General features: G+C 69.2%; 45 protein-coding genes and 2 tRNA genes (1 of these 47 cut by a window edge). 22 read left to right on the forward strand and 25 right to left on the reverse strand.

Features of this window, described 5'->3' with window-relative positions; genetic code table 11:
- Positions 1-148: the 3' end of a DEAD/DEAH box helicase gene (locus ACWPOC_RS12860; RefSeq protein ID WP_120282538.1), read on the forward strand. 3,071 nt of this gene lie to the left of the window's left edge; 148 of the gene's 3,219 nt are visible here — the last part of the coding sequence; the start codon falls outside the window, past its left edge; it ends in the stop codon at positions 146-148.
- 54 nt (positions 149-202) lie between these two features.
- On the opposite strand, the gene mshC is transcribed toward ACWPOC_RS12860, so the two are convergent.
- The 5 genes from mshC to ACWPOC_RS12885 form a co-directional block, all read right to left on the reverse strand.
- Positions 203-1,444 (reverse strand): cysteine--1-D-myo-inosityl 2-amino-2-deoxy-alpha-D-glucopyranoside ligase, encoded by a 1,242-nt coding sequence (gene mshC / locus ACWPOC_RS12865; protein WP_455408776.1) that lies wholly within the window; start codon positions 1,442-1,444, stop codon positions 203-205.
- 75 nt (positions 1,445-1,519) lie between these two features.
- Positions 1,520-2,326, reverse strand: coding sequence for an SCO1664 family protein (locus tag ACWPOC_RS12870; RefSeq protein ID WP_430715599.1), 807 nt, complete (start codon positions 2,324-2,326; stop codon positions 1,520-1,522).
- Positions 2,327-2,330: 4 nt separating this feature from the next.
- On the reverse strand, positions 2,331-2,921 hold the full coding sequence (locus ACWPOC_RS12875) for a DUF3090 domain-containing protein (RefSeq protein ID WP_120282535.1): 591 nt from the start codon (positions 2,919-2,921) through the stop codon (positions 2,331-2,333).
- Positions 2,922-2,966: 45 nt separating this feature from the next.
- Entirely contained in the window at positions 2,967-3,695 is a 729-nt protein-coding gene (locus ACWPOC_RS12880; RefSeq protein WP_120282534.1) for a histidine phosphatase family protein, read from the reverse strand.
- 36 nt (positions 3,696-3,731) lie between these two features.
- Positions 3,732-4,577, reverse strand: coding sequence for an undecaprenyl-diphosphate phosphatase (locus ACWPOC_RS12885; RefSeq protein WP_455408903.1), 846 nt, complete (start codon positions 4,575-4,577; stop codon positions 3,732-3,734).
- 211 nt (positions 4,578-4,788) lie between these two features.
- Here ACWPOC_RS12885 and ACWPOC_RS12890 point away from each other — a divergent pair, with 211 nt between their 5' ends.
- From ACWPOC_RS12890 to ACWPOC_RS12925, 8 genes are all read left to right on the forward strand, one after another.
- Positions 4,789-5,727 (forward strand): aldo/keto reductase, encoded by a 939-nt coding sequence (locus tag ACWPOC_RS12890; RefSeq protein WP_455408777.1) that lies wholly within the window; start codon positions 4,789-4,791, stop codon positions 5,725-5,727.
- 95 nt (positions 5,728-5,822) lie between these two features.
- The gene (locus tag ACWPOC_RS12895) at positions 5,823-6,488 is read left to right on the forward strand and encodes a biliverdin-producing heme oxygenase (protein ID WP_455408778.1); all 666 of its coding nucleotides are present in this window, start codon (positions 5,823-5,825) and stop codon (positions 6,486-6,488) included.
- Between the two features lie 3 nt (positions 6,489-6,491).
- Positions 6,492-7,517, forward strand: a complete 1,026-nt coding sequence (locus tag ACWPOC_RS12900) for a heme/hemin ABC transporter substrate-binding protein (protein ID WP_455408779.1) — start codon at positions 6,492-6,494, stop codon at positions 7,515-7,517.
- 7 nt (positions 7,518-7,524) lie between these two features.
- Positions 7,525-8,622, forward strand: coding sequence for a FecCD family ABC transporter permease (locus tag ACWPOC_RS12905; protein WP_455408780.1), 1,098 nt, complete (start codon positions 7,525-7,527; stop codon positions 8,620-8,622).
- Positions 8,619-9,485 carry a heme ABC transporter ATP-binding protein gene (locus ACWPOC_RS12910; protein ID WP_455408781.1) on the forward strand — a complete coding sequence of 289 codons (867 nt, stop codon included), beginning with the start codon at positions 8,619-8,621 and terminating at the stop codon, positions 9,483-9,485. The genes ACWPOC_RS12905 and ACWPOC_RS12910 overlap by 4 nt, the downstream gene beginning before the upstream one ends.
- A gap of 139 nt (positions 9,486-9,624) precedes the next feature.
- Positions 9,625-10,647 carry a hypothetical protein gene (locus ACWPOC_RS12915; protein ID WP_455408782.1) on the forward strand — a complete coding sequence of 341 codons (1,023 nt, stop codon included), beginning with the start codon at positions 9,625-9,627 and terminating at the stop codon, positions 10,645-10,647.
- Positions 10,647-10,901 carry a DUF5703 family protein gene (locus ACWPOC_RS12920; protein WP_120282528.1) on the forward strand — a complete coding sequence of 85 codons (255 nt, stop codon included), beginning with the start codon at positions 10,647-10,649 and terminating at the stop codon, positions 10,899-10,901. Before ACWPOC_RS12915 ends, ACWPOC_RS12920 begins: the two co-directional genes overlap by 1 nt.
- Before the next feature lie 46 nt (positions 10,902-10,947).
- A complete protein-coding gene (locus ACWPOC_RS12925) occupies positions 10,948-12,018 on the forward strand; it encodes a quinone-dependent dihydroorotate dehydrogenase (RefSeq protein ID WP_455408783.1) in 1,071 nt (356 codons plus the stop codon).
- A 57-nt stretch (positions 12,019-12,075) separates the two neighbouring features.
- On the opposite strand, the gene ACWPOC_RS12930 is transcribed toward ACWPOC_RS12925, so the two are convergent.
- Both ACWPOC_RS12930 and ACWPOC_RS12935 read right to left on the reverse strand, forming a co-directional pair.
- Entirely contained in the window at positions 12,076-12,618 is a 543-nt protein-coding gene (locus tag ACWPOC_RS12930) for a YbhB/YbcL family Raf kinase inhibitor-like protein (protein ID WP_060654461.1), read from the reverse strand.
- 29 nt (positions 12,619-12,647) lie between these two features.
- Positions 12,648-14,000 (reverse strand): M20/M25/M40 family metallo-hydrolase, encoded by a 1,353-nt coding sequence (locus ACWPOC_RS12935; RefSeq protein WP_455408784.1) that lies wholly within the window; start codon positions 13,998-14,000, stop codon positions 12,648-12,650.
- A 133-nt stretch (positions 14,001-14,133) separates the two neighbouring features.
- On the opposite strand from ACWPOC_RS12935, the gene ACWPOC_RS12940 reads away from it, so the two are divergent.
- Positions 14,134-14,219: transfer RNA gene (locus tag ACWPOC_RS12940), tRNA-Leu, on the forward strand.
- Between the two features lie 284 nt (positions 14,220-14,503).
- Positions 14,504-14,589, forward strand: a tRNA-Leu gene (locus tag ACWPOC_RS12945).
- Positions 14,590-14,665: 76 nt separating this feature from the next.
- Here ACWPOC_RS12945 and ACWPOC_RS12950 read toward each other — a convergent pair.
- A complete protein-coding gene (locus tag ACWPOC_RS12950; RefSeq protein WP_059381471.1) occupies positions 14,666-14,899 on the reverse strand; it encodes a PLDc N-terminal domain-containing protein in 234 nt (77 codons plus the stop codon).
- Between the two features lie 86 nt (positions 14,900-14,985).
- On the opposite strand from ACWPOC_RS12950, the gene ACWPOC_RS12955 reads away from it, so the two are divergent.
- The 7 genes from ACWPOC_RS12955 (at position 14,986) to ACWPOC_RS12985 (ending at position 21,239) form a co-directional block, all read left to right on the forward strand.
- Positions 14,986-16,455, forward strand: a complete 1,470-nt coding sequence (locus tag ACWPOC_RS12955; protein ID WP_455408785.1) for an SDR family NAD(P)-dependent oxidoreductase — start codon at positions 14,986-14,988, stop codon at positions 16,453-16,455.
- Between the two features lie 109 nt (positions 16,456-16,564).
- Positions 16,565-16,933: a universal stress protein gene (locus ACWPOC_RS12960; RefSeq protein WP_006551545.1), complete on the forward strand. Its 369-nt coding sequence runs from the start codon at positions 16,565-16,567 to the stop codon at positions 16,931-16,933.
- Between the two features lie 60 nt (positions 16,934-16,993).
- The gene (locus tag ACWPOC_RS12965) at positions 16,994-17,374 is read left to right on the forward strand and encodes a DUF2784 domain-containing protein (RefSeq protein ID WP_120282522.1); all 381 of its coding nucleotides are present in this window, start codon (positions 16,994-16,996) and stop codon (positions 17,372-17,374) included.
- A gap of 13 nt (positions 17,375-17,387) precedes the next feature.
- On the forward strand, positions 17,388-18,623 hold the full coding sequence (locus tag ACWPOC_RS12970) for a saccharopine dehydrogenase family protein (protein WP_455408786.1): 1,236 nt from the start codon (positions 17,388-17,390) through the stop codon (positions 18,621-18,623).
- A 293-nt stretch (positions 18,624-18,916) separates the two neighbouring features.
- Positions 18,917-19,954, forward strand: coding sequence for a sulfite exporter TauE/SafE family protein (locus ACWPOC_RS12975; protein ID WP_455408787.1), 1,038 nt, complete (start codon positions 18,917-18,919; stop codon positions 19,952-19,954).
- A gap of 19 nt (positions 19,955-19,973) precedes the next feature.
- Entirely contained in the window at positions 19,974-20,552 is a 579-nt protein-coding gene (locus ACWPOC_RS12980) for a hypothetical protein (RefSeq protein ID WP_455408788.1), read from the forward strand.
- Positions 20,553-20,621: 69 nt separating this feature from the next.
- The gene (locus ACWPOC_RS12985; RefSeq protein ID WP_455408789.1) at positions 20,622-21,239 is read left to right on the forward strand and encodes a hypothetical protein; all 618 of its coding nucleotides are present in this window, start codon (positions 20,622-20,624) and stop codon (positions 21,237-21,239) included.
- Here ACWPOC_RS12985 and ACWPOC_RS12990 read toward each other — a convergent pair.
- From ACWPOC_RS12990 to mutA, 4 genes are read right to left on the reverse strand one after another with little or no spacing between them, the layout of a single operon-like run.
- Complete coding sequence (locus tag ACWPOC_RS12990) at positions 21,179-21,907, reverse strand: lysoplasmalogenase (protein WP_455408790.1); 729 nt, start codon at positions 21,905-21,907, stop codon at positions 21,179-21,181. The two genes, ACWPOC_RS12985 and ACWPOC_RS12990, sit on opposite strands and share 61 nt — an antisense overlap.
- A gap of 4 nt (positions 21,908-21,911) precedes the next feature.
- Positions 21,912-22,961: a methylmalonyl Co-A mutase-associated GTPase MeaB gene (gene meaB / locus ACWPOC_RS12995; RefSeq protein WP_455408791.1), complete on the reverse strand. Its 1,050-nt coding sequence runs from the start codon at positions 22,959-22,961 to the stop codon at positions 21,912-21,914.
- A gap of 7 nt (positions 22,962-22,968) precedes the next feature.
- Entirely contained in the window at positions 22,969-25,215 is a 2,247-nt protein-coding gene (gene scpA / locus ACWPOC_RS13000; protein ID WP_060653296.1) for a methylmalonyl-CoA mutase, read from the reverse strand.
- The gene (gene mutA / locus ACWPOC_RS13005) at positions 25,216-27,081 is read right to left on the reverse strand and encodes a methylmalonyl-CoA mutase small subunit (RefSeq protein ID WP_455408792.1); all 1,866 of its coding nucleotides are present in this window, start codon (positions 27,079-27,081) and stop codon (positions 25,216-25,218) included.
- 277 nt (positions 27,082-27,358) lie between these two features.
- Between mutA and ACWPOC_RS13010 the strand changes: the two genes are divergently transcribed.
- Positions 27,359-28,030, forward strand: coding sequence for a TVP38/TMEM64 family protein (locus ACWPOC_RS13010; RefSeq protein ID WP_120282513.1), 672 nt, complete (start codon positions 27,359-27,361; stop codon positions 28,028-28,030).
- On the opposite strand, the gene ACWPOC_RS13015 is transcribed toward ACWPOC_RS13010, so the two are convergent.
- The gene (locus ACWPOC_RS13015; protein ID WP_455408793.1) at positions 28,009-41,754 is read right to left on the reverse strand and encodes an amino acid adenylation domain-containing protein; all 13,746 of its coding nucleotides are present in this window, start codon (positions 41,752-41,754) and stop codon (positions 28,009-28,011) included. The two genes, ACWPOC_RS13010 and ACWPOC_RS13015, sit on opposite strands and share 22 nt — an antisense overlap.
- Before the next feature lie 577 nt (positions 41,755-42,331).
- On the opposite strand from ACWPOC_RS13015, the gene ACWPOC_RS13020 reads away from it, so the two are divergent.
- From ACWPOC_RS13020 to ACWPOC_RS13030, 3 genes are all read left to right on the forward strand, one after another.
- A complete protein-coding gene (locus ACWPOC_RS13020) occupies positions 42,332-43,036 on the forward strand; it encodes a DUF6875 domain-containing protein (protein WP_455408794.1) in 705 nt (234 codons plus the stop codon).
- An 82-nt stretch (positions 43,037-43,118) separates the two neighbouring features.
- A complete protein-coding gene (locus ACWPOC_RS13025; RefSeq protein ID WP_455408795.1) occupies positions 43,119-43,700 on the forward strand; it encodes a hypothetical protein in 582 nt (193 codons plus the stop codon).
- The gene (locus ACWPOC_RS13030) at positions 43,697-44,212 is read left to right on the forward strand and encodes a hypothetical protein (protein WP_455408796.1); all 516 of its coding nucleotides are present in this window, start codon (positions 43,697-43,699) and stop codon (positions 44,210-44,212) included. Before ACWPOC_RS13025 ends, ACWPOC_RS13030 begins: the two co-directional genes overlap by 4 nt.
- Positions 44,213-44,229: 17 nt before the next feature.
- Here the strand turns inward: ACWPOC_RS13030 and ACWPOC_RS13035 are convergent, their stop codons facing one another.
- The 12 genes from ACWPOC_RS13035 to ACWPOC_RS13090 all read right to left on the reverse strand — a co-directional run bounded on the left by ACWPOC_RS13035 (position 44,230) and on the right by ACWPOC_RS13090 (position 57,583).
- A complete protein-coding gene (locus ACWPOC_RS13035) occupies positions 44,230-44,439 on the reverse strand; it encodes a hypervirulence associated TUDOR domain-containing protein (protein WP_006551530.1) in 210 nt (69 codons plus the stop codon).
- 77 nt (positions 44,440-44,516) lie between these two features.
- A complete protein-coding gene (locus tag ACWPOC_RS13040) occupies positions 44,517-45,842 on the reverse strand; it encodes a DUF2254 domain-containing protein (RefSeq protein ID WP_455408797.1) in 1,326 nt (441 codons plus the stop codon).
- A 92-nt stretch (positions 45,843-45,934) separates the two neighbouring features.
- Entirely contained in the window at positions 45,935-46,756 is an 822-nt protein-coding gene (locus tag ACWPOC_RS13045) for an SDR family oxidoreductase (protein ID WP_455408798.1), read from the reverse strand.
- Positions 46,757-46,868: 112 nt separating this feature from the next.
- Positions 46,869-48,602: an ABC transporter permease gene (locus tag ACWPOC_RS13050; RefSeq protein WP_120282506.1), complete on the reverse strand. Its 1,734-nt coding sequence runs from the start codon at positions 48,600-48,602 to the stop codon at positions 46,869-46,871.
- 7 nt (positions 48,603-48,609) lie between these two features.
- Positions 48,610-49,776 carry an ABC transporter ATP-binding protein gene (locus ACWPOC_RS13055; RefSeq protein WP_455408799.1) on the reverse strand — a complete coding sequence of 389 codons (1,167 nt, stop codon included), beginning with the start codon at positions 49,774-49,776 and terminating at the stop codon, positions 48,610-48,612.
- A 28-nt stretch (positions 49,777-49,804) separates the two neighbouring features.
- On the reverse strand, positions 49,805-50,992 hold the full coding sequence (locus ACWPOC_RS13060) for an acyl-CoA dehydrogenase family protein (protein ID WP_455408800.1): 1,188 nt from the start codon (positions 50,990-50,992) through the stop codon (positions 49,805-49,807).
- Between the two features lie 58 nt (positions 50,993-51,050).
- Entirely contained in the window at positions 51,051-51,335 is a 285-nt protein-coding gene (locus tag ACWPOC_RS13065; RefSeq protein ID WP_455408801.1) for a hypothetical protein, read from the reverse strand.
- Between the two features lie 97 nt (positions 51,336-51,432).
- Complete coding sequence (locus ACWPOC_RS13070) at positions 51,433-52,494, reverse strand: ABC transporter substrate-binding protein (protein WP_455408802.1); 1,062 nt, start codon at positions 52,492-52,494, stop codon at positions 51,433-51,435.
- A gap of 82 nt (positions 52,495-52,576) precedes the next feature.
- Positions 52,577-53,830: an acyl-CoA dehydrogenase family protein gene (locus tag ACWPOC_RS13075; RefSeq protein WP_455408803.1), complete on the reverse strand. Its 1,254-nt coding sequence runs from the start codon at positions 53,828-53,830 to the stop codon at positions 52,577-52,579.
- A 242-nt stretch (positions 53,831-54,072) separates the two neighbouring features.
- Positions 54,073-55,242, reverse strand: a complete 1,170-nt coding sequence (locus tag ACWPOC_RS13080) for an amidohydrolase family protein (protein ID WP_059381447.1) — start codon at positions 55,240-55,242, stop codon at positions 54,073-54,075.
- 112 nt (positions 55,243-55,354) lie between these two features.
- Positions 55,355-56,572, reverse strand: coding sequence for a CaiB/BaiF CoA transferase family protein (locus tag ACWPOC_RS13085; protein WP_120282500.1), 1,218 nt, complete (start codon positions 56,570-56,572; stop codon positions 55,355-55,357).
- Positions 56,573-56,776: 204 nt separating this feature from the next.
- Positions 56,777-57,583, reverse strand: coding sequence for an SDR family oxidoreductase (locus ACWPOC_RS13090; protein WP_120282499.1), 807 nt, complete (start codon positions 57,581-57,583; stop codon positions 56,777-56,779).
- Between the last annotated feature and the right edge of the window lie 88 nt (positions 57,584-57,671).

The raw sequence follows: 57,671 nt of genomic DNA on the forward strand, positions 1-57,671 counted from the left end.
GTACCGGCTGATCGCCCGCGACACCATCGAAGCGAAGGTGCGGGCGCTGCAAGTGCGCAAAGCCGAACTGTTCTCGTCCGTCGTCGACGACGGAGACATGTTCTCGTCGGCCCTGACCGCCGAGGACATCCGTGCACTGTTGGCGTAACCGCCCCGTGCGTGGTTGTGGTGACGCCCGCTACCCCAACCACGCACGGGCGCGTCAGCGCAGCGGCACGCCCAGCAGCGCGTCGACCGCGTCGGCGAACAGGCCCGGCGCCGCCGCGTCGTCCCCCCCACGCTCGACCGCGAACGTCGCCCACGCATCCAGGGCGTCGAGAGCCTTGGGGGTGTCGAGATCGTCGGCGAGGTGCTGGCGCAGACGCGCGATCACATCGTCGGCCGACGCTGCCGACGACAACCCCGCTGCCTGCCGCCACAAGGCCAGTCGCGCCTGCGCGCTCTCGAGCACCTCGGCCGTCCACGGCCGGTCGACGCGGTAGTGGCCGGACAGCAGGCCGAGCCGGATCGCGGCCGGGGCGACACCCTCACCGCGCAGCTTGGAGACGAACACCAGGTTGCCCCGCGACTTCGACATCTTCTCGCCGTCGAGACCGATCATGCCGGTGTGCACGTAGTGCCGGGCGAAACGCCGGTCGCCGGTGACGGCTTCGGCGTGCGCGGCGGAGTACTCGTGGTGCGGGAAGATCAGGTCGCTGCCGCCGCCCTGCACGTCGAAACCGGAGCCGATGCGGTTGAGGGCGATGGCCGCGCACTCGATGTGCCAGCCGGGACGTCCGTCACCGAAGGGCGACGGCCAGGCCGGTTCGCCGGGACGCTGCGCGCGCCACAGCAGGGCGTCGAGCGGGTCGCGCTTGCCGGGACGCTCCGGGTCGCCGCCGCGCTCGGCGAAGAACCGCATCATCGTGTCGTGGTCGTAGCCGGACTCGTAGCCGAACTGCTCGGTGGCGTCGGTCCGGAAGTAGACATCCGGGTACTCGGCGTCGTCGACGATGTAGGCCGCACCGGAGGCGACGAGCTTCTCGACGAGTTCGACGACCTCGTTCACCGATTCGACGGCACCGATGTAGTCGCGCGGAGGCAGCACGCGCAGCGCCTCCATGTCCTCGCGGAACAGGGCGGTCTCGCGCATGCCGAGGACGACCCAGTCCTCACCATCGCGCTCGGCGCGTTCGAACAGCGGGTCGTCGACGTCGGTGACGTTCTGCACGTAGTGGACGTCGTGGCCGGCGTCGCGCCAGATGCGGTTAACCAGATCGAAGGTCAGGTAGGTGGCGGCGTGGCCGAGGTGTGTGGCGTCGTAGGGGGTGATGCCGCACACGTACATCGTCGCGGTGTCGCCCGGGGTGACCGGACGCACCGCTCGGTCCGCGGTGTCGAACAACCGCAACGGAGGCCCCTGACCGGGGACGGACGGGATCGCGACGTCGGACCAAGATTGCATGACTACGAGCCTAATGGAGTCGCGGGAGTGCTCCGCGCGGGCACCCGGGCGTGCGGTAGGCGAACGGCCGGGACGTCAGAAGGCGGGCCAGGGAATGCGCCGGTCGCCGCGCGGATGCGGCATCACGGGATGTTCGAGCAAGCGGGTGATCCTGCGCTGCAGGGCACGCACCTCGGTGGCGGTGATGTGCTCGCACAGCTCCTCCGCGAAGCCGCCGTCGAACCGGCGCAGCAGCTTGTCGAGATCAGCGAGGAGGACCGGATCGACCGGGTCGCCGCTCCATCCCCACAGCACGGTGCGCAGCTTGTCGTCCTGGTGCAGGCAGATGCCGTGATCGACGCCGTAGACGTGCCCGTCGAGACCTTCGAGGACGTGGCCACCCTTGCGGTCGGCGTTGTTGAGGACGACGTCGAGCACCGCCATGCGCTGCAGGCGCGGATCGTCGGCGTGGACGAGCACCACCTCGGCGCCGTCCAGATCGCGGGCACGCAGGATCGGCAGCCATCCCTGCGCGACCGCACCGGCCGGGCACAGGTCCACCAGATCCAGGCGTTCCGTTCCGCCCTGCGCGGAGTCGACCGTGTCGATCCAGCGCTGCACCATGCCGGGACCGTACGGGCCGTCGCGCAGCACGGTGAGCGGGATGACGTCCCAGCCGAGCGCCTCGGAGATCAGGTACGAGGCGACCTCGCGTCCGGCGAGGGTGCCGTCGGGGAAGTCCCACAGCGGCCGCTCGCCCCGGACGGGTTTGTAGACGCACCGCACCTCGGTGTCGCCGAGCTGCGCGTCGCACACGAGGGTCGCGTTGCTCGCGTGCGCGATCTGCCCGACGACGTCGAGATCGCCGTCGGTCAGCACGCTCCGCACGTCCGGCGCCGTCACGCGGTCAGCTTTCTTCCTCGCCGAACCACGCGGCCGGATCGAATCCGGGAGTGCGCAGGTAACCGTTGGTGCGGACGCAGATGTGTCCGTCGGCGCCGATCGGTTCGCCGCACAGCGGGCAGGGCGCGCGCCCGGCCGAGACGACGAGTTCGGAGCGGGCCGCGAATTCGCGGGCCTGCACCGGGGTGAGGAACACCCGCACCGCGTCGGGACCTTCCTCGGTGTCGTCGAGCACCACCGATTCGTCGAGTTCGGTGTCGGTGACCGCGAGCAGCTCCACCACCACCGATCCGGCGTCGGCGTCCCAGCCCAGACCCATGGTGCCGACCCGGAACTCGGCCTCGATCGGTGTCACCAGCGGGCTGACGTCGACCTCGGGCTCGTCGGGGATCACGGTGCCGAAGCGGCGCTGCACCTCTTCGAGGAGCAGGCCCATCCGGTCGGCGAGGATCTGCACCTGCTGCTTTTCCAGCAGCACGCTCACGACACGGGACTCGTGCACGGCCTGCAGGTAGAACACCCGGTCGCCCGGTTCACCGACGGTGCCGGCGATGAACCGATCCGGGGTTCGGAACACGTGTATTGCGCGGGCCATCACACCTCCTCGAGTCCCCACACTCTGCCATGACGGTCACTGCCATTATCCGCGCGCCGTCTCCTGTCGGTGCCCTCGAGGGGGATCGCCGGGTTCCTCCACCGCACCGGGGACTTCCCCGCCGGGCACGGACTTGGGTTCGGACGGGCCGGCGAGTCCGGACAGGTCCGAACCGGTGTCGTTCACGCGCAGCACGAACGGTCGGGTGTCGGTGTAGCGGACGATGCCGATCGACGCCGGTTCGGCGACGATCCGCTGGAATGCGTCGAGATGCATCCCGAGCGCGTCGGCGAGGATCGACTTGATGACGTCGCCGTGACTGCAGGCGATCCACACGACGTCCTTGCCGTGCGCGTCGCGCAGACGCCGGTCGTGTTCGCGGATCGCGGCCACTGCGCGGGACTGCACCTGCGCGAGCCCTTCGCCGTCGGGGAAGACCGCCGCGGAAGCGTGCTGCTGCACGACCGCCCACAGCGGTTCCTTGACCAGTTCCTTCAGTTCGCGTCCGGTCCACTGCCCGTAGTCGACCTCGGCGAGCCGCTCGTCGACGACCGGTTCGAGTCCGCGATCGGTCGCCAGCGGCTGCACCGTCTGCCGGCACCGCAGCAGCGGCGACCGCACGATCTCGGTGATCTCGAGACCCGCGAACCGGGTGACGAGATTCTTCGCCTGGACGTGGCCGACCTCGTCGAGTTCGACACCGGGGGAACGACCGGCCAACACGTGCGAGGTGTTCGCCGTCGACCGTCCGTGCCGCAGCAGGATGACCGTCATGCGCCCAGCCTAGAGGTACCGCCTGTCGGCAGCCTCTCAGGTGGCGGAGACCACGCCGGTGGCGAGCAGCCCCAGCACGATCACGCCGAGGATCACGCGGTAGCCGACGAACCAGTACATCGAGTGGTTGACGACGAAGCGCAGCAACCAGGCGATCGCGGCGTAACCGACCGCGAAGGCGATCACGGTCGCGACGAGCAGCTGCGCCCCCGACGCGTTGAGCCCCTCACCGGCCGGTTCGAAGGCGTCGGGCAGGCTGAACAGACCGGAGGCGACGACCGCGGGAATCGCGAGCAGGAACGAGTACCGGGCGGCGGCCTCGCGGGTGAGTCCGAGGAACAGACCCGCCGAGATCGTGCCGCCGGAGCGGGACACGCCGGGTATCAGGGCCAGCGCCTGCGCCGAACCCATGATCAGACCGTCCTTGAGGGTGAGCTGACTCACGTCGCGCCGCTGCTTGCCGAAGTACTCGGCAGCTGCGATGACGATCGAGAACACGATGAGCATGGTGGCGACGAGCCACAGATTGCGTGCAACGGTGCGGATGTCGTCCTTGAACAGCACGCCGAGGATGCCGATCGGGATGGTGCCCAGGATGACGTACCAGCCCATCTTGTAATCGTGATCGGCGCGGTGCTCCTTGTGGAACAGGCCACGGAACCACGCGCGCAGGATCCGCCAGATGTCGCCGGCGAAGAACACCAGCACCGCGGCCTCGGTGCCCAGCTGGGTGACCGCCGTGAAGGACGCGCCCGCGTCCTCTCCGAAGAAGACCTCCGACACGATCCGCAGGTGACCGGACGAGGAGATCGGCAGGAACTCCGTGAGGCCCTGCACGATGCCGAGGACGATCGTCTGCAACCAGGTCATCGATTCGCCGATCATGCGGCGACTCCCGGCACGACGGCTGCGGTGGGGACGGATCGGTGGTCGCGGATGCAGGGAGCAGTTCTCACTCGCCGAAGGGTACGTGGAACCCGACCGGTCGGCGCGCCGGACACTGCCGCGCACCTGTCGCGCATTAGGGTGCAGTACCGGGGTCGTGGCCGAGCGCGGCGACGTCCCGTCGTGTCGGGAGGAAACGCGGACGGTTATGGAATACAGGACAGTCGGTGCGAGCGGCCTGCGGGTTTCACGGCTCGGCCTGGGCACCTTGACGTGGGGTCGCGGAACGGACGGCGACGAGGCCGCAGCCCAGTTGTCGGCCTTCGTGGATGTGGGCGGCACGCTCGTCGACACCTCCCCCGCCTACGGGGACGGGGTCGCGCAACGGATCCTCGCCGAACTGCTCGACGACGTGGTGCCTCGCGACCAGCTGGTGTTGTCGGGCAGCTCCGGCATCGACACCTCCACACTCGGTTCCGGCCGGGTGGACTGCTCCCGCTCGGGCCTGCTCAACCAGCTCGACGCGACCCTGCGTGAACTCGGCACCGACCACCTCGACGTGTGGCAGGTCGCGACGTGGGATCCGCACACCCCCGTCGACGAGGTGATGGACGCCCTCGAGTTCGCCGTGACCAGCGGGCGCGTGCGCTACGTGGGGGTACGCGGTTATCTCGGCTGGCAGCTCGCGACCGCCGCGGCGGCCGCCCGGCGCCCGGCTCCGCTGATCAGCACGCAGGTCGAGTACTCGCTGCTCGCCCGCGGCGTCGAGGAGGAGTTGATCCCCGCCGCGGCCCACCACGGCGTGGGTGTGTTCGCGGCCGTGCCGCTCGCCGGCGGTGTGCTCACCGGCAAGTACCGGTCGGGGGTGCCGGCGGATTCGCGCGGCGCCGACGACGTGCACACAGAGGAAGTGCGCCGTTATCTCACCGAATCCGCGGTGCGCGTGGTCGACGCGGTCGCCACGGCTGCCGACGGTCTGGGCACCTCCCCGCTGGCCGTCGCGCTGGCGTGGGTGCGCGACCGGCCGCACGTGGCCTCGACGCTCGTGGGTGCCCGGGATCTCGCGCAGTTGACCGGAGTGCTGGTCGCGGAGGAGTTGGCGTTGCCGCCGGCGATCGCCGCGGCGCTCGACGACGTGAGCGCGTGATCTCGGCGACACCGCCCGCACCCTGCCCTTTTCCGGAAGGTTAGGCTAGCCTGCCGAGTACATTCGGTACAGGCAATGTGAGGGGAGGTCGGTCGATGGCCACGACCGAAGTCGTCGGATTCGCCGAGCGCATCCGGCTCGAGACCCAGCAGGCGCACAGCGACACCGAGAACTCGGTGTTCGTCTCGGAACTGCTCGGCGGCAAGCTGTCGACCGAGGCCCACGCCGCGCTCATCGCGCAGACCTGGTTCGTCTACGACAGTCTCGAGCGGATCGGCCGCGGCTACGCCGACGACCCGATCGCCGGTCCCTTCCTCAGCGACGAACTGCTCCGCACCGCCGCGCTCGAAGCCGACCTCGACTTCCTCGTCGGCTCGGACTGGCGCGACCGCATCGCGCCGCTGCCCGCGACCGTCGCGTATGTCGACCGGCTCGAGCAGGTCGCGGCGGTGTCCCCGGAAGCCTTCCTCGCGCACCACTATCTGCGTTATCTCGGCGACCTGTCCGGCGGCCAGATCATCCGCCGCATGCTCGAGCGCGCCTACGGTTACGAACGCGACGGGTTGCGCTTCTACATCTTCGACGGGATCCCGAAGACCAAGCCGTTCAAGGACGCCTACCGCGCGAAGCTCGACGCCGCACCGCTCGACGGCGACCAGCAGCAGGCCGTCATCGACGAGGCGAACCTCGTGTACGGGCTCAACGGCGCCCTGTTCGCCGACCTCGCTCGCGATATCGATCGTTACCGGGTGCGTGCCTGACCGATGTTCCGTTCCTTCCTCCGCCTCCCGGTCGCGCTGATCGCGGTGCTCGGTGTCCTCGTCGTCGCGGCGTGCAGTGCGCCGACCACCGACGGCACGACCGCCACCGACGTCGCGACCGGTCCGCGCACCGCCGTCGTCGACTCCGAACCCGAGCCGATCACCACCGACCCGGCACCCGTACTGCCGGCTACGGTGCGTGGCGTGGACGGGGTCGAGACCACGATCACCGACATCTCCCGGATCGTGGTGGCCGACCGCTCCGGCACCCTCGCGCAGACCGTGTACTCCCTCGGTCTCGGCGACAAGCTCGTCGGCCGCTCCACCGCGTCCTTCCCCGCGATCGAGGACGTCCCCAATGTCACCCCCGGTGGGCACGGTCTCAACGCCGAGGCGATCCTCGCGCTGAATCCGACCGTCGTGCTCACCGACACCTCCATCGGTCCGCTGGCGGTGCAGGAACAGGTCCGCGCGACCGGTGTGCCGGTGGTGTTCGTCGACCCGGAACGCTCCCTCGACACCGTCGCCGACGACATCGAGGCGGTCGCGGCCGCGCTCGGCGTCCCCGAGGCCGGTGCGGCGCTCGCGCAGCGGACGCTCGACGAGATCGCCGCGGCGAAGGACTCGATCCCCGCCGATCATCCCGAACCCACCGTCGCTTTCCTCTATCTGCGCGGTTCGGCGATCAAGATGCTCGGCGGCCCCGGCTCGGGGGCCGATGCGCTCGTCGCAGCTGCCGGTGGTCGCGACGCCGGCATCCTCGCCGGCCTGGACTCACAGTTCGTGCCGATCACCAGCGAGGCGATGATCGCCTCGGCGCCCGACATCATCCTGGTGATGACGCACAGTCTCGACTCGGTGGGCGGACCGGACGGGCTTGCGCAGCTCCCGGGCGTCGCGCAGACCCCGGCCGGGAAGACGGGCACCATCGTGGACATGGACGATTCGACCCTGCTCAGCTTCGGCCCGCAGACCGGCAAGGTCCTGGCCGCTCTGGTGGAGGCGTTCTACCCGCCGGACCGGTCGTGATCGCCGGATGTCCGTGAGCGAAGAAGTCACCGAGGCCACCGGACCGCCCGAACGGGCACTGCGGAAGGCCGGACGGGGACGCACCACCGTCGTCCTCGTCGGTCTCGTCGTCGCCCTGCTCGCCCTGGCCGTCGCGTCGGCGTGCCTCGGTCAGGTGCCCACGAGTCCCGCCGAGGTGGTCGGCAGTCTGCTGCACCGCATCGGGCTGGACCTCGGCCCGGTGCCCGCGCACCCCGCCGGGGAGGTGACCCTGTGGGAGGTGCGCTTCCCGCGCGTGGTGCTCGCGATGCTCGTCGGTGCCGCCCTCGGCTGTTCCGGAGCGCTGTTGCAGGGCATCTTCGCCAATCCCCTCGCCGAACCCGGCGTGATCGGGGTGTCCTCCGGCGCCGCCGTCGGCGCGTCCGCGGTGATCGTGCTCGGCGGCGCCTTCACCGCCGGCTGGGCGCTGGCCGGTGCCGCACTCGTCTCCGGTCTGATCACCACTGTGCTGGTCTACGTGCTGTCCCGATCGAACGGACGCACGGAGGTGGTCACGGTGATCCTCACCGGCGTCGCCGTCAACGCTGTCGCCGGCGGGCTCATCGCGTTCTTCACCTTCGTCGCCAGCCCCGCCGCCCGCGACCAGATCGTGTTCTGGCAGCTCGGCAGTCTCGGGGGCGCCACCTGGGACATCGTCGCGGTGGTCGCGCCGCTGACCCTCGCCGGTGTGCTCGTCGCGGTCCTGCTCGCCCCGAAACTCGACCTACTGGCACTCGGCGAGAGCGTCGCCCGGCATCTGGGTGTGGACGTCGAACGCGTCCGGCAGCTGTCGATCCTGGCGGTCGCCGTGCTGGTCAGCGGCGCCACCGCCTTCACCGGCATCATCATGTTCGTCGGCCTGGTCGTGCCGCACCTGATGCGCCTGGCGCTCGGCCCCGCCCACCGGGTGCTCGTCGTGGCGAGTGTGCTCGCCGGCGCGGTCGTCCTGCTCGCCGCCGACCTCGGGGCGCGCACGCTGGTCGAGAACGCCGACCTGCCGCTCGGCATGATCACCGCCCTCATCGGCGGTCCGGTCTTCTTCCTGATGCTGCGCCGCACCCGCGCGAAGCAGGGCGGGTGGGCATGAGGCTGTTCCCCCGCTCCCCCGGATCCCCGGCGGCCGCCGTCCCGGCCCGCTCGGTGCCCGGCACCGCGACGATGCGCGCGGTGGGTGTGCGACTACGGCGCGGCGAGCGGGAGATCCTGCACGGCGTCGACTTCGAGGTGCGCACCGGTGAGGTCGTCGCGCTCGTCGGCCCCAACGGCGCCGGCAAGTCCACTCTGCTCGCGGCGTTGTCCGGCGACCATCCGCTCAGCGGTGGCACCGTCGAGATCGAGGGCCGTCCCCTCGAGCGGTGGTCGTCGATCGCGCTGGCGCGCCGCCGCGCCGTGCTTCCGCAGCAGCACACGGTCGGTTTCCCGTTCACCGCCCGGCAGGTCGTGCGGATGGGGCGGGCCGCGTGGGCGCGCACCCCGCGGCAGGACGACGACGATCGTATCGTCGCCGAAGCGTTCGCGACCTGCGACGTCGCCCATCTCGCCGACCGGCCGTTCCCCGCGCTGTCCGGCGGCGAACGGGCCCGGGTGGCGCTCGCGCGGGTGCTGGCCCAGGACACCGAGACACTGCTGCTCGACGAACCTACCGCGGCGCTGGACCTCGGCCACCAGGAGGCGGTCATGCAGGTCGTGCGGGCCCGCGCCGACGACGGGCACGCCGTGGTCGTCGTGCTGCACGATCTCGGGCTCGCCGCCGCCTACGCCGACCGCGTCTGCGTGCTCGAACAGGGCCGCATCGTCGCCGACGGCGCACCCGGCGACGTCCTCACCGAAGAGTTACTCGGCCGCGTCTACCAGTACCCGGTGGCGATCGGCCGCCACCCCGAGACCGGCACCCCGCTCGTGTTGCCGCGACGTCCGAACCGCGACCGGTCCGCCTCGGCACAGATCTGAGCAGCAGGTCACATCCGGCCCGGCGGACCACGCACTGATTTCTTCTCCGCGACCGGCATCAGGAACACTGAAGGTCGGCGCGCCGGGCGCCGGAGCGCGTCCGGCAGGTGCGAATCGAATCCGAGGACGAGGAGCAACGATGGGCAGAGCGGGGATCCGAACGGTCACGATGGTGGGCGCGATCGCGATGGTCGTGCTGACCGGCTGCTCGTCGGAGAGCACCCCGGACGTGCTGCAGACCATCGAACCCGCCACTCCCGCGGCCGCCCCCGAGGTCGGCCCGTCCCCCTCCGGCGACGTCCGTCCACTCGACCTGCAGGTCGACGCGCTGGTCGTCGAACCGTCCACGGGCACCTTCGCCGCGCTCGTCGACGACGGCGCACGGCTCGCGTTGTTCGACGACACGGCGTTCGACGGTCCCGGGGCGGAACCGCGCCTGGTCGACCTGCCGTCGTCCGCCGCGACCGTCGTGACCGGCCCCGAGGGCAGTGTGCTCGCCCCCGTGTCCGGGGCCGTGCTGCGCATCGACGTCGCCGACGGCACCGTCACCGAGGTCCCGGTCGACGGCAATGCCGCGTCGGCCGCCGTGCTGTCCGATGGCCGCTGGGCGGTCGGCACCGACAACGGCCGCGTGCTCGTCGTCGACCCCGGATCCGGCGAGGTGGCCACCACCGTCGGTGGCCTCGCCTCCGTCGACGCCCTCGCCGTCACCGGTGACGCCGTCGCGGCGCTCGACCGCCGGCAGACCTCCCTCACCGAGCTCGACCTCGCCGACGCCCATCTCGGGCCCGCGCTGCGTGCCGGCGAAGGTGCGACGCAGCTGACCACCGACCCCTTCGGACGCGTCGTGGTCACCGACACCACCGGCGACGAACTGCTCGTCTACACCCTCGACGCGATCGTCCTGCGGCAGCGTTATCCCGTCGGCCCCGCCCCGTACGCTGTGACCTACGACGAGACGCGGGACCTGATCTGGGTGACTCTGACCGGCAGCAACGAGGTCGTGGGCTACGATCTTTCGACCGGGATCCCGCGAGAACGCCACCGCTTCGCAACGGTGCGGCAACCGAATTCGATCGCCGTCGATCCGGCCGATGCGGCACTGGTGATCGCGTCGGCAACCGGTGACGGACTGCAACGGATCCCGATCGAAGGACAGTGATGGCGAACGAGCGACTCGGCCGGTTGACCCGGATGCCTGTCGGTTGGGACACCAGCAACGACGAATACGAATACGTGCCGCTCAAGCTGCCCCGGGAGGTGTCCCGGGTGAGCGCGTCGATGCGTCTGGCGATCTCCGCCGAATTCCACGGCTGGGAACTCACCCGGGTGCGTCTGTATCCGGACGGGAGCCGGCGGGTGCTGCTACGCCGCCGCAAGACCGCCCATCACGTCCCCGAACCCACCGTTGGTTGATAACAGATCCCGGACCGTCGTGGACCGGGCTTGCAGGGAGTAGTTCGTGTACCGCTATCTTCTTCGGCTCATGTTCCTGTTGCCGCCGGAACGAGCCCACCACCTCGCCTTCCTCGCGATGCGCTGGTCGACTCGCTTCGAGCCGCTGCGCACCCTGGTGGCGAAGGTGCTCGTCACCGACGACCCCATCCTCCGCAACACCGTCTTCGGCGTTCAGTTCCCCACGCCGGTGGGCCTGGCGGCCGGCTTCGACAAGGACGCGACCGGTGTCGATGTGTGGGGGCCGCTCGGTTTCGGGTTCGCCGAGATCGGCACCGTCACCGCCCAGGCGCAGCCGGGCAATCCGCAGCCGCGACTGTTCCGACTCCCCGAGGACCGGGCAATCGTGAACCGGATGGGCTTCAACAACCACGGTGCCGGGGAGGCCGCCAACCGGCTGCGGCAGCGTCGCCGCACCGTCCCCATCGGCGCGAATATCGGCAAGACGAAGGTCGTACCGGCCGAGCAGGCCGCCGAGGACTACACCGAGAGCGCACGGCTGCTCGGCCCGCTCGCCGACTTCGTGGTCGTCAACGTCTCCTCTCCCAACACCCCGGGCCTGCGGGATCTGCAGGCCGTCGAGTCGCTGCGCCCGATCCTGGCCGCGGTGCTGGACACCGTGACGGTGCCGGTGCTCGTGAAGATCGCCCCGGATCTGTCCGACGAGGACGTCGACGCGGTGGCCGATCTGGCGCTCGAACTCGGGCTCGCCGGCATCGTCGCCACCAACACCACCATCCGCCGCGACGGGTTGAACACTCCGCAGAGCCGTGTCGAGGAGATCGGCGCGGGCGGCCTGTCGGGCGCCCCGGTCGCCGAGCGGTCCCTCGAGGTGCTGCGCCGGCTGCGCACGCGGGTCCGTGATCGCCTCACCCTGGTCTCGGTGGGCGGAATCGAGACCCCGGAGCAGGCGTTCGAGCGCATCCTCGCCGGCGCGTCGCTGGTCCAGGGTTACACCGGCTTCATCTACGGCGGTCCGTTCTGGGCGGGGCGCATCAACCGCGGCATCGCCCGCAAGCTGCGCGCGCACGGCTACCGCTCCATCGCCGACGCGGTGGGTGCCACCGCACGGGTCTGACCTGCAACGGACGGGGCCCGGGTCGTACTCGACCCGGGCCCCGTCCGTCACGACCTGTCAGCGCACCTCGTAGGTGCCGGTCAGCAGACCGCGGGCGATGGCGTGCCCGAAGACGTTGAAGCCGAGGAAGGCCGGGCTCGACTCGGGCGTGACACCCTCGAGCACCTCGACGTCGAGTGCGTGCACCGCGACGATGTAGCGATGGTGGCCGTGGCCGGCCGGCGGAGCGGCACCGATGAACCCGTGGGCTCCGCCGTCGTGGCGCAGCGTGACGGCCTGCTCTGGAAGAGCGTCCGAGTCGGCGCTACCCGCGCCCGCCGGCAGCTCCGTGACCGAGGTGGGGATGTTCGCGACGGCCCAGTGCCAGAAACCCGACGCCGTGGGGGCGTCCGGATCGAACACCGTGACGACGAAGCTCTTCGTCTCGGCGGGGAAACCCGACCAGGACAGCTGCGGGGAGACGTCGCCGCCCCCGGGGATTCCGAACGCACCGCTGGCCTGCGGGAGTTTCCATTCCTCGCCCTCGGCGAAGTCCGCGCTGGTCACCTCGAAGGTGGGCAGCTCGGGCAGGAACTTGTACGGGTCGTAATCGAAAGCCATTCCGGTCCTTTCGTGACGTTTCGAGTGTTCTAGGCGTGCATGAGGAAGTGTTCCATGACCCGGGTGCCGAAGCGCAGTGCGTCGACGGGGACACGCTCGTCGACACCGTGGAACAGCGCGGCGAAGTCCAGATCGGGCGGCAACTGCAGCGGCGCGAAACCGAAGCAGCGGATGCCGAGCTTGGCGAACGCCTTGGCGTCGGTGCCGGCCGAGAGCATGTACGGCACCGTCCGGCCGATCGGGTCGTGCGCGAGGATCGCGGCGTTCATCGCGTCTACGAGCTCGCCGTCGAAGGTGGTCTCGTACGGCTCGAGGCCGGTGATCCACTCTCTGGTGACGTTGGGCCCGATCAACTCGTCGACGGTGCGTTCGAATTCGGCGAGCCGGCCCGGCAGGATGCGGCAGTCGACGACGGCGTGGGCGGTACGCGGGATGACATTGGCCTTGTATCCGGCGTCGAGCATCGTGGGGTTCGCGGTGTCGCGCAGGGTCGCGCCCACGATGCGGGCGATCGAACCGAGCTTGGCGAGTGCACCTTCGAGATCGGGCGAGGCCGGATCGAAGTCCAGGCCGGTCTCCTCGCTCACGACGGAGAGGAACTCGGCGACGGAATCGTTGACGACCAGCGGGAAGGTGTGGGAGCCGAGCCGCGCCACCGCGCGGGAGAGGACGGTCACGGCGTTGTCCTCGTGCAGGAACGAGCCGTGCCCGGCGACGCCCGTTGCAGTCAGGCGCATCCAGCGCATGCCCTTCTCGGCCGTCTCGACCATGTACAAACGCCGTTCGGTGCCGTCGGGACGCGGCACGGTCAGGGAGAACCCGCCGACCTCCCCCACGGCCTCGGTGACGCCTTCGAACAGCTCGGGCCGGTGCTCGACCAGCCACTGCGAACCGAACTTGCCTCCGGCCTCCTCGTCGGCGACGAACGCGAACACCAGATCGCGCGGGGGCACGATGTTCTCGACCTTGAAGTAGCGGGCGACGGCGATCATCATGCCGACCATGTCCTTCATGTCGACCGCGCCGCGTCCCCACACGTAACCGTTCTCGACGGCCCCGGAGAACGGGTGCACGCTCCAGTCCGCGGCCTCGGCCGGCACGACGTCGAGGTGGCCGTGGAGCATGAGGGCACCGCGGCTCGGGTCGGAGCCGGGCAGACGCGCGAAGACGTTGCCGCGGCCCGGCGCTCCGGATTCGACGTAGGTCGTCTCGTAGCCGACCTCCTCGAGCACGGAGGCAACCCACTCGGCGCATTCGCGTTCGCCGCGGGTGGTGGTGGGTTCGCCGGTGTTCGAGGTGTCGAACCGGATGAGGCGGGAGACGAGGTCGACGACCTCCTCCTCCGCCCGGGACGGCTGGTGGGCGCTCGTGTCAATGGCCATGGCCGTATGTCTACCACCGCCCGTCCACCATCTCGACAGTTCGGATCGTCGCAGGTGGAGGTGGCGATTTGGGACCGTGGGCGTGGTGGGTTACTCTTTCACAGCGCCCACGACGAGTGGGTGCGAGCATCAGGTCCGAGTGGCGGAATGGCAGACGCGCTAGCTTGAGGTGCTAGTGTCCTATTAACGGACGTGGGGGTTCAAATCCCCCCTCGGACACTCTGAGTCGAGACAGACGACGAAGGCCCCGAACATCATGTTCGGGGCCTTCGTCGTTGTCGGGAGACGATCGCACGGGCGACAACCGCTACCGTTTTCGTCATCCGCTGCGGCAATGTGCTGTAGCGGATGACGAACAAGCGAGCGGATCCGCGTGAGGCCCGGCCCGTCGAGTATCGCGAGCGCGCCTGAAGTGCCGTTTTGGGGATCGGGCGCCCAATGCGCTACTGTTTCTTCAGCGCCCGCGGGAGCGGGTTCTACCGACATGCCCCGTGTGGGCGTCGGTCCGAGTGGCGGAATGGCAGACGCGCTAGCTTGAGGTGCTAGTGTCCTATTAACGGACGTGGGGGTTCAAGTCCCCCCTCGGACACTCCGAAACCCGAAGGCCCCGAACCGATATCGGTTCGGGGCCTTCGGTTCGTCCGGGGTCGGCGCGAGCGGACCGCTCAGTCCCGGCGGCCCTTGCGGAAGTAACGGATCGGGCCGAAGAAGTTCACCGCGATGGTCAGCGCCCAGCGCAGCTTGCTGCCGTTGACCTTGTCGGCCGGGCGCCTCGCCAGATCGGCCCAGGCCGCGACGGCGAGCGACAACTGCACCGCTGCGAGCAGGACCACCAGAACCTGCTGGGGGCGGCTCAGTTCGGCGAACTTCTTCTTGGACAGGGGTGAGCTCGGGCTCATCGTTCCTCCGGTACTTCCGTGGGAATTCGGACACGATCATCCTGCCCGATACGATCGGGCATACAGCAGCACACGGAAAAAGGCAGATGAACCCCCACAGCGACACCACCGCCGAGCCCGCCACCGACGGCTTCACCCGCATCGACCCCGACGATCTGGCCACCTGCCTGCGGGTGCTCGACCAGGCGGCGGGTCTCGACGCCGAGCATCCCGACGCGATCACCGTCCAGCGGGCCGTGGGGCACATGTTCAAGAAGTTCAAGCGGTTGCGCCGCAACGAGGCCCGCAAGCAACGCGTCGACGCCGACCGTCAGGTGCTGTCCGCGACCGCCACCGCCTCCCCCACCCGCATCGACGACGAGACCGCCGGACTTCCGCTGGCGTCGGCGACTCGCGGCGCGAGCGCGGGAACGCTGCTGCGTCCGCGGCACTGCTACATCTGCAAGGACAAGTACACCCGGGTCGACGCCTTCTATCACCAGTTGTGCCCGACCTGCGCCGAGGAGAACCACGCCAAGCGCGACGCACGCACCGATCTGCAGGGTCGTCGCGCCCTGCTGACCGGCGGGCGCGCCAAGATCGGAATGTACATCGCGTTGCGGTTGCTGCGCGACGGCGCGCACACCACCGTCACCACGCGGTTCCCCAACGACGCGATTCGCCGCTTCACCGCGATGGAGGACAGCGGCGACTGGCTGCACCGGCTGCGCATCGTCGGCATCGACCTGCGTGATCCCGCCCAGGTGGTCGCCCTCGCCGACGACGTCGCCGCGCAGGGGCCGCTGGACATCCTCATCAACAACGCCGCGCAGACTGTGCGCCGCTCCCCCGGCGCCTACTCGGCGCTGGCCGAGGCGGAGGCCGATCCGTTGCCCGCCGGACCGCGTCCCGAGGTCCTGACCTTCGGCAAGCCCTCGGACGCCCACCCGGCCGCCCTGGCCGGGTCGCTGCCGGCCGAGTTGTCGGCGCATTCGCTGACCTCGCTGGCACTGGTGGCCGGGTCGGCGACACCCGAGCGGGTCGCGGCCGGGGTCGCCGTCGACGCCGGCGGATTGCTGCCGGATCTCGTGCACACCAACAGCTGGGTGCAGACCGTCGGCGAGGTCGAGCCGCTGGAACTGCTCGAGGTGCAGCTGTGCAACTCGGTGGCGCCGTTCATCCTCGTCAACCGTCTGCGTCCGGCGCTCGCCGCGTCCCCGGCCCGCCGCAAGTACATCGTGAACGTCTCGGCGATGGAAGGACAGTTCGCGGGTCGTCGCTACAAGGGCGCCGGGCATCCGCACACCAACATGGCCAAGGCCGCGCTGAACATGCTCACCCGCACCAGTGCCGAGGAGATGCTCAGCGACGGCATCCTCATGACCGCCGTCGACACCGGGTGGATCACCGACGAACGGCCGCACCACACCAAGATGCGGCTGGCCGAGGAGGGATTCCACGCCCCGCTCGATCTCGTGGACGGCGCGGCCCGCGTCTACGACCCGATCGTCCAGGGCGAGGCCGGCACGGACCTGTACGGATGCTTCCTCAAGGACTTCCGCCCGGCACCGTGGTGATCCGGACCCCGAAATTCGGGGAGACCGGTTCCACACCGTCGATCGTGGCCCGCCCTCCGGGCCGCGGCGATAATGGAGGACGTCCCCGCAGGCCCGCACGAGGAGAGTCATGACTGTCGCTGTCGTTCACGCCGATACCCCCGAAGGCCGGATCGCTCTGCAGGCCGCGGTGCGGGAGGCCGCCGACCGGCAGCAGTCGCTGGTGGTGCTCCACCCGCTCGACGAACCCGATGAGGTGGAAGGCGTGCGGGCACAGGTGAGCGAGGTGGCCGGTACCGACGGCTGGGAGTTGCTCTCGGCCGTCCACGACGGCGATCCGGTCGGCACGACCGTCGAACTGCTCGCGCGCAGCGGCGCCGAACGCGTGGTCATCGGCAGCCGCGGGCGCACCGCGACCGGCAAGTTCCTCGTCGAGCGGGCGGTGCAGCGGCTGATCACCGAGTCGTCGGTGCCGGTGCTGGTCATCAAGGCCGGCTGAGCCGCCGCCGCCCTCCGGCAACCCTGTCCGTTCCGTGGCCGTTCGTTCTACCCTGGGCACATGGCGTTCCGGGTGGTCGCCGACCTCACGGCCTTCGTGCATCTGCTGTTCGTGCTCTACGTTGCGTTCGGTGGTTTCCTCGCGTGGCGGTGGCCCCGCACGATCGTCGCGCACATCGTCGCGGTGGTGTGGGGAGCGGCCTCGGTGGCCGTGGGGTTCGACTGTCCGCTGACCGCGGTGGAGAACTGGGCACGCCGCGCGGCCGGCCAGGAAGGTCTGCCGCCGAGCGGATTCATCGATCACTACCTCACCGGGGTGATCTACCCGGAGTCCGCGCTCGGTGCGGTCCGTGCCCTCGCCGCGCTCGCCGTGCTGATCTCGTGGGTGGTGCTGTGGCGCCGGAGTCGTGTGACGAAGGTCGCCCCCGAGACTTACTCCTGAGTAGGGTGGGGGCATGACTGTCTCCCGGGATCTCGACATCGTCGTCTACGGCGCCACCGGCTTCGTCGGGCGCCTCACCGCCGCCTATCTCGCCGAGAACCTCCCCGACGGCGTCGCCGTCGGACTCGCAGGACGTTCACGCACCAAACTCGAGAAGCTCGCCGCCGACCTCGGAACCGACTGGCCGCTGATCGAGGCGAACGCCGACGATCCCGCCTCGCTGACCGCGCTCGCCGAGTCCACCCGCGTGGTGATCACGACCGTCGGCCCCTACGCCACGTACGGGCTGCCGCTCGTGCAGGCGTGCGCCGAGGCCGGCACCGACTACGTCGACCTCACCGGCGAGGTGCTCTTCCACCGCGAGAGCATCGACCGCTTCGACGACGTGGCCCGCCGCACCGGCGCCCGCATCGTCCACTCGTGCGGTTTCGACTCCGTCCCGTCCGACCTCGGCGTCCATGCTCTCTACCGCGCCGCGGAGGCCGACGGTAACCTGCCGCTCACCGACACGACCTTTGTGCTCAGATCTCTCCGCGGTGGCGTGAGCGGCGGAACCATCGATTCGCTCCGGCAACAGCTCGACGCGGTCCGCAAGGATTCCACGGCCCGGAAGATCGCCGCGCGCCCGTACTCGCTGTCCCCCGATCGGACTCGGGAACCCGATCTCGGTCGCCAGAACGACTTCGCGTTCGTCGACGGCAAGTCCGTCGCCCCGGAGATCTCGGGGCGGCTCGCTCCGTTCGTGATGGCCTCCTACAACACCCGCATCGTGCGACGCAGCAACGCGCTGCGTGACTGGGCCTACGGACGCCGGTTCCGCTACCGGGAGGTGATGAGTGTCGGCTCCTCGCCGCTCTCCCCCGTCCTCGCCGGGCTCGTCGGACTCGGTACGGGCGCCCTCGCCGCCGGCCTGTCGTTCCCGCCCACGCGGTTCGTCCTCGACAAGCTCCTGCCCGCGCCCGGTGAGGGACCGTCGGAGAAGACCCGCGAGAACGGTTACTTCACGGTGGATCTGTACGCCTCGACCGAATCGGGAGCCCGCTACACCGCGCGGTTCTCCGCGCAGGGCGACCCGGGTTACAAGGCCACGGCCGTGATGCTGGGCGAGTCCGCCCTCTCGCTCGCCCTCGGTGGCGCGGCCCTGCACGCCGGTGGCGGCGTCCTCACCCCCGCGGTGGCCTTCGGGGACGTGCTGACCGAACGGCTCCGCGCGGCCGGTTTCGAGATCTCCGCGCGCCGCCTCGGCTGACCTCACGTCCGGCGCGTCCGATCGGCGCGCCGGGCCCGCCGAGTGTGGTTCCGTCGCCGCGACGGGCTATGCTCGACCGGACCGAACGATCCGCGCGCGGAACGAGACCTGAGGACGTGACCATGGCTGCGACGAGTACCGAGATGGCTCCGGCCGCTCGTCTCGCGCTCATGCCGTTCTGGCCGACCCGTCGCGGTGCCTGCTTCGATTGTCTGTGTTGCACCCGGGAGTGTTGCTGAGCGCTTCGCCGCTCGTCCAACTTTTCGGGTTCTTCCAGCTTTCGGAGCCAACGCATGTTCAATCTGCTCATCTTCACGCTCGTCGGTGTCGGCGCACAGCTCGTCGACGGCGCACTCGGCATGGCCTTCGGTGTCACCGCGACCACCCTGCTGCTGTTCAGCGGTGTCGGTCCGGCGCACGCGAGCGCCGCCGTGCACCTCGCCGAGGTGGGGACCACCCTCGTCTCCGGCGCCTCGCACTGGCGGTTCCGCAACATCGACTGGAAGGTCGTGCTGCGGCTCGGCGTGCCCGGCGCCATCGGTGCCTTCCTCGGTGCGACCGTGCTGTCGGGACTGTCGACCGAGGCCGCCGAACCGGTGACCGCCGGAATCCTGCTGGCCATCGGCGTGTACGTTGCGTTGCGCTTCTCGGTACGTCCCCCTGCGGTCGCCCATGCCCGCACCTCCCCGCATACCGCCAAATTCCTGTCGCCGCTGGGCTTCTTCGGCGGCTTCATCGACGCGAGCGGCGGCGGCGGATGGGGACCGATCACCACCAGCACCCTGCTCTCCCGCGGTAAGACGGCACCGCGCACCGTGATCGGGTCGGTGAGCGCGTCGGAGTTCCTCGTCGCGGTCGCGGCGAGCGTCGGCTTCCTGTTCGGGCTCGGCCACGACTCGCTCGGCAATCTCGTGATCGTCGCCGGTCTCGCCCTCGGCGGCGCCCTCGCGGCGCCGGTCGCGGCCTGGCTGGTCAGCCGCGTCCCCGCGACCCTGCTCGGTACCGGTGTCGGCGGCGTCATCGTGCTGACCAACGCGCACAAGCTCGCCAAGACGGTCGACCTCTCCGGCGCGGCGCTGGCGGTGCTCTACCTCGCCATCGTCGCTGCCTGGCTCACCCTGCTGATCGTGTCCTGGAAGCGTTCGCGCCTCACCCCCGCGGAGAAGAGCGGTTCGCTCGAACCGCTGGCGCAGCCGACGCCGGCGGCACTCCTCGAAGGTGCCGACGCGACGCCTCTCGCCGGGGCCCGTCCGGAGCCTCGGGAGGTGCCCGGACACAACGAAACTCGCCTGAATTCCACCACGTCACCACGGACTCCCGACGGGGCATGATAATCGCTATTATGCCCGCGTGCGACAAAAGCGAATACATACTGGTGCCTTCGTCTTCCTCACTGCCGGCGCTGCCCTGACGGCCTGCTCCGCCGAGGATTCCACGGTCGGCATCCGCAATGCTGCCGATATCGGCTCTTCGACGTCCATCTCCGCCGAATCGCCGTATCTGGTGAAGATCGCACAGAACTTCCCCAGCTGCGAGGCCATCGGCGCGACCCTCGAGCGCTACATCGACGGGCTGACGCCCGCCCCCGGCGGTGTCGTGAGCCCCCAGCGCGTGAACTGCGTGTGGGAGGCCGGAGCCGGTGAGCCGCCCTCCGGACTCCGTTCCGTCGAGGTCGTCGTCGAACCCGAGACCGTCACACCCGCCACCGCAGCGAAGACCGGCCTGGTGGTGCTTCCCGATTCCGCCATCGAAGCAGCCGGCGGATTCGCGCACAGCATGCCGATCAACATGGCCGGCACCGCCTTCACCGCGACCGGCGTCGAACTTCCCCAGGCCTCCGTGTCGATCACCGTCGGCGGGCGCGACGCCGCGATGGTCCTCGATCCGGCGGGCGGCGTGGCGGTCGCCAAGCAGCTTCTCGGGCTGTAACGCACGGTGTCGCGACCCTCGACCGCCCGGGCGGAACCAAGATCACATACAACTCGTACGGACGCTACGATGCGCCGTGTGAATCTGACCCGATACGCGGTCGCATCCGCGACCCTCGCCGGCGCCCTGCTCCTCGGAGCGTGTTCCTCCGGCGACGACGCCTCCTCCGACACCGCCTCGGACGCCGACTCCGCAGCCTCCGACACCACCTTCGACGCCGACACCGTCGGCGAACCGACCGGCCTCGGCAGCGACATCCTCGCCCGCTTCGACTCGTGCGACGATGTCGCGCCCGCCGTCGCCCCCTACATCGAAGGCCTGAGCCTGCGTTCGTCGAGCGGCGTGGACGAGTACAGCGTCTACTGCGCATGGGAGACCCCGGACAGCGCCACGAGCCTCGACGAGATCCGGTCCGTGGAGATCGTCCTGGCACCGGGATCCGGCAACGTCCCGGCAGCGAGCGACCTCGAAACCGGCGGTCTCGAACTGCTCCCCGACGCCGACATCGAAGCCGCCGGCGGCATCGCCTACACCATGGGAGAGGCCGTCTCGGTCGCCGCCGTCTCCGTCACCCAGATCCAGCTGCCCGAGGTGGAAGTGTCCATCACCGGCGGGCAGTGGGGCGACTATCCGTCGCTCGACGCCCCGACCTCGGTGACCGTCGCCAAGGAACTGCTCGACCTGTAGGCCCGTCCGCGCCGATCGTGCGCGGTGAGCACACCGCGCACGATCAGGGCCTGGGCCGCGATGTAGGTGGCCATGATCCACAACCCCACGGCAGGCAGATCCGCGTCGACGAAGGCACGGACGGCGATGAGCGCATCGGAGACGACGAACAGCATCGCGCCGACCGCCGCCGTCCGGTTCACGCCGGTGGCGAGCACCGCCATCGCCGCCAGACACGACGCGTAGATCGCCATCGGAACGACGAGAATCCCTGCCGCCGAAGCGCACACGGCGACCATGGCGATGACCGCGAGAGCGTAGAGACCGACCACCCACGGGCGGGTTCGCACCACGCTCGACCTCCGGTACGGCCGGAACGCGACGATGTAGGTGAGCTGGGCGCACAGGAAGAAACCCACCAGCACCAGGAACGAGGCATCACCGTCAACGAGGTCGGGTGCGGTGTCCCCCAGCCACGAGAATCCTAGTGCCACAAGCGTGCCCACGACCAGCCGGTCGCGCGGTGCGGACGTGACGAGAACGAGTCCGAGCGCGAGCAGCGGCATGAGGAACCACTGCGAGACGTCGGTGAACGCCGAATCGGGCGCGAGAACCTGAAAGACGAGATGAGCCGCCGCGACGATCGCGAACGCACCGAGAACGGTGACGGCGATCGTGCGGCGGCTCATGGGATCAGGAATCCTCGCCGGACGTTCCGGGGTCGTTCACCCCGTCGAAGGCGTCGAGCAGACGTTGCGCGGCGAGCGCGGCGGTCAGCGAACCGTCGCGTACCCCAGCCTCGACGTCCTTGCGGATCGCCCGCACGCGCGGGGAGGTCTCGAGACGGCGCAACAACTGGTCGTGCACCATCGTCCACGTCCAGTCCACCTGCTGGCGGCGCCGGTTCTCGTCGAACATGCCCGCCTCGGTGAGCACCTTCTTGTGCTCGAGCACGGTGTCCCAGAAGGTGTCCAGACCGTTGCCGGTCATGCCGCTCATGGTGATCACCGGCGGCTTCCAGATCGCGTCGTGCGGATGCACCATGCGCATCGCGCCGGCGAGTTCGCGGGCGGCGACCCGCGCGTCGCGTTCGAACTCTCCGTCGGCCTTGTTGACGGCGACGAGGTCGGCGAGTTCGAGCACGCCCTTCTTGATGCCCTGCAACTGGTCGCCGGTGCGGGCCAGGGTCAGGAAGCAGAAGGTGTCGACCATGTTCGCGACGGTCACCTCGGACTGTCCGACACCGACGGTCTCGACGAGGATCACGTCGAAACCGGCGGCCTCGAGCAGCACCATCGTCTCGCGGGTGGCCTTCGCGACCCCGCCGAGCGTGCCGGCCGAGGGCGACGGGCGGATGTAGGCGTCCCGCTGCACCGCGAGCCGCGCCATCCGTGTCTTGTCGCCGAGGATCGAACCACCCGTGCGGGTCGACGACGGGTCGACGGCCAGCACCGCGACCCGATGCCCCTGCTCGAGCAGATGCATGCCGAGCGCGTCGATGAAGGTCGACTTGCCGACGCCGGGCACACCGGTGATACCGACACGAATCGCGTTGCCCGCCTTCGGGAGCAGGCGCAGCAGCAACTGCTGCGCCCGCTCCCGATGGTCGTCGCGGGTCGACTCGATCAATGTGATCGCCCGTGCGAGGCCGGCCCGCTCGTTGGCGAGCACGGCCTCGGCGAGGGCGTCGACGTCGATCTGCCGTCGGCGGGGCTGCGCGGCGCCGACCGAGGAGTCGCTCATGCCGACGTCAGCCTCCGAGGTGGTGGCCGAGCTGCGCGGCGAGCTTGGTCAGCAGACCGGTCGCCGCATCCGCGATCACGGTGCCGGGCGGGAAGATCGCCGCCGCACCCGCCGCGTAGAGCTCGTCGAAGTCACCCGGCGGGATGACACCACCGACGACGATCATGATGTCCTCGCGGCCCACCTCGGCCAGTGCCTGCTTGAGGGCAGGGACCAGCGTCAGGTGACCCGCGGCCAACGACGACACGCCGATGACGTGCACGTCGTTGTCGGCCGCCTGCTGGGCGACCTCTTCGGGGGTCTGGAACAGCGGTCCCACGTCCACGTCGAATCCGAGGTCGGCGAAGGCCGTGGCGATCACCTTCTGGCCTCGGTCGTGACCGTCCTGGCCCATCTTCGCGACGAGGATGCGGGGACGACGGCCCTCCTCCTCGGCGAACTTCTCGACCAGTTCGGTTGCGGCGGTGATGTTGGTGGCCTTGCCGGCCTCGTCGCGGTACACGCCGCTGATCGTACGGATCTCGGCCTGGTGGCGGCCGTAGACCTTCTCCAGGGCGTCCGAGATCTCGCCGACGGTGGCCTTCGCGCGGGCCGCGTCGATGGCCAGCGCGAGCAGGTTGTTGTCGAGACCCTGGCTCTGCGCACCGGCGGCGCGGGTGAGCGCGTCGAGGGCGGCGCGGGTGGCCTCCTCGTCGCGGTCGGCGCGCAGCTGCTCGAGCTTGGCCAGCTGCTCGGCCCGCACACGCGAGTTCTCGACCTTGAGGACCTCGATCTCGTGGTCCTCGGTCACCTGGTACTTGTTGACGCCGATGACGGGCTGGCGACCCGAGTCGATGCGCGCCTGGGTGCGGGCGGCCGCCTCCTCGATGCGCAGCTTCGGGATGCCCTCCGAGATGGCCTGTGCCATACCGCCGGCGGCCTCGACCTCGGCGATGTGGGCGCGGGCCTTGTTGGCGAGCTCGTGGGTGAGCCACTCGACGTAGTGCGAGCCGCCCCACGGGTCGATGGGCCGCGTGGTGCCCGACTCCTGCTGCAGCAGCAGCTGAGTGTTGCGGGCGATGCGCGCCGAGAAGTCGGTGGGCAGTGCCAGCGCCTCGTCGAGCGCGTTGGTGTGCAGCGACTGGGTATGGCCCTGGGTCGCGGCCATCGCCTCGACGCACGTGCGGGCGACGTTGTTGAAGACGTCCTGTGCGGTGAGCGACCAGCCGGAGGTCTGCGAGTGGGTACGCAGCGACTTCGACTTCGGGTTCTTCGCCCCGAACTTCTCGACGAGCTCGCTCCACAGCAGGCGACCTGCGCGCAGCTTCGCGACCTCCATGAAGAAGTTCATGCCGATCGCCCAGAAGAACGACAGGCGCGGCGCGAACTTGTCGACGTCCATGCCGGCGTCGAGTCCGGCGCGGATGTACTCCATGCCGTCCGCGAGGGTGTACGCGAGCTCGAGGTCGGCCGTCGCGCCGGCTTCCTGGATGTGGTAGCCGGAGATCGAGATCGAGTTGAAGCGCGGCATCTTCGCCGAGGTGTACGCGAAGATGTCGGAGATGATCCGCATCGACGGCTTCGGCGGATAGATGTAGGTGTTGCGGACCATGAACTCCTTCAGAATGTCGTTCTGAATGGTTCCGGCCAGCTGCTCGGGCTTGACGCCCTGCTCCTCCGCCGCCACGACGTACAGTGCCAGGATCGGCAGCACCGCGCCGTTCATGGTCATCGACACCGACACCTGCGACAGATCGATGCCGTCGAACAGCTGACGCATGTCGAGGATCGAGTCGATCGCGACACCGGCCATACCGACGTCACCCTGCACACGCGGGTGATCGGAGTCGTAGCCGCGGTGCGTGGCCAGGTCGAAGGCCACCGACAGACCCTTCTGACCGGCGGCGAGGTTGCGACGGTAGAAGGCGTTGGACTCGGCGGCGGTGGAGAAGCCGGCGTACTGCCGGATGGTCCACGGCTGGTTCACGTACATCGTCGGGTACGGCCCGCGCACGAACGGGGCCAGACCCGGGTAGCTGCCGAGCGGGTAGCCCTCGGCGACGACGGCGTCGCGGTCGGCCTTGGTGTAGACCGGCTTGACGTCGATGCCCTCGGGCGTCGACCACACGACGTCCTCGGTGCTGTAGTTGTTCGCCTCGGCGACGGACTCGACGAGCGCGGCGGCCTGCTCCGCGGTGGGAGCGGTGGGCGCCGGCGCGGCCGGGTCCGTCAACGGGACGTCGGCGAAGCTGCCGATTTCGTGTTCGATGCTCACTTACGCTCCCAGAGTGTTCAGCAGGTCGGTGAGGGCGGCGACGGCGTCGATGCGCGCGGTGAGGAAGCCGTCCGGACGATCGTCGCCCTGCGCGTCCTTCACGGCCTTCTCGGGTCCGGCCAGCAGCACCGTCGTGATCCCCGCCGCACGCAGCGCAGCGGTGGCCGTACCGGCCTGCTCGCCGTAGCGGGTGTCGGTGCCGCACAGCACGGCGACGGACGTTCCGGTGTCTCCCACCAGGGACGACAGGTCGGCGTCGAGATCGAGCGGTCCGGGATTGACCGCTTCGATTCCACCGGCGGCGAGCAGGTTCGCCGCGAAGGTCGCACGCACGTTGTGTTCGGCGATCGGCCCGAGCGGGGCGAGCAGCACCCGCGGGCGGGCACCGTGCGAGGCCAGGTAGGTGTCGGAGCGGTCGCGCAGCGCCTCGAACGGTGCGGCATACCGCGCGGCGGACGCGCCGGCCTCGGCGACACCGACCGGCAGCGGCTTCTCGGCCAGGTTCGGGAACTCGTTGACACCGGTCACCGAGAACTTGCGGTGCGCGATGTCGGACTCGCGGCGGGCACGCGTCTGCGCGACACGCTCGGCGATCAGCCCCGACTCGAGAGCGGCGCGGTAGCCACCGGCCGCCTCGATCTCCTGGAAGAAGCCCCACGCCTTCTCCGCGATCTGCGCGGTCAGTTCCTCGACGTACCAGGAACCGGCGGCGGGATCGAGGACACGACCGAGGTTGGACTCCTCGAGCAGCAGCAGCTGGGTGTTGCGGGCGATCCGGGCGGAGAACGCCTCGGACACCTCGAGCACACCGGCCGGCAGCGCGGAGTCGAACGGCAGGACCGTGACGGCGTCGGCGCCACCGACACCCGCGCCGAACGCAGCGAGGGTCGTGCGCAGCATGTTCACCCACGGATCGCGCTGGGCCATCATCGCCGCGGAGGTCACGGCGTGCTGCGGAGCGTTGCCGGCCTCGGGGGCACCGGCGACCTGGGCGACGCGCGCCCACACCTGACGACCCGCGCGGAACTTCGCGATGGTCTGGAACTGGTCGTCGGTCGCGGCGAGACGGAACTCGAGCTGACCGAGCGCGGCCGCGACGGGAACCCCGGCGTCGACGAGTGCTCGCACGTAATCGAGGCCGGCGGCGATCGCGGCACCGAGTTCCTCGGCGTCGGACGAACCGGCGTTGTGGAAGGCGGTGCCGTCCACGGTGAGGGCACGCACCCCTTCGGTGCGGTCGGCGGCGGCCCGTGCCAGCTCGACGGCCTCGTCGAGAGACACGTCGGGACGCTCGGAGAACGCGCTGGTGAGCGGCGCTGCACCGAGGAAGATGCGCACGGCGGCGCGGTCCTCGATGTCGGTGCGGTTGTCGAGCACGGAGTACACGGCGGTGGTCGCTGCGACCAGATCGGCACCGGCGTCGAGACGGACCGGCGCGAGGTCGAGGAGCACACCGCTCAGCGCGGTGTCGAGCGCGTCCACGGGGACCGCGCCGGCGCCGAGACCGAGCCACACCGAGCTGACACCGTTGTTCAGGGCGTCGAGGATGCGCTCGTTGACCGAGGCCGCGTCGGTGCCGGTGAACCGGACGTCGACGAGCCAGCCGGTGTTGACGTCGCGCGTGGACGAGCCGCCGCGGACGAACGGGAACTCACCGGGCAGCGGCGCTTCGTCGCGCTCGTCGCGCACGCCGTACAGCGGCGCGACGGTGACGTCGTCGTAGGTCGTGGTCTCGAGCAGACGCTGCGGCTCGGGTCCGAGTTCGGCCGGGTCGACGCGTCGGGACTTGGCCAGCACCCCCGCCACCGCGTCCTGCCACTGCGCATATGCGCGCGCGGCATCCTCGGCTTCTGCAGCTAATGACACGGGCGATTCCTCCTACTGCGGGTTTGCAGGCTTTGTACGGACGGCGTTGTCGGCCGGAGGTGGACAACCTCGAAAAGGGTAGGTTGCCTTCGGTGTGATGCTATCCCCACACACCGCGCGGTCGTTGTGGGGATCACCACAGTTTTTCTAGCGCTCGATAACGACGTCCTCGACCGGAACGGTATCGTGCCGCCTTCACCACTCTGCTCGCGGGGAAGCAGAGACCGCCCGGCCGGTAGTGTGGACGCTCGTGACGAGGCTTGCCGCAGACCGCAGAGTGCTCGGCATCCTGGGCCTGGTGGCGGCGCTCGTCGTCGTAGCTCTCGTGGTGCCGCATCCGACGATCGCCCAGATCCGGGAGTGGTCGGAATCCGTGCACGGCCCGGCACTGGTCCTGGCGTTCTTCGCCGTCCACGCCCTGGTCACGATCGCCCCGATTCCGCGCACGGTGTTCACCCTCAGCGCCGGCGTGCTGTTCGGCAGTGCCGTCGGCATCGGCGTGACGGTCGCCGCCTCCACGGTCAGCGCCGTCCTCGCGTTCCTGCTCGTGCGGGCCGTCGGACGCAAGGCCGTGGAATCGCGTCTCACACACCCGGCGGTGAAAGCGATCGATCTGCGGCTGGCACGCCGCGGATGGCTCGCGGTCGGCTCGTTGCGGTTGATCGCCGCCGCCCCGTTCTTCGTCGTGAACTGTTGCTGCGCGGTCTCGGCGGTCCGTCTCGTCCCCTACACACTCGCGACGGTGGTGGGCATCCTGCCGGGCACCGTGGCGGTGGTGCTCCTCGGTGACGCTCTGACCGGGCAGACCGATCCGCGGCTGATGGTGATCACCGGGGTGTGCATCGCGCTCGGTCTCGCCGGGCTGCTGCTCGAGGCCCGACTCCCCGAGCCCGCCGGTTCGGCGCTCGACGCCGTCGTCGATCCGGATCAGGCTCCGGCGTCGAGATAGTCGGCCAGGGTCGGGCCGAGGACGGCGAGCACGGCCGGGGTCATCATCTCCAGATGGTCGCAGTCGATCGTGTGCTCGGTGATCGTGCCGGACACCCACGGCCGCCACAGGGCCGGTGACGCACCGTCGCCCGTGCCGAGCGATCGCGCCGCGGCGACGAACAGCAGGTCGCCGTCGAAACATCGCAGGTCGAGCGTCGGCGCGGCCCGATGGACGTGCGCATAGGCGGTGAGGATCCGCTCCAGGTCGGCGGTGGACAGTCCGGTCTCGTGCCCGAGACTGCGGTTCACCGCGTCGAGCAGCTGCTCGCAGGTCATCTCGTCCGGCGTCGCGTGGGTCAGTTCGATGCCCAGTCCCGCCAGCAGCTCCGCGTGGGTGTGGGCACGCCGCTCGCGTTCGAGCGGGTAGTAATCGAGGACGACCAGGTCGACGGTCTCCCCCGCGGACCGCAGTTCGACACCCATGTGATGGGCGATCAGTCCGCCCTGGGACCAGCCGAGCACGGTGTAGGGACCCTGCGGTTGCACGGCCCGCAGCTCCTCGACGTAACGGTGCGCCAGTTCGGCGGGCGTCGCGTCGAGAGGACCGCCCGAGAGGTACGGCAGTTGCAGCCCGTACACCGGCCGATCCGGCAGGTGGCGCAGCAGTCCCGCGTACACCCAGGACAAGCCGATTGCGGGATGCACGCAGAACACCGGCGGGCGGTGACCGTGCCCGCGCAGGGGGATCAGCACATCGAACATCCCGGTCGCCGGAGCAGTGGTCGCCGGTGGCTCGTCGAGGCGATCCGCGAGCCCGGCCGGTGTGGGGTCGAGGAAGACCAGGGACAACGGAACTTCCCGGCCCAGCTCGCTGCGCAGCTTCGATGCCACGGCGGTCGCGGCGAGCGAGTTGCCGCCGAGGTCGAAGAAGTTGTCGTCGATCCCGATCCGGTCGCGTTCGAGGACGGAGGCGAACGCGCGGGCCACGGCACCTTCGGTCGGTGTGCGCGGTGCCCGGTAGGCAGCCCCGACCGGCGCGGCCGCCGGTAACGCCGACCTGTCCACCTTCCCGCTCGGGGTGACGGGCAGGCCCGGTAGTACGACGATCACCGACGGGACCATGTACCGCGGCAGCCGGGTGGCCGCGAAATGCAGGATCTCGGGCGCTTCGATCGGAACGGTCCCGGTGGGCACCACATATCCGACGAGCCGATCGCCGCTGCCGTCGTCGCGCACCACCACGACCGCCTGGGCGACGGCCGGATGCCGGAGCAGGACCGCCTCGACCTCCTCGAGTTCGATGCGCAGACCGCGCAACTGGATCTGGAAGTCACTGCGCCCGACGTACACGGGCTCGGTGCCCGCCGCGGTGCGGGTCCAGCGCATCAGATCCCCGGTGCGGTACATCCGGTGCCCCGGTGCGCCGAGGGGGTCGGCGACGAAACGCGTCGCGGTCAGTCCGGGTTGTCCCGCATACCCTCGCGCCAGACCCGGTCCGGCGAGGTACAACTCCCCCACCGCGCCACCGGCCACGGGCTGCAGATACGAGTCCAGCAGGTACTCGTCGAAACCGGGCATCGGCGGCCCCACGGTGGGATTCTCGCCGGGGACGAGCGGATCGAGCAGGTTCGACATCACCGTGGCCTCGCTCGGACCGTAGCCGTTGACCATGTGACGGCTCCGGGCCCACGTCTCCACCAGGGACGGCGGGCACGCTTCCCCACCGACGCTCACGAAGGTCAGGGCCGGTAACGCGTCCCGATCCAGCGTCGCCAGCACCGCGGGTGTGGTGTACAGGTGCGTGATGTCCTCGTCGGCGAGGACACGCTCGAGGTCGTCGCCGGCGGCGATACCGGGCGGCACCACGACGAGCCGCGCCCCGGCCGAGAACGCGACGATCGTTTCCAGCAACGAGGCATCGAACACCGGCAGCATCGCCTGCGCGACTCGCGAATCGCTGTCGGCGACCGTCGAGAGCCGATCGACCAACTCGGCGATACCGCGGTGCGTCACGGTCACCCCCTTCGGCGTGCCCGTCGATCCGGACGTGAAGATCACGTACGCCGTGTTGTCGGCGCGCACGGGCGCGCGGCGGTTGATATCCGGCACCGGTGGTGCGGGCGCACTGTCGAGGTCGGCGTCCCGAACCGGCACGACGGATACGTCGTCGGGCACCGCCGGTTCGGGTCCGTCGACGAGCACGCAGAGCGGTGTGACCGTCCGGATCATCGCGGTGACGCGGTCGCGGGGTTGGTCGGGGTCGGCGGGCACGTAGACGGCACCGGCGCGGACGACGGCGAGCATCGCGACGACCCGCAGGAACGACCGCCGCATCGCCACCACGACGGTGGTCTCCGGTGCCGCTCCGCGGGAGACCAGCAAATACGCGAGCCGCTCGACCCGCTCGTCCAGCTCCGCGTAGGTCCACTGCCTGCCTGCGTCGACGATGGCAACGGACTCGGGGGACCGTGACATCCAGTCGTCGAGGATCTCCGCCCACGTCCGTGAAGGGGCGGTGCCGGGAGCGGACACGACCGACACCTCGTCCCCGAACAGGCGGAGACGACCGAGCGGGACCTCCGGCCGGTCGACGACGGCCTCGAGGACCTGGGCGACCTGCGACACGATCGCGTCGCAGGTCGCCCCGTCGAACAGGTCCGGGCGGTAGCTCAGTCGCAGCCGCAGCGCGTCGTCGACGTGCGCGATCAAAGTCAGTGGATAGTGGCCGGAGTCGTGTCCGGTGACCTCGCGTACCTGCATGCCCGCGAGGTCGACCGCGTCGGACAGGGCCGCACGGTCGACCGGGTACGACTCGAACACCGTCAGGGTGTCGAACCCGGCGGCGGGTCCGGCGACCTGCTGGATCTCCGTGAGGCCGAGGTGATGCCGGTCGAGCAGTGCGGTCTGTTCGATTCGGATCCGCTCGACGAGCGCTGCGAGGGTCTCGTACGCGTCGAGCCGGACCCGCACGGGAACGGTGTTGACGAACAGGCCGATCATCTCCTCGACCCCGTCGACCTCCGCGGGCCGGCCGGAGACGGTCGATCCGAACACGACGTCGCGCTGCGAGGTGAGCTTCGCCAGCACGATCCCCCACGCGACCTGCACCACCGTGCCGACGGTGAGCCCGTGGTCCCGGACGAAGGCCTCCAGGCGCCGGGTGTCCGCAGGATCGAGCGCCCAGGTGGTCTCCTCGGACAGGGCCTGCACGAAGGTCTGCTCGGCCTCCGGGGCGACCAGCGTGGGCCGATCCGGGCCGGCCAGGTACCGCGACCAGGCATCGCGGGCGGGTGCCGGGTCCTGCTGCACGAGCCACCGCACGTAGTCCCGGTAGGGACGTACCGGCGAGAGAACCCCGGTGTCCGCATCGGTGCCGTACAGCACGAGGAGTTCCTTCAGCAGCAACGGCGCCGACCAACCGTCGAGCAGGATGTGGTGGTTGGTGAACACCAGCCGGTGATCGTCCGGTCCCATCCTGACCAGGCTCAGGCGCACCAGCGGTCCGTGCGCCGTGTCGAAATGCTGCGTCCGGTCCTCGGTCTGCAGGCGGGCCAGTTCCGCCGCACGGTCATCGGGATCCAGGTCGCTCAGATCCCACTCACGCAGCGGCATTTCGACCGATGCCTGCACGACCTGCACGGGCGGGGACTCCCCGTCGAAGACGAAGTTCACCCGCAGGTTCGGATGCCGCGCCGCCAGGGCGGCCACCGCCCGCCGAAGGCGTCGCGGATCGACGACACCGCCCAGGTGCAGGGTCAGTTGCACCGTGTACGCGTCGATCGAATCGTTCCGGAGGGCATGGAACAGGAAGCCGGTCTGCAAGGGGGTGAGGGGCCACACGTCCTCGAGGCCGGGATAACGGCGCTCGAGCTCGTCGAGGCGTTCCTGGCTCAACGGGACCAGCGGCAGATCCGATGGGGTGTGCCCTCCCGCGCCCGGTTCGGCGACGTGCCGGGCGAGGCCGCTCAGCATGCGTCGCCACCGTTCGGCCAGATCCGACACCTCCGGGCGGGTGATGACCCCGGTCGCATAGGCGAGATCCGCGCGCAGCACCGGACCGTCGGCGGTGTCGACGACCATGGCGTTGACGGAGATCACCGCCGGTACCGGCTGAGCGGGGTCGAGGCCACCGCCGAATTCGATGTCCGTGACGGCGTCCGGCAGCGTGCTCCGGCCGTGGAAGTTGAAGGCGAGCCGGGGTGCCGGCAGGGCTTCGAGAGCGGCGCGGCCCTCGTCGTCGAGATACCGCAGCATCCCGTATCCGATCCCGTGGTCGGGAACGGCACGCAGGTGTTCCTTGACAGTCTTGATCGCGGTTCCCGCTGCGGTGCCGCCGCGTTCCACGGCCTCCACGTCGATACCGGTCAGGTCCAGTCGCACCGGATAGGCCGCGGTGAACCATCCGACCGTCCGGGACAGATCGGCTCCCGGCACGACCTGCTCCTCCCGGCCGTGGCCTTCCAACGCCACGAGCACCCGGGCGAGGTCGATCCCGCGCTCGGCGCGCTGCGCGACGACGGCTCCGGCCAGCGCTGCGAGGAGACCGTCCACGATGCTCCCGTGGAAGGCCGCCGGGAGGACGGTCAGCAACGTGGTGGTCGTGGGGGCGGGAACGTCGACGGTGACGGTGTCGACGGTGGCCCCGACGTCGACCGCGGGGTCCAGCTCTCTGGCGCCGAGCAGCGCATCCGGACCCGACAGGGTCGAGATCCAGAACGGCAGTTCGGCCGCGCGCGTGCCGCGGCGGGTCGCCTCGACGAGACCGTGCGCCCAGCGGCGCATCGAGGTGCCCGTCGGTGCGGGATCCGGGTCGAGTCCGTGTTCGAGTCGAGCCGCCGCAGCAGCGAGGTCGCCCAGCAGGATTCGCCAGGAGACACCGTCGATCACGGCATGATGTGCCACGAGCAACAGCCGCGACGCGGGTCCCGCCTCGAATTGCACCGCCTGCACCATCACTCCCCTGCCGGGATCCAACCGTCCGGTCGCGGCAGCGTGCTCGGCAGCGGCGATCGCGGTGAATTCGGGCCCCGTGAGGTCGTCGACCCGGACGCGGCACAGGATCGACGACGCCGAGACGGATCCGATGGGCCGTGTCTCGAGATGCAGCTCGTCAGGCGTTCCGGGCTCCGCGTGGAGCCGCGCCCGCAGCATGTCGTGCCGATCCACGACCGCCTGCAGGGCCGCGAGAAGGTCGGCCTCGCGGAGTCGGTCCGGCAGCGGAACCGACACCGATTGGCAGAAGCCCGGATACGTGCGGCCGCTCCCGACCAGCCACCGCAGTATCGGGGTGAGTGGAACGTCACCGACGCCGCCGCCCGGCAGTTCCTCGAGCGTCGGCGCGGCCGGTCCGGCCAGGGTGACCGCCGCGGCGAGCGCTGCAACGGTCTTGTGTTCGAACACATCTCGGGGCGAGAGCACCAGTCCCTCAGCTTTGGCCCGCGCGACCAACTGGATCGACATGATCGAATCGCCGCCGAGAGCGAAGAACGAATCCTGCGTTCCCACCCGGTCGACGCCGAGCACGTCGGCGAACACCCGGGCGAGAGCCCGTTCGGTGTCGGTGGCCGGTGCGATGTAGCTGTCGCTCCGCGTCGCGACCTCCGGGGCCGGCAGCGCGCGGCGGTCGAGTTTGCCGTGCACCGTCACCGGCAGGTCGGCCATGTGAACGAACGCGGCGGGAACCATGTAATCGGGCAACCGCTCTCGGACGAAGCGACGGACGTCGTCGAGTCGCTCCTCTGCGGCGGGGTCGTTGACATAGCGGGCGAGGCTGCCGATGTCATCGGCCGGACGGTACACATCGGTCAGCGCTGCATCGGCACTGTCGTCCGGGTCGTCGCGGAGGACGATCACCTCCATCGATCCCGGTTCCTGCGACCACGTCACGGCGACCCGGTAGCCGAGTTCGGCGCCGAGCAGATCGAAATCCGCGGGACCGATGCCGTCCGATCGTGGCCGGAGGTCTGCTTCCGACACGAGCGTGTGGTCGGGCATCGCATCGAGGGCGGTCGCCGCGGCGATCACCGACCGCAGGGCGGTGTGCGGTACGCCGGACACGCGCAGGGCATCGGGACGGCCGGTCCGCAGGTGGTCGGCGAGTGCGGCGAGTGTTCCGAATCCCGCCCAGGACCGGCACGGAACGTCGGCGAGCGACCGGGGTCCGGTACCGGTGTGCAACACCACGCTGTAGCGGTACAAGCCGAGTTCGTTGGCCGCCCGCATCCGGCCGAGTTCGATGTCGGCCCCGGTGACACCCGGCAGACGACCGGCCAGGCCTGCGAAGAACTCGGGGGCGAGCAGCAGTTCCCGCTCGGAGAGCGTGGCACGGCGGACGCGTTCGCGGATCGTGTCCGCGGTCTCGGTGCCGTCGGCACGGGCGAGTTCCACCGCGGCGGCGAAGTACGGCAGCAGCGCCTGGTTCCGGACATCGCCGAGATGGATCGATCCGCCGGGTGCGAGCAGCGGCAGGATCTTCCGGAGCACCTCGAGCAGATACGCCGCATCCGGGAAGTACTGGATCACAGAATTGAGCACGACGGTGTCGAAGTACCGCTGCGGCAACCCCTCGGTCGCGTGCGCCGGTTGCGTCCTCAACGTCACCCGATCGGCCCACGGCTGCGATCGCACGGCGGAGCGCAGCGTCTCGATCGTCGGGGCCGAGAAGTCCGTGCCCCAGTACTCGGCGCAGTCGGGGGCCAGTTCTCGGAGCAGTAGACCGGAGCCCACGCCGATCTCGAGCAGGCGTCGGGGCCGGAGCCGCCGGACGGCCCGCACGGCGGCGTCGCGCCAGTCCCCCATCTGCTCGACCGGAATGGGCTGCCCGGTGTCGGTGGCGTTCCAACCCGCGAAGGCGCCGGTGTCGCCGGTGTCGCCGGTGTCCTCTTGTGGCGGCGTGGAGTACACGTCGTCGTACAGTGCCCTCCACCGCTCGACGGTGCCGGTCGCGCGGGTCGGGTCGGCGAGCAGTGTCTGTTCCCGGTCGAGCACCACATACGCGACCAGTCGTCCGGTCTCGTGGTGCCCCGGAGTCTCCCGGACGACCACGGCGGCGCGGGCCACCGCCGGATGCGCACCCAGGACCGCTTCGATCTCACCGGGTTCGACCCGGAAACCGCGGACCTTGACCTGATCGTCGCAGCGGCCCACGAATTCCAGGTGCCCGCCCGGGCCCTCGGCATCGCTCGTCGAGCGGATCCACCGCACGATGTCACCGGTGCGGTACATCCGCTCCCCCGGCCCGCCGAACGGGGATGCCACGAATCGCGCCGCGGTCGTGGCCGGACGACCGGGATATCCGCGAGAGACCCCGTCCCCGGTGATGTACAACTCGCCGGGGACACCGGGCGGCACCGGCAGCAATCCGGCGTCGAGGACGAGGACCGCGACTCCCGGGATCGATGTGCCGATCGGGACCGACGCGCGCTCTCCTCGGGCGAACGCGTCCTCGACGAGGTACATCGTCGCGCACACCGTCGTTTCCGTCGGTCCGTACGCGTTGACGAGCAACGTCGAGGGATGCGATTCGCGGAAGCGACGTGCGACCTCCGGGGACAGCACGTCACCGGCCGTGACCACCTGGTCCACACCGTCCCACACCCGCGCCGGAACGACGGCGGGGTCGGCGAGGGCGTGGAACAGCGGTGTCGGGACGAACATCGTCGTCACACCGTGTTCGGAGATCATCCGTGCGACCGTCGACGGATCGAGCAGGCCGGGTGGTGCGAGCACCAGTTCGGTACCGCCGATCAGGGCGGGCCAGATCTCGTACACCGACGCGTCGAAACCCGGTGAGGACACCAGCGACATCCGGTGTCGCGGTCGCGAATCGGTCCATCCGTGCTCGACGAGGTGCACGAGGTTCCGATGCGTGACGGCCACTCCCTTCGGGACACCCGTGGAACCGGACGTGTAGATCGTGTACGCGGTGTTCGACGGGTGCAGGGGCGCGATCCTGTCGTCGTCGGTGAGCGGTCGCGCATCGTCGGGCAGGGCGTGGGACGTCGGGCGGCCCGTCTCGTCGAGGATCACCACGACGGCGGGGGTCGCATGTGAGGTGAATCGACTGTCGGTGACCAGGACGCGGGGCGCGGCGTCGGCGAGGACGAAGGCGGTGCGTTCGCTCGGATAGGCGGGGTCCAACGGCAGATAGGCGCCACCCGCCGCCGACACCGCGAGAAGGGCGACGACCAGTGCCGGGGATCGGTCGAGGGCGACGACCACCACGGTCTCGGGCCCCACACCCAGCTCGACGAGCAGACGAGCCAGCCTGTTGGCCCGGGCATCGACGTCGCGGTAGGTCCATCGGCCCGCGACGCTGGCCAGCGCCGGCGCGTCCGGTGTCGCCGCGACCCGCTCGGCGAGCACCGCCGGAACCGTCCGGTCATCGGTGGTGGCATCCGGACCGCTCCACGCGTCGAGGAGCAGATCGCGCTCCGACCGATCGAGCAGGTCGACAGCGTCGACCCGCCGGTGCGGCGATCTCACGAGGGCATCGAGGACACGGAGATACCGGTCCGCGAATCGTTCGACGGTGTCGCGCTCGAACAGATCGCTCGCGTATTCGATGCTGCCGAGCATCCTGCCGTCCTCGGTGGACACGCGTTCCGACACGCTGATGTACAGGTCGAACCGCGCGATGTCGGTCGCGACGGGCAGCATCTCGACGTGGATGTCCGGATGGTCCAGGCTCGGCAGCGGGTTGTTCTGCAACGCGAATGCGACCTGGAACAGCGGATGATGGGCGGTCGAGCGCGCCGGGGCGAGCAGCTCCACCAACCGTTCGAAGGGCGCGTCCTGGTTCTCGTAGGCGGCCAGCGCCTTGGCCCGCACGCGGTCGAGGACATCGGCGAGCGTCCATCGTCCGGTGATGCCGTCCACGCGCAGCACCCAGGTGTTGACGAAGAATCCGACGAGATCGACGAGAGCCTCGTCGGTCCGCCCGGCCACCGGACCACCGATCGTGATGTCGTCTCCCGCACCGAGCTTGTGCAGGAGCACCACGAGTGCCGACTGGAAGACCATCGACGCGGTGGCCCCGTGCTCGGCAGCCAGGTCGTCGGTCGCGATGCGCAGCTCCGCGGGGATCGTGAACTCCACCCGGCCACCGCGGAAGGACTGCACCGCGGGGCGGGGACGGTCGAGCGGAAGAGAAAGGCATTCCGGGACCCCGGCCAGTTCTTCTCGCCAGTAGGAGAACTGCCGGTGCAGGATGCTTCCCGTCTCGTCCTCGTCCCCCAGCACCTCCCGTTGCCACAGGGTGTAGTCGGCGTACTGCACCGGCAGCGGACCCCATCGCGGTTCGGTCCCGGCCGATCGGGCCGCGTATGCCAGCAGCATGTCGCGCACCAGCGGCACCATCGACGCGCCGTCGCCGGCGATGTGGTGCAGCACGAGCACCAGCACGTGGTCGTCGGAACCGGTCCGCAGCAGTGTGGCCCGCACCGGGATGTCGGTGGACAGGTCGAAGGGCCGCCGCGCCTCGGCGCGCACGGCCGCCTGCTCTTCGTCGGCGGTCACTGCCCGCACGGGCAGCGACAATGAGGTCCGCTCGACCGGCAGGATGCGCTGGAAGGCGACTCCGTCGGATTCCTCGAAGACCGTGCGCAGGGACTCGTGGCGCCCCACGACATCGGCGAACGCCGCCCTCATCGCGTCGATGTCCACCCGTCCGGTCAGGCGTGCCGCCATGGGGATGTTGTAGGTCGGCGACGGACCTTCGTAGCGGTGGATGAACCACAATCGGGACTGCGCGTAGGACAACGGGATCCGGTCCGGCCGGCGCCGGGGTGTCAACGGCGTCCGGGCGACACCGCACTCCGCGAGACGCGGTACCAACTCGGCGATCGTCGGTGCTTCGAAGAGCATCCTGATGGGTGCTTCGACGTGCAGTGCGGACCGGATCCCCGCCACGACACCGGTCGCCGACAGGGAATCGCCTCCGAGTTCGAAGAAGTTGTCGTCGACGCCGACCCGATCCGGGGACAGATGAAGAACGTCCGCGAAGACCCCCGCGAGAGTCCGTTCCAGCCCCGTGCGCGGAGGACGATGGAGCACGCCCCGGCGGTCCGGGGCCGGCAGCGCGGCACGGTCCAGCTTGCCGTTGGCCGTGATCCGCATAGCTGCCAGCGGCACCACCACAGCCGGGACCATGAAATCCGGGAGTTCCGCCGCGAGCGCATCACGAATCGTCGAGGCAGCCGGGACCGAACCGGTGCGCGGCACCACGTACGCCACCACCCGGTCGGATCCGGTCTCGCGCCGGACCGCCGCCGCGGCCTGTTCCACGTCGGGGTGGCGGAGCAGTGCTGCTTCCACTTCACCGAGTTCGATGCGCCGCCCCCGCACCTTGACCTGCAGGTCGGCGCGCCCCGCGTAGATCAGCCGCAGATCCGAGGTGGCCGCTGCGCTGTCGTTCTCTGCGCTGTCGTCGTTCGTCGACCACCGCACGAGATCGCCGGTGCGGTACATCCGCGACCCCGCCGGCCCGAACGGGTCGGCGACGAACCGCGTCGCCGTCGTCCCCGGTCGGCGGTGGTATCCCCGCGCCAGGGCAGGTCCTGACGGATACAGCTCGCCGATCACCCCGGGCGGCACCGGACTCAACCGTGCGTCGAGCACGACGGCCCGGAATCCGGGTCCGAGTGTGCCTGCGGTGACCGCTCTGCCAGGCACGAGGTCCTCGGACGCCATCTGCACGGTGATCTCGCTCGGCCCGTACCCGTTGACCATGCGACGACCCGCAGCCCATCGCTCCACGAGCCAGGCCGGGCAGTCCTCACCGCCGACGCTCACGAAGGACAGGTCCTCGGGGACCGCCGGATCGATCGTTGCAAGGACCGCAGGAGTGGTGCAGAAGTGGGTGATCCGCTCGGCGCGCAACGCCTGTGCGAGGTCGTCACCGGCGGACGCCTCGGGCGGGCCGATCACCAGGTGCGCCGCCGAGCCGAACGCCACGAGCAACTCCAGTACCGCCAGGTCGAAGCTCGGGGATGTCCCGTGCCAGACCCGCGCGTCGTGGTCGGCGAGGGTGCGGGTGTGCGCGACGAGGTTCGACAGTCCCCGGTGGGTGACGACCACGCCTTTCGGCTGTCCCGTCGATCCGGAGGTGTAGATGAGGTAGGCGGGTTGATCCGAACGCGCGGGCGCGCACCGGTCCGTATCGGTCACCGGAGACCCGGTGTATCGCGTCGTCTCCGTGACCACCTCCGGATCGTCGACCACGGTCCACGGCACGGTGCCGGGAAGCAGGGACCGTTCACCGGTAGTGGTGAGTCCGAGCACGGCGCCGCAGTCGCGCAGCATGTACTCGATCCGGACGGGCGGATAGGCGGGGTCCACCGGGACGAAGGCCGCGCCCGTCTTCGCCACGGCCCAGATCGAGACGATCGAGTCGACGGACCGGGCCATGCCGATCGCGACGAAACGTTCCGGTCCTGCCCCGCGCTCGACGAGCATGCGGGCCAGCCGATTCGATCGCTCGTCGAGTTCCCGGTAGTCGATCCGGGTCTCGCCGCACGACACTGCGGTGGCCACGGGGGTGCGGAGTGCGGCGTCGGTGAGGATTTCCGGCAGCAGACGTTCGGTCACCGGCGGCGGACCCGTCACGGCAACGAGTGCGGTCCGTTCGGCTGCGTCGAGCAGATCGATGTCGCCGACCCGTATCTCCGGATCCTCTTCGACGGCCAGGAGGATCCGTCCCAGTCGGCGGGCGATGCGCTCGACGGTCGGCGCGGTGTAGGCGTCCGTGGCGTATCGGATGCGGAGCACGTCCGCGGACGTCGACTCGCGCCCGGCGCCGTCGCCGGATCGCGGACGCTCCAGATCGATACGCAGGCCGACGTCGCCGAGGACGGCCTTCTTCACCTCCCTGTCCGCATCGCCCAGTCCTTCGACGGTGACGCGGAAGAGTGGGGCGTGCGATCCGTTCCGTGTCGGCGCCAGCGCGTCGAGCAGTGTCGCGGCAGGTACGTCGGCATGTGCGAGAGCGTCCCGAGTCCCCCGGGAGATGTCCTCGAGGAGATCTCGGAACGGCTCGTCGAGGCGCACTCGGGTGCGTAGGGGCAGGACCGTGCGAGCAGAAGCGGTACCGGCCGGGGCAGGGACACCGAGCACGACGTCGTCGGTACCACTCGACCTGGCGAGGAGGATCGCGGTGGCAGCGTGCAGGATCGGGACACGATCGTCGGCACATTCGGCGCTCGCTCGACCCGGTCCGCTGCCGAGGGGATGGACGAACTGCGCCCACGCCGAAGCAGATCCCGCGTTGCCCGCCCGGCCACCGGCGGGTGCCGGCGTGGACGGTGACAGTGCGGGCGGGGTCGGCGCACCGGCCAGAAGGTGCCGCCAGTGATCGAGCACGGTGTTCCGCCGGTAGCGGGGTGCGGCCGCTCCGGCGCTCGGCGGGTGGATCGAACCGACCGGCGTTCGAGGGTCGGCTGCGACGAACTGCTCGAGGATCTCCGTGAAACAGATGCACTGCGCCTGTATCTCGTTCTCCTCGTATCGGTTCGGATTCGCCCGGAATTCGATCACGGTGCCGGCCGGCGCACTGCGGCGGTGGACGGTGATCAGCCGGTCCCCGACGGGCCCGCGCGACAGGACATGTGGTGTTCCCACGATGTCCCCCAGTACGGGTTGCTGATCGAACAGCATGACGTTGACCAGCGGGACCGAGAAGCGGGACACCGGTTCGGAGGTCGCCCGGCGGATGTCGTCGAGTCCGCACGCCTGGTGTCGGAGGGCTCCGACGAGCTCGACCTGCATCCGCCGGACGAGATCCTCCACGGGTTCGCTCGGATCCACCCGGATCCGCAGGGGAACCACGTTGACGAGCATTCCGGCGGACCGTCGCAGCTCGGCCGTTGTGCGCGCCGACACCGGGATGTTCACGAGCACGTCGTACCGGCCCGATCGCCGCGAGAAGAAACAGGCGGCGGCCGCGAGTACCACTGCGGCCGAGGAGGCGTCCCGCATCGCCGGGGACCCCGACAGGTAGGTGTCCGCAGTGTCCGACAGATCCGTCTCCGCCGTGAGGGTCCGGACCGCCGGTGGCACCTCCGTGGTGTCGACGTGGGGCAGGTCGCGGATCCGCTCGCTCCAGTACTCACGGTCCGCGACGAATCGGTTCGACGCGCGATACTGCCGGTCCTTCTCGTACAACGTCCGTAGATCCGCCGGCGGCTTGTCCGGCGTCGACACCCCGTCCTGGCCGGAACTCCGGGAGGCGAGTGCCCTGGAATAGAGATCGGCTCCTCTGCGAACGATGATCATCGCTCCGAACCCGTCGAGCGCGATGTGGTGAGCCTTGACGTACACGAGGTAACTGGCATCACCTGTGCGCAGAACCACTATGCGGCACAACCGGTCCGCCATCAGGTCGACGGGTGCTTCCACATCCCGCCGGAGCCACTCCTCGGCCACCCCCCGCGGATCGGATTCGGCACGGAGGTCGACGACCTCGGTGGGTACATCGAGGTCCCGGTCGACGACCTGGTACGGACGGTCGTCCACGTCGACGAGGCGCAGGAGGACGGTCTCGAACTCCCGCCCGGCGGTCGTCGACGCCCACTTCAGCAGCTCGAGATCGAGTTCTCCACGGAACTCCACGTATTGGGCGATGACGAAAGGGACTTCGGGTACGAGTTGCTGGGCGAGCCAGATACCGTATTGGGCCGGAGTCAGCGGAAACGCACCCGCGCGCTCGTCGTCGGAGTTCTGCGCGGTGCCTACGACGGGAGTGGCCACAGCGCCCCCTTCACGAGGATATGTGCAGCGGCAGCGGCGAACAGGAGCGCCTCGTCGAGCCGGATGCCATCGAGCATCGTGCACAGCTCGCGAGTGGGAACGACCGAGTCGGCACGTCGCTTCGAAAATGTATGCGTCAGCGTAGGACGGGGACGAGGTGGCTGCAATGCTGTGCAGCAGAACGAGATCGAGATGCGACCAGGACATGTCACAGAGGACGACGCTCGCACATCCCGACATTCGGCATTTTCACGCCATAAACCTTGGGTTTGTTTGATGGGATGGATAGAAACCTTCCGTCCGCGCTATGCTCGTTTTACAAACTTAGAATGCCAAACTTTCGGTAAACTCCGGACGAAGGGGAATTCACGCCCGGCCCGACGGTCGCACGAGCACAGGATCCGCGTGAGCGGACGATGCACGAGGCCGGACCGGTGCAGTCGATTGTGTTGCACTGCAACAATTTCCACTTCTCTCATGTCTGCTGCTCGAAACAGCCTTCCGACAATCCTTTCCGGGAACCCTCCCCAGTTCCCACGAACACGCGACATCCATCCCCTGGAGGGAGGAAGCGCAGATGCCGATCCAGAGACGAGTCGGACCTCGTTCGGGCACGGTCTGGGTGGACCTGTTCGGTGAAACCTCCGAGTACGCAGACGAAGCGAGCGCCCACCTGTTGAGAAGGTGGGCGAGCGGGTATCTCACCGAACCCAACCCCGACCTCGGCCGCAGCGGGCCCGTGTGCCCGTTCGTTCGTCCGTCGATCGGCAAGCAGCTCTTCGGAGCTGCATTCGTCCACGGACCCGGAATCGACGCCGGGGCACTCGGCACGATCGTGGAGGACCAGTTCGACCTGTACACGACGCTCTCACGCGAGGACGATCGCGACCGGAGCCTGAAGACGCTCGTGACCGTACTGCCCGACCTCACCGGCTTCGAGGTGATCGACGTCGTCCACGCGGAATTCAAGTCGCGGTTCGTCGAACACGGTTTCATGCTCGGCCAGTTCTACCCGGGCTGCACCCAGCCTGGTCTGTGGAATCACGACTTCCATCCGCTCGACGCCCCGTTGCCGATGCTGGTCGCCCGCAACATGATGACGACCGATTTCCCGTTTCTCGTCGGTCGCCAGGAATGGCTGTGCGCCTACTTCAAGAAGTTCGCCCCGGCACTGCCGTCGACACTCCGCCTCACCATCGCGAAACGGATGAAGTACGACGGCGATGCGGTGGACGCGATCACCGCACATCATGAGCTGACGGGGAACGAGCCGGCCCGCTAGCCCGTACGCATCGCCACGCGGCACCCCGATTCGTCAAGCTTCAGGTCTTGATTATATTGAATCAAGCCCTCACACTTGACACATGTTCGTCTTGACGGTCGACCAACGGGGCAGCCGCCGCGATGTCGACCGCGTGGCGGACCTCCTCACCGAACTGCAGGACGTTCCGCTGGTACGGCCCTTCGATCGCACCGCGGGCGACGAGGTCCAGGCCGTCGCGGACGATCCCGCTCTCGTCGTCGATCTCGTCCTCGACCTCCTCCGAAGAGAACGCTGGAGTATCGGGGTGGGAATCGGCCCGGTGGAGACCCCGCTCCCCGAGCAGACACGCGCCGGCCGCGGACCCGCCTTCGAACATGCCCGCACCGCTGTCGAACGCGCCAAGAGCGCACCCGGGCAGGTCGCGGCCGAAGGTGACGACCCCGAGGCCACCGCCGATGTCGACGCCGCGCTCACCCTGCTCGCCACCGTCGTCCTGCGCCGCACCGAGCAGGGGCACGAGGCGGTCGATCTTGCTCGCCAGGGTCTGTCGCAGGCGCGGATCGCCGAGCGTCTCGGCATCAGCAAGCAAGCGGTATCCCAGCGCCTCGCCACCGCCGGGTGGCAGGCCGAACTGGCCGGACGCGAACTCGTGCGCCGACTCCTGGAAAGGGCCGATCGTTGACCGTCCTCTCACTGGTGTGCCTGGCCGTCGCCGCTCTCGCACCCATGCTCGCGCTGCGCCCGAGCCTGCCGGTGTGGCCGGCCGCCTCGCTGAGCCTCGCGGGTCTCGCCGGTGCCGCCCTCGCCGCCACCGCGACCACACCGGTTCAGGGAGTCGCGCTCGCGGCCACGCTGATCCTCACCGCCACGGCGGCGATCACCGGGGGCGGACCCGCGGTCCTCGTGGCGTTCCGGATCGCGCGCCGGCAACCCGACGCCGGTCCCGAGCCCACCCCTCCCCCGGGTCCGCTCCGCGGCGGACGCGTCATCGGAGTGCTCGAACGCGGAGCGGTCACCGCCTCCGTGCTCGCCGGATGGCCCGAAGGGATCGCCGTCATCATGGCGGTGAAGGGTCTCGCCCGTTATCCCGAACTACGCGAACCGAATGCTTCCGAACAGTTCATCATCGGCACGTCCACCTCGGTGCTGTGGGCGGTCGCGGTGTGCGGCGTCGGGCAGGCGCTGATCACCTGACGCCGGGATCTCCACCGTCAGGTCTTCTTCAGCGCACTGCCCTTGTGCATCGCGACGTGATCGGTCTTGTCGCTCCGGATCTCGTACTGCGGCTCGTCCTCGCTGCACCGCCGCGTGCGCCCCTTGAACTCCACGTCCTCCGTGTGCTTCGCGATGATCACACCCTCGACGTATCCGGCCTCGGAGTTCCATCGGACGTGGTCACCGACGGAGAAGTGGGTCGCCATGTCGTCGTCCTCCCGCTCGGCCCGCTTCCTGTGACAGTCGGATAGCCGTCTCCGATCGGTCCTACACCCCAGGTCGATCAGTCCGTCCGATGCTCCGCGGGATCCGCGGATCCCTCGGCGACGGCACGGAAACGTTCGAGGTCCTCCGGACGGAACTCGGGCCGGTCGACCACCGCGTCGACGAGCAGCCGCAACTGGTGTTGCAAGGCCGGTACCGACTCGGTGCGCCCCTGCGCGGAGAGATGATCGATGAGCATGCGCAGAACCCGGGCGAGCGCCGTGGCCACGTGCAGCTGCGCCGAACCGGCCTGCCGGATCTGTTCGAAGGCGTGCTCGATGTACTCGTCGGGCGACAGGATCCACGGACGCAGCAGTATCCGGCCGTCCGCCCCCTCGATCGCCGGCACCGGACTGTCGGTGACCAGCAGGGTGCGCAGCAGACTGCCGAGCCGGAGCACCACCTCGGTGGCGGTCGTCGGGTCGTTGATCGCCTGACTGAGGGCGCGCAGCGCGATGTCGACGAGTTGCCGCAGCGCGAAGTCCACGTCCTGTTGCATGGTGCGCGCATTCGAGATCTCCACGGCCGCCTCGAGCCGCCGCAGGACCACCGCCCGTTCCGGCTTCGGATGGATCCGCAGCAGCGGTTCCCCGCAGTGGATGTACGCGCCGGGACGCGTCTCCATCCGCACGACCGCACCCGGCGGTACCACGGCGAGAACGAGCTCGGCCGGCGCCTGGGTCACCCAACCGTCGCGCGGGGCGTGCACCGTCGCCCCGTCGGTGAAATCCGGCTCCGGCACCCGGTCGACATGGATCTCGCGGTGCGCACTCCGGCTCGTGTTCGCGATGACCTTCTCGGCCTCCGAGGCGATGCTGCGCACCACCTCCCCGACCTGCAAACCGTGGGCCAGCCGGTTGAGATAGGCGATGATGAGCACCACGGTCGACACCGCGAGGACCACTGCGAGGGTGGTCGACAGTGTCGGGGCGGGTTCGGCGTCGTCCGCGCCGATGTGGCGCAGCGTCAGCACGCAGTAGACGAAGGTCGCCACCAGCATCCCGATCACCGTCTGGCTGGCCCGATCCCGGATGAAGGACCGCATCACCCGCGGTGAGAACTGGCTGCTCGCCAACTGCAGGCTCACGACGGTCAACGAGAAGACGACACCGGCGGTGGTGATCGTGGCACCCGCCACGGTACTCAGCAGCCAGATCGCGGCGTTGCTGTTCATCTTCATGCCCCACGGGAAGGGGCCGGAGGCCCGGTCGATGTAGCCGCTCACCTCCGCGAGCACGGCTCCGGCGACGACAACCAGCGCGGGCAGCGCGAACAGGCTCTCCCGGAATCGGTATGCGCCCGCAGCGACCCGCAACTGTATCCACGATCTCGGCAGAGCACTCATGTCGACCACGCTATCGACAGCCACGGCTGCGGCAACCCGACTCGCGAAGCACAGCAACCACGACCGGTCTCCGCCCCGGAGGTGCTACCTTCTCACCCGATCGTCCGGAGCGGGTGGATCCGCTCCTCTCGCGCGACGACCTCGATGCGGTCCTGCACTCGTCGCATCGCACGTAGCCACCGATCCGGGTCCGATGCTCGCCGCCGGTAGTACTCCGCCACCTCGGGGTGCGGAAGGATCAGGAACCGGTCGTCGCCGAGGGCTCCGACGATATGGTCGGCGACCTCGTCCGGGGTGAGCACCCCGTTCTCGAAGATCACCCGGCCTGCCGCGTCGGTGGGCAGCAGATCCGTCGCGACGCCCTGCGGGCACACGCACTGGACGATCACGCCCTTGTCCCCGTAGGTCGCCGAGAGCCATTCCGCGTGGGCGACGGCAGCGTGCTTGCTCACCGAATACGCCGGGGAACCGAGCATGGTCAGCAGTCCCGCTGCCGACGCCGTCACCACGAACCGGCCGGTGCCCCGCTCGAGCCACTCCGGCAGCAGTGCCCGGGCGGCGCGGACGTGACCCATGACGTTGACGTCCCAGGACAGCTGCCAGGCCGCCTCGCTCTCGGCCCCTCCGGTCTCGACCCCGGCGTTGGCGAACCACACGTCCACGGCGCCGAGAGCGGCGCGCGCACGGGCGACCAGATCGGCGACCCCCTGCTCCCCTGCCGCATCCCCCGGTGCCGCGACGCCGCCGATCTCCTCGGCGACACGGACGCACGCGTCGGCGTCGAGATCGTTGACCACGACACGGGCGCCGGCCTGCGCGAGGCGGTAGGCGAGAGCCCGGCCGATGCCGTTACCGGCTCCCGTGACGACGACACCCGCGTCCCGGAGATGATCCGGAGTCGTCCTGTGTGTCAACTGTCGTCCTTCCGTTCGTGCCGGCCCGGACGTGCCGGGGCGGCAGGCGAGACCGGGCCCGGCAACGAGCGACTCGCCGCCGGGCCCCGTGATGACATCTCGATCCGTGTGGTCACATCTTGCTGAGCGCGTCGGTTCCGCCCACCAGCATCGCCGCGGCGACACCGACCGCGGTGACACCGGTCATGACCAGGGCGACAGCGGCGACGAGCGGGTACCCACCGTTGGACCAGTACTCGAACAGGATGGTGCCCATCACCTGCGTCTGCGAGGCCCGCACCAGCAGCGACGCCGTGAACTCGTGGGTGAGCAGAACGAACAACAGGGCCGCGGTCCCGCCGAGGCTGCCGCGCATGAGCGGCAACAGGATCTTCACGTTGGTGGCCACGAAACCGGCACCGCTCACCCGGGACGCCTCGAGATAGGTCTCACCCAGGGCGAGCATCGAGGACAGCTGCATCCGGGTCGCGAACGGCAGCATCAACGTCACGTACACCAGGATCACCACCCACGAGGTGCCGTAGAGGACGATCGGCCCCTGCGTGTAGGTCAGCAGGAAGGCGGCGCCGAAGATGACCGCCGGCACTCCCAACGGCATGGACACGAGCACGTCGGTGACCACACGCAGCACCGGGTACTTCGTGCCACGCACGATGAGGTTCGCGGCGACGAAGCCCAGGGGCAGGACGATCGCCATCGCGATCAGGGAGAACATCACGCTGTTGCCCACCGCGGCGGGCACCGCCGTACCGGAGAAGATCGTTTCGAAGTTCTCGAAGGTCAGCGCCGAGAAGTTGACGGTGCCACTCCAGTAGCGCGACAGGGCGACGAACACCAGCGCCAGCAGCGGCAGCACCGTCGACAGCAACGAGAACAGCAGGATGATCGCCACACCGGTCTTCGACGGGCGCCCCTGCGAACGGAAGGCCTTACCGCCGTGGGTGACGAACCGGCGCTGATTGCCCAGCATCGCCTTCTGCGCGAAGACCACCACGATCCCCACGATCAGCAGCGGCGAGCCGAGGGCCGCCGCGGTGGCGAACTGTGCCGGCGAGTCGCTGATCTGGAAGTACATCTCCGTGGTCAGCACGCTGACCCCGGTGTTGGTGCCCAGCAACAGCGGACCGGTGAACTGCCCGAGCCCGAGCAGAAGTGCCACGCCCGCGCCGTAGATGAGTGTGGGGCGCAGCAACGGCAAGGTGATCTTGAAGAAGACCTTCCATTCCGGCATCCCGGAGACCTGAGCGGCCTCGATCATCTCCGAGTTGATGTTCTCGAAGCCCGAGCGGACGAACATGTACACGAACGAACTCAGCGAGAAGCCGGTGATGATCACGATCCACTGGATCGAGTAGATGTCGATCGGGCCCTCTTCGAGATGCGACCACCACGGCAGGTTCCGCAGCATCGCGTTGAGGTAGCCGGGACGGGGTGAGAGCAGGAACGCCCAGCCGACGATCGCGGCGACGGCCGGGATCACGATCGGCAGGATCGGCAGGATCTGCAACACGGCCAGGCGTCGGGGAAGCCGGTTCGCCGCCCACGCCAGTGCCGTGCCGAGAACCATCGCGATCACCAACGAGCCGAACGCCAGGCCGACGGTGTTCCACAGGATCTGGCCGATGCGGGGCAGACCGAAGGCACGGTCGTAACCGGCTGCTCCGTCCTCGAAGGCCGTCGCCTGCAACCGCACCACCGGAAGCACGACCAGGTAGCAGAGCAGCGCCACGAAGGCGACGACGCCGAGGCGGCGCGCGACGACCCGCACCGCGTCGTTCCCGAGCGCGCGGGGGACACTCGGAGGGGCTTCACCGACCTCGGCGGTCGGCAACGTCATGACAGCCATGTCCGCCTCACCCCACCAGAGCGCCGGTCAGCGCCTGTCGGGGCAGTGCCAGTGCCGTGCCGTCGTTGTCGAAGGTGCGCGCGTCGAGCGGATCGAACGCGAAGATCATCGTCGCGCCGCGGTTCACCGTGCACGGCATGCGCGCCGTGTCGAATGTCTGGATCCGGGCATGCAACTGGCGGCGCACCGATCCGTCGCCCACCACCGAGCACATCACGTCGAAGTGCAGGCCACCGTACTCGACATCGTCGATGTGCACGGCCATCCCGGCTTCACCGGGCAGCAGGTCCGCGACGTCGGTCACCAGCCGGACCTTCTCCGGTCGTAGGCGCAGGACGAACGAACCCACCGAAGCCTCTGCCCGCGGTTGCATGCCGTGGATCTCGGTGCCCAGCGCATACCAGCGTCCGTCGACGTACTCACAGGGCACCCGGTTCGACATGCCCGTGAAGCCTGCGACGTACTCGTCGACCGGCTCCTCGAAGACCTCTCGCGGCGGACCGATCTGGACGATCCGGCCGGCGCGCATGATCGCCATGCGGGTGCCCAGCGCCAGGGCTTCGCTCTGATCGTGCGTCACGAACACCGCCGTGAACGGCTTGCGCTGATGCAGGTCGTGCAGTTCCGCCCGGACCTGATCGCGCAGGCGCGCATCGAGGTTGCTGAGCGGCTCGTCGAACAGGACGAGATCGGGATGGGAGACCAGACCGCGTGCCAGGGCGACGCGCTGCTGCTGCCCGCCGGACAGTTCCGCCGGGAGCCGGTCGAGCAGACGTTCGCAGTCCACCAGCGCCGCGGTCTCCTCGACCCGGCCGTCGGCGAGCGCGTCGGTGAGCTTGCGCGACTTGAGTGGGTAGGCGATGTTCTTGCGGACCGTCATGTGCGGCCACAGGGCGTAGGACTGGAATACCATGCCGATGAAGCGCTTGTCGGGCGGCAGGTTCACACGGCGGGCACCGTCGAAGACCACCTCGTCGCCGAGGGTGATGGAGCCGCTCGCAGGCTGTTCGAGGCCGGCCAGACAGCGGAGGGTCGTCGTCTTGCCGCACCCGGACGGGCCCAGCAGGACCAGGAATTCGCCGTCCTCGATCTCGAGGTCGAGATGATCCACGGCCACCGTCGGGGGCTTGCCGTCGAAGTTCTTCAGCAGCTGGCGTATCGAGACATGGGACATCGTGTACTCACTTTCCGACCGTCGGAGATCAGTGCTCGGTGGCGAACAGGGCGGGTGCCGGTTCGCGGACGGGTTCAGGGGACGGGGTGCCGCCTTCCCGGTCTGCGCGGCCGGTAGCGAGCCGATACAGTCGCTGAGCGTGTTCGTCGGCGGTGCCCCACAACACGCTCGAGCTCAGCGCCCGGCGGTAGTACAGGTGGGCGGTGTGCTCCCAGGTGAAACCGATGCCTCCGTGCACCTGGACGTTCGTCGCGGTGGCGAGGCCGGCAGCGTCTCCGCACGCGATCGCCGCGATGGCCGCTGCCTCGGCGCACTCGTCGTCGGTGCCCTCCTCGACCGCCCACACCGCGTGTGCGACAGCGGAGTCGGCCAGTTCCACGGCCACGGCCACCTCGGCGAGCATGTGCTTCACGGCCTGGAACTCGCCGACGAGGCGGCCGAACTGCACGCGTTCCTTCGCGTAGGCCACTGCGGCGTCGAGACACGCGCGGGCGACGCCGAGACTGTCGCAGGCCAGCGCCACGAGGGCCCGATCGCGTACGCGGCCCGGTTCGGGCCGGTCGGTGAGCAGGGTGGCCGGGGCGTTCTCGGCGTGGATGCGTGCCAGACCCCGGGTGGCGTCGGTGCTCTCCATCGGTTCGACCGTCACATGGACGCGGTCGACGGCGTAGAGGCCCAGGGCTCCGTACCGGTCGACGGCATGGATCAGGAGCGTATCCGCCACAGTTCCGTCGAGCACGAAATCGGCCCGGCCCGTGAGGGTCACGCCTGCGCCTCCCTCGACTGCGCGGAAGGCGCTCTCGGCGGACGGCGCGTCGCACTCGTCCCCGGGGACCACCGTGGCGACAATCCGTGTGCCCGAGGCGATCCCTTCGAGGAGGTCCCCGGCGAGGGGGTGTCCGGCGCAGCGGGTGAGAGCCGCGGCGGCGACGACACCGCCGAGGACCGGGACCCGGGTCAATTCCGCACCGAGGGTTTCGAGAACGGCTGCCACGGTGGCGAAAGAGGTACCGAGACCGCCGAGATTCTCGGGGACGGCGAGAGCGCCGATTCCGATCTCACGGCCGAGTACGGACCACAGTTCGCGGTCGAGGGCACCGTCGCGGTAGACCCGATCGGTCCGCCCGTCCGCCGGGTCGGCCCGGCCGACGGCGGCTCGGATGGTGTCGACGAGGAGCGCCGTATCCTCCGCGCCGGTCGCGCTCGAGAGAATCATGGTGTCGCCTTTCCTGGGGATGCCGGCCGTGGGAGCTGATGCCGGCGTCGGGATCTGCTCAGTCCGAGGACGGAAGGGGCCGGGCCTGCTTCTCGGCGAGAACCGCGTCGCCGATCGCGAGGGGTCCGGTGCCGGGACGTACGCACAGCACCTCGACTCCCCCACCCTCGTATCGCTTGCCGATGAGAAGACCCTGGTCCGTCGCCTCGCCGGCGGCCGGCGCCGCATCGGCGGACATCGGTTCGCCTCCGCACAGCAAGGGTCCGGTCACCGTGCCGTCGACTCGGACGACCACGACTTCGGCACCGCACACGGGGCTCTTGAGACGTTCTCCGACCTTCATGTTTCTTTCCTCTCGTGTCCGGGACCGATCCGGGTCTCCGGAAGGCTCGTCGGGCACCGGAGGCGGCGCTGCCGACGGCGGCGGGTATCGATGGGTTCTACTGGCTGGAGCCGAACAACTGCGCGAATTCGGCGCGGAAGGCCTCGGTCTCGTCGGCGGTGACGATCCGGCTGTTGACCCAGATGTCGTCCGCGGACGTCGCGGCCGTGGAGATGTCGGGCAGCACGGAGCCGGCGCGGTCGGCGACGGCTTCTTGACCGGCCTTGGTCACCAGGAAGTTCGCGAACAACTGTGCGGCATTGGGGTGCGGTGCGGTCGCCGGGACCCCGGTGAGGAAGGGTGCCCCGAAGACCGGCGAGGGCAGACCGGAGTCGACCGGAGCACCGGCTTCCTTCTCCGCGGTGAGCGGCATGGTGTAGATGGCCGCGGCAATCTCACCGGAGGTCAGTGCCTGGGCCATCGCCTGGGCGCCCGGATAGGTGCGGGGCTTCTGACCGGCGAGCTTCTCGACGTAGTCGGGTGAGACCGTGTCCCCCAGGAAATCGTAGAAGTCCACGATGGCGGACGACACCGGCAGCATCACGCCGATCTTCCCGTCCGCGAGGGAGGGGTCGAGCAGGTCCTCGTATCCGTCGACGCCGTCCGGTACCCGGGAGGTGTTCCAGCCGTAGGTGAGGACCGCGGCCGACGAAAGGAAGATCCGGTCGTCGTCCCGCAGGAACTTCTCGCGGTCGAACTCGGCGGCGTCGAAGGCGGGGCCGGTGACCGGGACGAAGTAGTCCTCGGCCAGCCGCGTGTCCACCCAGGGCCGGGAGGCGGTGGCGATGACATCGGCCGTGTGGCGACCGGTTTCCGCCTCCGCAGCCAGCTTGGTCTGGAGGTTGGCGTCGTTGTCGCGGACGATCTCCACCCCGATGCCGTACACCGACTCGAATCGGGCCGCGAGTTCCTGGAGGTTGTCCGTCGGTTGCCCGGTGAGATAGGTGACCGAGCCTTCCTCCTTCGCGGCCTCGATGAGTTCCTCCCAGGCGCTGTCCCCGGCCGGACCGAGATCCTCCGCGGACACCTCCGTGGTACCGGACCCGCACGCAGCAGCAGCGAACGTCACTGCGGCGATGCCGATTCCGGCAAGCGAGCGACGAAGCGACGGAAATCTCATGGCAGACCTTTCGATTTTCTGAAGAGTCGAGCGACCGTGCGCCGGGGGACGCAAGGGCGATGCGGTGGGACGGCCGGGATGCTCAGCTTCCGGAAGCGACCCGACCGTGGACGCGATGTCGCGCCTCGCGCCAGGTCAGGCCACGGTCTGCCCGAGCCTCCGCGGGGAGCCCGAGAAGTCGTTCCGCGACGATGTTGCGCTGGATCTGATCCGACCCGCCGGCGATGCTGTAACCGGGGGCGCCGAGAACGTGCGCATTCCATTCGTAGGTACCGGGAATGCCTGTGTCGGCGATGAGGTTGCGTCCCAAGACCGTTCGTGCTGTGTCGGAGACCGCGGCGAGCTTGTCGACCCATTGGATCTTGCGGACGGATCCGATCGCCGAGGGCGCGGCCCCGCCGTCGCGGGTCTGACGGTCCCGCAGCAGGTCCACCGCGGCGAGTTGCTGGCGCAGGTACACCCGGGCCAGTTGCTCGCGCACACGCGGGTCCTCGTCGCGCCCGAGGCGCCGGGCCGTGGCCACGAGTTGATCGAACTGCCCGCCGACATTCGCGGTATTGGAGCCGCCTTCGCGTTCGAAGGCGAGTGTGGTCAGAGCGACGGACCACCCCTTGCCCACCTCCCCGAGACGAAGACTGTCGGGGATGCGGACCCGGTCGAGGAAGACCTCGTTGAAGCTGCTGCCCCCGGACATCTGCCGGATCGGGCGGATCTCGACACCGGGAGCGTCGAGAGGGATCAGGAATGCGGTCATGCCCTGATGCTTGGGCTGGTCGGGATCGGTGCGGGCGATGAGTTCGCCCCACTCGGCGAACTGCGCTCCCGACGTCCAGACCTTCTGCCCCGAGACGATCCAGTCATCACCGTCCCGGACCGCGCGTGTTCCGAGATTTGCGAGGTCGGAGCCGGCATCGGGCTCGGAGAACAGTTGGCAGGCAAGCAGTTCGCCACGAAGCATCCGTGGCAGGAACTGCTGCTTCTGCTCGTCGGTACCGAGGAGCCTGATGGTGGGGGCGATGAGGTGCAGGGTGACCGAGACGAGCTCGTGCGGCGGGAGCGGGCACAGTTCGTTCTCGATGCGTGCGAAGGCTTCCGCGACATCGGTTCCGGTCTCCGTGCCGCCGTATTCGGTCGGCCATCCGAGCGCACCGTAGCCGGCGTCGAACTTCTCGCGCTGCCAGGTGCGGTGGCGGTCGAGGAGCGCCCGCTCCTCGTTTTCGGGGAGATCGTGGAAGACCGAGACGTCGTACTCGTCGTCGCGGACGGTGAACGACAGTCGGGCCAGGGTGTCGGTCATCCAGGTGCGGGCGCGGGTCTCGAATTCCGAGAGGGACATGAATACTCCACTGGCTGAGATCGTCCCGGGTGGGGCGATCGGGCTGTTGGTCGGTCCGCGGCCGGTGGCAGAAGCTACCCGCTCGGCATCCATTAGGAACATACGCATATTAACGGAGATTTAGGTCACAGTCCAGTGATGCGAGAGATGCGTGTCACCCCGCCGGAGGACCGGGACCGGCCGCGAACCGCCGGTGCCGGTCCGCTCAAAGGGTATGGACCGGCACCTGGGACTCGAGGACGTCAGTCCAGGTTGTAGAGCGCGGCAGCGTTGTCGTGCAGGATCTTTCGCGCGTCCGCCTCGGAGAGATGCGCGAAGTTGCGACGCAGGTAGTCGTCCGGCCGCACGGCATCGCTCGCCGGTCCCGGGGACATCGAGGTCGGGTGCGGGTAGTCCGTCTCGTAGAGCACGTTGTCGGCACCGAGCTGCTCGATCGCGCTGCGCGCCGAATCCTGCTCGAACCAGAAGCAGCCGTAGATCTGCCGCTTGAAGTACTCGCTGGGCAGAAGCTCGTAGTTCGGGTGCTCCTTGTGCACGCCACTGTTTCGCCACTGCCAGTCCATGCCTTCGAGCGCGAACGGCATCCAGCCGATACCCGACTCCACGGAGACGAACTTCAGCTCGGGGAACCGGTCGCAGATGCCACCGAAGATGAGCTGCGAGATCGTGCGGGCATTGTCCATGAAGAACGAAATGCCCATCATGCCGTAGTTGGCCGCCACACCGTTGCTCTCGTGTCCGAAGCCGCTCAGATCGACCTCGCCCGAGGCGATGTGGAAGTTGATCGGCAGCTTCTTCTCCTGCGCGGACGCCCACAGCCGGTCCCAGTACGGGTCGGTCAGTACCGGCAATCCGAATGCGGCCGGGTTCTGCGTGAACACCAGGCCCTTGTGCCCGGCAGCCGCGACCCGCTCGACCTCGGCGATGGTCGCCTCCATGTCCCAGAAGGGCAGGATGCCCACCGGGACGTAGCGGCCGGGTGCGAACTGGGCCCATTCGGTGAGGTAGTCGTTGTAGGCGCGGACACACTCGAGCTGCAGATCGTTGGATCCGTTGGACTGCAGTGTCTTCTGACTGAAGACCGCGACGTTCGGGTACAGGATCTGTGCGTGGATGCCGTAATCGTCCATCAGCGCCAGACGCTTGGCGGGATCCCACGAACGCGGATCGGTGTCGGCGAAGCGCGGCGGGCAGCTCGGCGGGTATTCGTGCCAGCCGGCCATCGCGGGCGCACCGACGGCGCTCATGCGGGTACCGGAGACGAACCACGCCTCGTCGCCGCGCTGTTCGTCCCACCGCACGTGGGGAACGAGATCGCCCCACTTCTTCGACATCCGGGACGTCCACAGGTCCGGCGGTTCGACGACATGGGTATCGGTATCGATGATCTTGATATCGCGAAGGTCGTACACGAGAACTCCTCCTTGTGGAGATCGGGAAGTGGAAATTCGGGTGCGCACGTGCGCGGAAGGGCGGCGACGTCCGGTCGCAGCCGAGAAGGTTCTGCGATTGCCCGAAAGGGGCCTACTTGATCGCGCCGGCGATCTTGAGTTCGACGATGCGGTCCCAGTCCAGACCGTGCTCGAGCAGCACCTCGTCGGTGTGCTCGCCGTGATGCGGGGCTCGCGTCAGTGTCGGGGCCTCCCCGCCGAAGGAGGTCGGTGCCGTCACCATGTCCAGGGTCCGCCCGTCCTCGTATTCGACGGTGCGGACGAAGCCGTTCGCCAGGGCCTGCGGATCGGACAGCACGTCGATCGGCTTGCGGAAGACATCCCACTGCCCTTCCTGCTTGCCCAGGATGTCGGTCCACTCCGCGAGAGTGCGCTGCTCGAAGATCTCCGTCAGGATCGCCGTGCACTCACGGGAATTGCGGGCGCGGTCCTCGAAGGTCGCGAACCGCGGGTCGTCGATCAGGTGGGACAGGCCGATCGCCTCGCACAGACCGGGCCAGAACTTCTGGCTCTGCAGCAGCGCGAGATGGATGTAGCGCCCGTCGCTGGTGCGGTAGATGTTGGAGACGGGATTGACCGGGTTGTGGCGGTCGGGATACGGCAACTCGTCGGTACCGACCATCTGGCAGCCCGCAATCGTCGCCTGCATCGCCCAGGCACCGACCGAGAACAGCGACGTGTCGACGACGATCCCCTCACCGGTGCGTTCGCGGTGGAGCAGACCCGCCGCGATACCGCCGGCCAGGGCCATACCGCTCTGGGAGTCACCGAAGGCCGGACCGGGCATGTTGGCGGGCCAGTCCAGATCGTCCGGGGCGATGGATCCGGCAGCACCAGAGCGCGCCCAGTAGGTGATGCCGTCGAAACCACCCTTGTCGCTGTCCGGGCCGGCGACGCCCTGAGCGGTGCCGCGGGCATACACGATCCGCGGATTGCGTGCGAAGATGTCGTCGACGTCGATACCCAGCTTGGCGCGCGCGTCCGGCAGGAAGTTCGTCATGAAGACGTCGGCGGATTCGACGAGCTTCATGAGCACCTCGCGCCCCTCGGGGTGGGCGATGTCCAGTGCGACGGCGCGCTTTCCGCGGTTGTTGATCTCGAACAGGCTCGCGAGGCCGTCGACCTGGGCGGGGACGCCCCAGGCCGCGGTGGAGCGGGTGGGGTCGCCGAAATCCGAGTGCTCGATCTTGACGACGTCGGCTCCCCAATCGGAGAGGATCGCGGCCGCCGAGGGGACGAACGCGTACAGCGCCACCTCTACGACCTTGATCCCGTTCATCACCGTGGTCATCGAGTGTTCTCCTTCGTCGTCTCACGGCCACGAGAGGCCGCGTACAGCATGGGAAGTGAGCGCCGAGCGACTCCGTGAGATGCGGGTCGGAAATTCGGCGGAAGCTCGAACGCGAGCTGAAAACACCGTAACTATAGCAATGTTTTGTGCGTTGTACATCACAATTTTTTCGAGAGGTCGCGAGGCGACGCCACGCAGGGCGGGTCAGTAGAGCGACTCACCCCCGTCCACCACGAGGTTCGTGCCGGTGACGAACGCCGAATCCGGACTCGCGAGATACAGTGCGGCAGCGGCCATGTCCGCTGGGGTGCCGGCCCGGCCCATGGGGACCGTCGCGGCGCGCTCGTCGAACAGGTTGTTGCGGTCCTGGGCGAGAGGGGTCGCAGTGATGCCGGGCGACAGCGCGTTCACGCGCACTCCCGTGGGCGCGAGCTCGTAGGCGGCGAGGCGGACGAGCTGGTTCAGGCCCGCCTTCGAGGTGCCGTAGGGAACGAGCGAGGGCCGGGCACCGAGCGCGCGGATCGAGGAGACGACGACGATGGACCGGTTCTCGTCCACACGCTCGACCATGGATCGCGCCGCCGCCTGCACACAGAGGAACGTCCCCGTCAGATTCAGGTCGATGCAGTCCTGCCATTGCCGCGGCGTGAGCTCGAGGAAGGGCACCACACTCCCACTCCCGGCATTGGCAACGAGTACATTGAGCGGCCCGTTCCGATCCTCCGCGGTCTCGAACATCGCGGCGATGGAGTCCGCGTCGCTGATGTCCGCGACGACGCCGGAGACCCGGTCCGCGGCCTGGCACCGCATCTGCAGTCTCTCGACCGCCGCGTCGAGCACTTCGGGCCGACGTGCCGCGAGGGAGACCGTCGCTCCGGCATCGAGCAGACGCTCGGCGATGCCGTAGCCGATGCCCTCGCTCCCTCCGGTCACGAGGGCGTGCTGCCCGACGAGAGCGCCCGCGCCGGTGTCGTTTGCAGAATCTCCGGGTATACGTGTGTTCTGAGTCATAGGGAGTGGTATAACATCAACTAACCGAAACATACATATATTTCCAGGTAGCCCTCAACACCGGGCTTCCTCCCTATACTCGGCCGCA

It is taken from the genome of Rhodococcus sp. 5G237 (assembly GCF_053764735.1).

Bases quoted from the DNA above. Each gene is read 5' to 3' on its own strand.
- ACWPOC_RS13025 (WP_455408795.1), top strand. From the start codon at position 43,119: ATGTTCGTCTTGACGGTCGACCAACGGGGCAGCCGCCGCGATGTCGAC.
- ACWPOC_RS13085 (WP_120282500.1), bottom strand. From the start codon at position 56,572: ATGACCACGGTGATGAACGGGATCAAGGTCGTAGAGGTGGCGCTGTAC.
- ACWPOC_RS12895 (WP_455408778.1), top strand. From the start codon at position 5,823: ATGGCCACGACCGAAGTCGTCGGATTCGCCGAGCGCATCCGGCTCGAG.
- ACWPOC_RS13075 (WP_455408803.1), bottom strand. From the start codon at position 53,830: ATGTCCCTCTCGGAATTCGAGACCCGCGCCCGCACCTGGATGACCGAC.
- ACWPOC_RS12915 (WP_455408782.1), top strand. From the start codon at position 9,625: ATGGGCAGAGCGGGGATCCGAACGGTCACGATGGTGGGCGCGATCGCG.
- ACWPOC_RS13020 (WP_455408794.1), top strand. From the start codon at position 42,332: ATGCCGATCCAGAGACGAGTCGGACCTCGTTCGGGCACGGTCTGGGTG.
- meaB (WP_455408791.1), bottom strand. From the start codon at position 22,961: ATGAGCGACTCCTCGGTCGGCGCCGCGCAGCCCCGCCGACGGCAGATC.
- ACWPOC_RS13040 (WP_455408797.1), bottom strand. From the start codon at position 45,842: ATGAGTGCTCTGCCGAGATCGTGGATACAGTTGCGGGTCGCTGCGGGC.
- ACWPOC_RS12985 (WP_455408789.1), top strand. From the start codon at position 20,622: ATGCGCCGTGTGAATCTGACCCGATACGCGGTCGCATCCGCGACCCTC.
- ACWPOC_RS12955 (WP_455408785.1), top strand. From the start codon at position 14,986: ATGAACCCCCACAGCGACACCACCGCCGAGCCCGCCACCGACGGCTTC.
- ACWPOC_RS13055 (WP_455408799.1), bottom strand. From the start codon at position 49,776: ATGTCCCATGTCTCGATACGCCAGCTGCTGAAGAACTTCGACGGCAAG.
- ACWPOC_RS12905 (WP_455408780.1), top strand. From the start codon at position 7,525: ATGTCCGTGAGCGAAGAAGTCACCGAGGCCACCGGACCGCCCGAACGG.
- ACWPOC_RS12910 (WP_455408781.1), top strand. From the start codon at position 8,619: ATGAGGCTGTTCCCCCGCTCCCCCGGATCCCCGGCGGCCGCCGTCCCG.
- ACWPOC_RS12880 (WP_120282534.1), bottom strand. From the start codon at position 3,695: ATGACGGTCATCCTGCTGCGGCACGGACGGTCGACGGCGAACACCTCG.
- ACWPOC_RS13050 (WP_120282506.1), bottom strand. From the start codon at position 48,602: ATGGCTGTCATGACGTTGCCGACCGCCGAGGTCGGTGAAGCCCCTCCG.
- ACWPOC_RS12975 (WP_455408787.1), top strand. From the start codon at position 18,917: ATGTTCAATCTGCTCATCTTCACGCTCGTCGGTGTCGGCGCACAGCTC.
- ACWPOC_RS12930 (WP_060654461.1), bottom strand. From the start codon at position 12,618: ATGGCTTTCGATTACGACCCGTACAAGTTCCTGCCCGAGCTGCCCACC.
- ACWPOC_RS12950 (WP_059381471.1), bottom strand. From the start codon at position 14,899: ATGAGCCCGAGCTCACCCCTGTCCAAGAAGAAGTTCGCCGAACTGAGC.
- ACWPOC_RS13060 (WP_455408800.1), bottom strand. From the start codon at position 50,992: ATGATTCTCTCGAGCGCGACCGGCGCGGAGGATACGGCGCTCCTCGTC.
- ACWPOC_RS12900 (WP_455408779.1), top strand. From the start codon at position 6,492: ATGTTCCGTTCCTTCCTCCGCCTCCCGGTCGCGCTGATCGCGGTGCTC.
- mshC (WP_455408776.1), bottom strand. From the start codon at position 1,444: ATGCAATCTTGGTCCGACGTCGCGATCCCGTCCGTCCCCGGTCAGGGG.
- ACWPOC_RS12965 (WP_120282522.1), top strand. From the start codon at position 16,994: ATGGCGTTCCGGGTGGTCGCCGACCTCACGGCCTTCGTGCATCTGCTG.
- ACWPOC_RS12970 (WP_455408786.1), top strand. From the start codon at position 17,388: ATGACTGTCTCCCGGGATCTCGACATCGTCGTCTACGGCGCCACCGGC.
- ACWPOC_RS12960 (WP_006551545.1), top strand. From the start codon at position 16,565: ATGACTGTCGCTGTCGTTCACGCCGATACCCCCGAAGGCCGGATCGCT.
- ACWPOC_RS12990 (WP_455408790.1), bottom strand. From the start codon at position 21,907: ATGAGCCGCCGCACGATCGCCGTCACCGTTCTCGGTGCGTTCGCGATC.
- ACWPOC_RS13035 (WP_006551530.1), bottom strand. From the start codon at position 44,439: ATGGCGACCCACTTCTCCGTCGGTGACCACGTCCGATGGAACTCCGAG.
- ACWPOC_RS12875 (WP_120282535.1), bottom strand. From the start codon at position 2,921: ATGGCCCGCGCAATACACGTGTTCCGAACCCCGGATCGGTTCATCGCC.
- ACWPOC_RS12890 (WP_455408777.1), top strand. From the start codon at position 4,789: ATGGAATACAGGACAGTCGGTGCGAGCGGCCTGCGGGTTTCACGGCTC.
- ACWPOC_RS13090 (WP_120282499.1), bottom strand. From the start codon at position 57,583: ATGACTCAGAACACACGTATACCCGGAGATTCTGCAAACGACACCGGC.
- ACWPOC_RS13070 (WP_455408802.1), bottom strand. From the start codon at position 52,494: ATGAGATTTCCGTCGCTTCGTCGCTCGCTTGCCGGAATCGGCATCGCC.
- ACWPOC_RS12920 (WP_120282528.1), top strand. From the start codon at position 10,647: ATGGCGAACGAGCGACTCGGCCGGTTGACCCGGATGCCTGTCGGTTGG.
- ACWPOC_RS13065 (WP_455408801.1), bottom strand. From the start codon at position 51,335: ATGAAGGTCGGAGAACGTCTCAAGAGCCCCGTGTGCGGTGCCGAAGTC.
- ACWPOC_RS12935 (WP_455408784.1), bottom strand. From the start codon at position 14,000: ATGGCCATTGACACGAGCGCCCACCAGCCGTCCCGGGCGGAGGAGGAG.